47 protein-coding genes and 2 pseudogenes (1 of these 49 only partly in view) are annotated in these 57102 nt (G+C 71.9%); 17 read left to right on the plus strand and 32 right to left on the minus strand.

Annotated features, from left to right (window positions below):
* Window positions 1–91 precede the first annotated feature (91 nt).
* The gene (locus tag AB0937_RS07750; protein ID WP_366710252.1) at window positions 92–886 is read right to left on the minus strand and encodes a class II aldolase/adducin family protein; all 795 of its coding nucleotides are present in this window, start codon (window positions 884–886) and stop codon (window positions 92–94) included.
* Between the two features lie 189 nt (window positions 887–1075).
* Here AB0937_RS07750 and AB0937_RS07755 point away from each other — a divergent pair, with 189 nt between their 5' ends.
* Window positions 1076–1549: a pyridoxamine 5'-phosphate oxidase family protein gene (locus AB0937_RS07755; protein WP_366710253.1), complete on the plus strand. Its 474-nt coding sequence runs from the start codon at window positions 1076–1078 to the stop codon at window positions 1547–1549.
* A gap of 15 nt (window positions 1550–1564) precedes the next feature.
* On the opposite strand, the gene guaA is transcribed toward AB0937_RS07755, so the two are convergent.
* Entirely contained in the window at window positions 1565–3145 is a 1581-nt protein-coding gene (gene guaA / locus AB0937_RS07760; RefSeq protein WP_366710254.1) for a glutamine-hydrolyzing GMP synthase, read from the minus strand.
* A 327-nt stretch (window positions 3146–3472) separates the two neighbouring features.
* Between guaA and AB0937_RS07765 the strand changes: the two genes are divergently transcribed.
* A complete protein-coding gene (locus AB0937_RS07765) occupies window positions 3473–3754 on the plus strand; it encodes a chorismate mutase (protein WP_366710255.1) in 282 nt (93 codons plus the stop codon).
* A 600-nt stretch (window positions 3755–4354) separates the two neighbouring features.
* Here the strand turns inward: AB0937_RS07765 and AB0937_RS07770 are convergent.
* Window positions 4355–5497, minus strand: coding sequence for a hypothetical protein (locus AB0937_RS07770; RefSeq protein ID WP_366710257.1), 1143 nt, complete (start codon window positions 5495–5497; stop codon window positions 4355–4357).
* Between the two features lie 214 nt (window positions 5498–5711).
* On the opposite strand from AB0937_RS07770, the gene AB0937_RS07775 reads away from it, so the two are divergent.
* Window positions 5712–6698 (plus strand): LAETG motif-containing sortase-dependent surface protein, encoded by a 987-nt coding sequence (locus tag AB0937_RS07775; RefSeq protein ID WP_366710258.1) that lies wholly within the window; start codon window positions 5712–5714, stop codon window positions 6696–6698.
* 117 nt (window positions 6699–6815) lie between these two features.
* On the opposite strand, the gene AB0937_RS07780 is transcribed toward AB0937_RS07775, so the two are convergent.
* The 9 genes from AB0937_RS07780 to AB0937_RS07820 all read right to left on the minus strand — a co-directional run bounded on the left by AB0937_RS07780 (window position 6816) and on the right by AB0937_RS07820 (window position 22786).
* Window positions 6816–8603 carry a GMC family oxidoreductase gene (locus AB0937_RS07780; RefSeq protein WP_366710259.1) on the minus strand — a complete coding sequence of 596 codons (1788 nt, stop codon included), beginning with the start codon at window positions 8601–8603 and terminating at the stop codon, window positions 6816–6818.
* Window positions 8604–8641: 38 nt separating this feature from the next.
* Complete coding sequence (locus AB0937_RS07785) at window positions 8642–10279, minus strand: succinic semialdehyde dehydrogenase (RefSeq protein WP_366710260.1); 1638 nt, start codon at window positions 10277–10279, stop codon at window positions 8642–8644.
* 135 nt (window positions 10280–10414) lie between these two features.
* Window positions 10415–12403: a protein kinase gene (locus AB0937_RS07790; RefSeq protein ID WP_366710262.1), complete on the minus strand. Its 1989-nt coding sequence runs from the start codon at window positions 12401–12403 to the stop codon at window positions 10415–10417.
* A gap of 71 nt (window positions 12404–12474) precedes the next feature.
* Window positions 12475–14139 (minus strand): serine/threonine-protein kinase, encoded by a 1665-nt coding sequence (locus AB0937_RS07795; protein WP_366710263.1) that lies wholly within the window; start codon window positions 14137–14139, stop codon window positions 12475–12477.
* A gap of 317 nt (window positions 14140–14456) precedes the next feature.
* A complete protein-coding gene (locus tag AB0937_RS07800; RefSeq protein WP_366710265.1) occupies window positions 14457–15629 on the minus strand; it encodes a serine/threonine-protein kinase in 1173 nt (390 codons plus the stop codon).
* 78 nt (window positions 15630–15707) lie between these two features.
* Complete coding sequence (locus AB0937_RS07805; RefSeq protein WP_366710266.1) at window positions 15708–16055, minus strand: SH3 domain-containing protein; 348 nt, start codon at window positions 16053–16055, stop codon at window positions 15708–15710.
* A 91-nt stretch (window positions 16056–16146) separates the two neighbouring features.
* Window positions 16147–17889 carry a serine/threonine-protein kinase gene (locus AB0937_RS07810; RefSeq protein ID WP_366710650.1) on the minus strand — a complete coding sequence of 581 codons (1743 nt, stop codon included), beginning with the start codon at window positions 17887–17889 and terminating at the stop codon, window positions 16147–16149.
* Between the two features lie 167 nt (window positions 17890–18056).
* Window positions 18057–20561 (minus strand): protein kinase, encoded by a 2505-nt coding sequence (locus tag AB0937_RS07815; RefSeq protein ID WP_366710267.1) that lies wholly within the window; start codon window positions 20559–20561, stop codon window positions 18057–18059.
* A 152-nt stretch (window positions 20562–20713) separates the two neighbouring features.
* Window positions 20714–22786 carry a serine/threonine-protein kinase gene (locus tag AB0937_RS07820; RefSeq protein ID WP_366710268.1) on the minus strand — a complete coding sequence of 691 codons (2073 nt, stop codon included), beginning with the start codon at window positions 22784–22786 and terminating at the stop codon, window positions 20714–20716.
* A 171-nt stretch (window positions 22787–22957) separates the two neighbouring features.
* Between AB0937_RS07820 and AB0937_RS07825 the strand changes: the two genes are divergently transcribed.
* Complete coding sequence (locus tag AB0937_RS07825) at window positions 22958–24001, plus strand: serine hydrolase domain-containing protein (protein ID WP_366710269.1); 1044 nt, start codon at window positions 22958–22960, stop codon at window positions 23999–24001.
* 112 nt (window positions 24002–24113) lie between these two features.
* On the opposite strand, the gene AB0937_RS07830 is transcribed toward AB0937_RS07825, so the two are convergent.
* Entirely contained in the window at window positions 24114–25820 is a 1707-nt protein-coding gene (locus tag AB0937_RS07830) for a glycerol-3-phosphate dehydrogenase/oxidase (RefSeq protein WP_366710270.1), read from the minus strand.
* 271 nt (window positions 25821–26091) lie between these two features.
* Here AB0937_RS07830 and AB0937_RS07835 point away from each other — a divergent pair, with 271 nt between their 5' ends.
* Window positions 26092–27300 (plus strand): nucleotide sugar dehydrogenase, encoded by a 1209-nt coding sequence (locus AB0937_RS07835; RefSeq protein WP_366710272.1) that lies wholly within the window; start codon window positions 26092–26094, stop codon window positions 27298–27300.
* 199 nt (window positions 27301–27499) lie between these two features.
* On the opposite strand, the gene AB0937_RS07840 is transcribed toward AB0937_RS07835, so the two are convergent.
* The 4 genes from AB0937_RS07840 to AB0937_RS07855 form a co-directional block, all read right to left on the minus strand.
* Window positions 27500–28624, minus strand: a complete 1125-nt coding sequence (locus tag AB0937_RS07840; RefSeq protein WP_366710273.1) for a GuaB3 family IMP dehydrogenase-related protein — start codon at window positions 28622–28624, stop codon at window positions 27500–27502.
* Window positions 28625–28729: 105 nt separating this feature from the next.
* Window positions 28730–30235, minus strand: coding sequence for an IMP dehydrogenase (gene guaB, locus AB0937_RS07845; protein ID WP_362046930.1), 1506 nt, complete (start codon window positions 30233–30235; stop codon window positions 28730–28732).
* Window positions 30236–30388: 153 nt separating this feature from the next.
* Window positions 30389–30976, minus strand: coding sequence for a sigma-70 family RNA polymerase sigma factor (locus AB0937_RS07850; protein WP_033311556.1), 588 nt, complete (start codon window positions 30974–30976; stop codon window positions 30389–30391).
* A gap of 481 nt (window positions 30977–31457) precedes the next feature.
* Complete coding sequence (locus AB0937_RS07855; RefSeq protein ID WP_003948568.1) at window positions 31458–32069, minus strand: response regulator transcription factor; 612 nt, start codon at window positions 32067–32069, stop codon at window positions 31458–31460.
* 380 nt (window positions 32070–32449) lie between these two features.
* On the opposite strand from AB0937_RS07855, the gene AB0937_RS07860 reads away from it, so the two are divergent.
* Complete coding sequence (locus tag AB0937_RS07860) at window positions 32450–32779, plus strand: WhiB family transcriptional regulator (protein WP_333932799.1); 330 nt, start codon at window positions 32450–32452, stop codon at window positions 32777–32779.
* 61 nt (window positions 32780–32840) lie between these two features.
* On the opposite strand, the gene AB0937_RS07865 is transcribed toward AB0937_RS07860, so the two are convergent.
* The gene (locus AB0937_RS07865) at window positions 32841–33740 is read right to left on the minus strand and encodes a LysR family transcriptional regulator (protein WP_366710274.1); all 900 of its coding nucleotides are present in this window, start codon (window positions 33738–33740) and stop codon (window positions 32841–32843) included.
* 80 nt (window positions 33741–33820) lie between these two features.
* Here AB0937_RS07865 and AB0937_RS07870 point away from each other — a divergent pair, with 80 nt between their 5' ends.
* From AB0937_RS07870 to AB0937_RS07905, 8 genes are all read left to right on the plus strand, one after another.
* Entirely contained in the window at window positions 33821–34489 is a 669-nt protein-coding gene (locus AB0937_RS07870; protein WP_366710275.1) for an MOSC domain-containing protein, read from the plus strand.
* A 94-nt stretch (window positions 34490–34583) separates the two neighbouring features.
* Window positions 34584–35357, plus strand: coding sequence for an SDR family oxidoreductase (locus AB0937_RS07875; protein WP_366710276.1), 774 nt, complete (start codon window positions 34584–34586; stop codon window positions 35355–35357).
* A 129-nt stretch (window positions 35358–35486) separates the two neighbouring features.
* A complete protein-coding gene (locus AB0937_RS07880; protein WP_366710278.1) occupies window positions 35487–36194 on the plus strand; it encodes an ester cyclase in 708 nt (235 codons plus the stop codon).
* A 502-nt stretch (window positions 36195–36696) separates the two neighbouring features.
* On the plus strand, window positions 36697–37131 hold the full coding sequence (locus tag AB0937_RS07885; RefSeq protein ID WP_366710279.1) for a hypothetical protein: 435 nt from the start codon (window positions 36697–36699) through the stop codon (window positions 37129–37131).
* Between the two features lie 262 nt (window positions 37132–37393).
* Window positions 37394–37621, plus strand: a complete 228-nt coding sequence (locus AB0937_RS07890) for a hypothetical protein (protein ID WP_366710281.1) — start codon at window positions 37394–37396, stop codon at window positions 37619–37621.
* Window positions 37622–38191 carry a DUF6879 family protein gene (locus tag AB0937_RS07895; protein WP_366710282.1) on the plus strand — a complete coding sequence of 190 codons (570 nt, stop codon included), beginning with the start codon at window positions 37622–37624 and terminating at the stop codon, window positions 38189–38191. It abuts the gene before it with no gap.
* 36 nt (window positions 38192–38227) lie between these two features.
* The gene (locus AB0937_RS07900) at window positions 38228–40408 is read left to right on the plus strand and encodes a tetratricopeptide repeat protein (RefSeq protein ID WP_366710283.1); all 2181 of its coding nucleotides are present in this window, start codon (window positions 38228–38230) and stop codon (window positions 40406–40408) included.
* Window positions 40392–40961: a GNAT family N-acetyltransferase gene (locus tag AB0937_RS07905; protein WP_366710284.1), complete on the plus strand. Its 570-nt coding sequence runs from the start codon at window positions 40392–40394 to the stop codon at window positions 40959–40961. Before AB0937_RS07900 ends, AB0937_RS07905 begins: the two co-directional genes overlap by 17 nt.
* A 1129-nt stretch (window positions 40962–42090) precedes the next feature.
* Here AB0937_RS07905 and groL read toward each other — a convergent pair.
* From groL to AB0937_RS07925, 4 genes are all read right to left on the minus strand, one after another.
* Window positions 42091–43716, minus strand: a complete 1626-nt coding sequence (gene groL / locus AB0937_RS07910; protein ID WP_366710285.1) for a chaperonin GroEL — start codon at window positions 43714–43716, stop codon at window positions 42091–42093.
* Between the two features lie 116 nt (window positions 43717–43832).
* Window positions 43833–44141, minus strand: coding sequence for a co-chaperone GroES (gene groES, locus AB0937_RS07915; RefSeq protein ID WP_003974211.1), 309 nt, complete (start codon window positions 44139–44141; stop codon window positions 43833–43835).
* 169 nt (window positions 44142–44310) lie between these two features.
* Window positions 44311–45060: a polysaccharide deacetylase family protein gene (locus AB0937_RS07920; RefSeq protein ID WP_366710286.1), complete on the minus strand. Its 750-nt coding sequence runs from the start codon at window positions 45058–45060 to the stop codon at window positions 44311–44313.
* The gene (locus AB0937_RS07925) at window positions 45057–45992 is read right to left on the minus strand and encodes a polysaccharide deacetylase family protein (RefSeq protein ID WP_366710288.1); all 936 of its coding nucleotides are present in this window, start codon (window positions 45990–45992) and stop codon (window positions 45057–45059) included. Before AB0937_RS07925 ends, AB0937_RS07920 begins: the two co-directional genes overlap by 4 nt.
* 207 nt (window positions 45993–46199) lie before the next feature.
* Here AB0937_RS07925 and AB0937_RS07930 point away from each other — a divergent pair, with 207 nt between their 5' ends.
* On the plus strand, window positions 46200–47360 hold the full coding sequence (locus AB0937_RS07930) for a methyltransferase domain-containing protein (protein WP_366710289.1): 1161 nt from the start codon (window positions 46200–46202) through the stop codon (window positions 47358–47360).
* 3 nt (window positions 47361–47363) lie between these two features.
* On the opposite strand, the pseudogene AB0937_RS07935 reads toward AB0937_RS07930, so the two are convergent.
* The 4 genes and pseudogenes from AB0937_RS07935 to AB0937_RS07950 all read right to left on the minus strand — a co-directional run.
* A pseudogene (locus tag AB0937_RS07935) lies at window positions 47364–48023 on the minus strand (DUF6596 domain-containing protein); the annotation flags it as partial.
* A gap of 1 nt (window position 48024) precedes the next feature.
* Window positions 48025–48231 (minus strand): annotated as a pseudogene (locus AB0937_RS07940) (transcriptional regulator); the annotation flags it as partial.
* Window positions 48232–48371: 140 nt separating this feature from the next.
* Window positions 48372–49421, minus strand: coding sequence for an LCP family protein (locus AB0937_RS07945; RefSeq protein WP_366710291.1), 1050 nt, complete (start codon window positions 49419–49421; stop codon window positions 48372–48374).
* A 152-nt stretch (window positions 49422–49573) separates the two neighbouring features.
* Window positions 49574–50638, minus strand: a complete 1065-nt coding sequence (locus AB0937_RS07950) for a LacI family DNA-binding transcriptional regulator (protein ID WP_366710292.1) — start codon at window positions 50636–50638, stop codon at window positions 49574–49576.
* A 137-nt stretch (window positions 50639–50775) separates the two neighbouring features.
* On the opposite strand from AB0937_RS07950, the gene AB0937_RS07955 reads away from it, so the two are divergent.
* Entirely contained in the window at window positions 50776–53085 is a 2310-nt protein-coding gene (locus AB0937_RS07955) for a glycoside hydrolase family 3 N-terminal domain-containing protein (protein ID WP_366710294.1), read from the plus strand.
* A 12-nt stretch (window positions 53086–53097) separates the two neighbouring features.
* On the opposite strand, the gene AB0937_RS07960 is transcribed toward AB0937_RS07955, so the two are convergent.
* From AB0937_RS07960 to tsaB, 4 genes are read right to left on the minus strand one after another with little or no spacing between them, the layout of a single operon-like run.
* On the minus strand, window positions 53098–53355 hold the full coding sequence (locus AB0937_RS07960) for a hypothetical protein (protein ID WP_366710295.1): 258 nt from the start codon (window positions 53353–53355) through the stop codon (window positions 53098–53100).
* Entirely contained in the window at window positions 53352–54443 is a 1092-nt protein-coding gene (gene tsaD, locus AB0937_RS07965) for a tRNA (adenosine(37)-N6)-threonylcarbamoyltransferase complex transferase subunit TsaD (protein ID WP_366710296.1), read from the minus strand. Before tsaD ends, AB0937_RS07960 begins: the two co-directional genes overlap by 4 nt.
* Window positions 54436–54909 (minus strand): ribosomal protein S18-alanine N-acetyltransferase, encoded by a 474-nt coding sequence (gene rimI, locus AB0937_RS07970; RefSeq protein WP_366710653.1) that lies wholly within the window; start codon window positions 54907–54909, stop codon window positions 54436–54438. Before rimI ends, tsaD begins: the two co-directional genes overlap by 8 nt.
* Before the next feature lie 29 nt (window positions 54910–54938).
* Window positions 54939–55592, minus strand: a complete 654-nt coding sequence (gene tsaB, locus AB0937_RS07975; protein ID WP_366710298.1) for a tRNA (adenosine(37)-N6)-threonylcarbamoyltransferase complex dimerization subunit type 1 TsaB — start codon at window positions 55590–55592, stop codon at window positions 54939–54941.
* Between the two features lie 113 nt (window positions 55593–55705).
* On the opposite strand from tsaB, the gene AB0937_RS07980 reads away from it, so the two are divergent.
* Window positions 55706–56266, plus strand: a complete 561-nt coding sequence (locus AB0937_RS07980; protein ID WP_366710299.1) for a hypothetical protein — start codon at window positions 55706–55708, stop codon at window positions 56264–56266.
* Window positions 56267–56291: 25 nt separating this feature from the next.
* On the opposite strand, the gene AB0937_RS07985 is transcribed toward AB0937_RS07980, so the two are convergent.
* A complete protein-coding gene (locus tag AB0937_RS07985) occupies window positions 56292–56459 on the minus strand; it encodes a hypothetical protein (protein ID WP_366710300.1) in 168 nt (55 codons plus the stop codon).
* A 156-nt stretch (window positions 56460–56615) separates the two neighbouring features.
* Window positions 56616–57102, minus strand: the 3' portion of a protein-coding gene (tsaE, locus tag AB0937_RS07990) for a tRNA (adenosine(37)-N6)-threonylcarbamoyltransferase complex ATPase subunit type 1 TsaE (protein WP_234850811.1). 32 nt of this gene lie beyond the right edge of the window; only the last 487 of its 519 coding nucleotides appear in the window; the start codon falls outside the window, past its right edge; its stop codon occupies window positions 56616–56618.

Below are 57102 nucleotides of genomic sequence, written 5' to 3' on the forward strand. Positions count from 1 at the left end.
CGTCCGTGAGTTCGTGTCGCCGCACCATACGGGCATCCTGCCCGGCCCACCACGAGATCCACCCAGCCCACCAAGAGCCATCAGAAACGGCCTAGCCGAGCAGCCCCGGCTCGCTCCGGCTGACGTCCTCCCACATCGGCTGGTAGTTGATCCACGCCACCAGGTCGCCGCCCAGCTGCTCCCGCGTCGCCACCGCCATCCGGTGCTCGATCCGGACCGGCCGCCCGGCCGCGTGCGCCGTCAGCTGCACCTGGCAGGAGCGCTCCATCGACACGAACCACCAGGCCGCCGCGTCCACCGAGTCGCCGACGGTCAGCAGCCCGTGGTTGCGCAGCACGAGCGCCTTGCGGGAGCCGAGCACCTCCGCGATGCGCCGCCCCTCCTCGGCATCGACGGAGACGCCGGTGTAGGTGTCGTAGAGGGCGTGGTCCTCGTAGAAGGCGCAGCTCTCCTGGGTGATCGGCTCCAGCAGTTCGCCGAGGGCCGCGAGCGCCCTGCCGTGCACCGAGTGGCAGTGGGCGACGGCGACCACGTCCGGCCGGGCGGCGTGCACCTGGGCGTGCACGGTGAAGGCGGCCTGGTTGACGTGGTAGGCGCCCTGGACGACCTGGCCGTCCTGGTTGGCGAGCACGAGGTCGCTCACGGTGACGTGCCGGAAGGGCATCCCGAACGGGTTGACCCAGAAGCAATCGGTGAATTCCGGGTCGCGGGCGGTGATGTGCCCGGAGACGCCGTCCTCGTAGCCGAGCCGCCCGAAGATCCTCAGGGCGCCGGCGAGCCGTTCCTTGCGGTGCCGGCGCTCGTCCTCGACCGACTCGTGCATCGGCGGCATGGCGAATCGCAGCCGGTCGGTGGGCAGCGGCAGGGGCGGCGTGGGCCCGTGCATAGGTCCTCCAGCACTGGTTCTGCTTACGGGCGGAAATTACCGTCCGTGAGGCCGGGAAGAACAGGAGCGGTTCGTGAAGATGCCACGAGCGCCCCTGCGAGCACCCTGTGCCCATGCGAGTGCCCCCTGGCTCCCGTACCCCACGAATAGCCGACAGAGGATGTCGGAATTCGGCGCGACACTCTTCCCATGACAGCGAACTGGGCGGCTTTCGCCGCGGCCGAACCGGATCTGGCCGGCACCGTGGAGAAGCGTTTCGGTGCCTTCACGCATCACATCCTCGCCACCCTCCGTAAGGACGGCTCGCCCCGCACCAGCGGCCTGGAGGTGCGGTTCCTGAGCGGCGAACTGTGGCTCGGCATGATGCCCGACTCGCTCAAGGCCCTCGACCTGCGCCGCGACCCGCGCTTCGCGCTCCAGGCGAACCCCGGCGCGGGCACGGGCATGGGCGGCGGCGACGTCCGGATCAGCGGCCGGGCGATCGAGGTCGACGACATGGAGACCAAGGCCGGATACGTCGAAGAGGTGGAACCGCCGGAGCCGTTCCACCTCTTCCGCACCGAGCTGACGGAGGTCGTGCGGACCTACATCGAGGACGACACGTACCTCGTCGTCCAGGTCTGGACGCCCGGCACTCCGCTGCGCACGATCAAGCGCACTTAGGAGTCAGCTCTGGGATCACTCCCACTCGATGGTGCCCGGCGGCTTCGAGGTCACGTCGAGGACCACGCGGTTGACGTCCTTCACTTCGTTGGTGATGCGCGTGGAGATCCGGGCGAGGACCTCGTACGGCAGGCGCGACCAGTCGGCCGTCATGGCGTCCTCGGACGAGACGGGGCGCAGCACGATGGGGTGGCCGTAGGTGCGGCCGTCGCCCTGGACGCCGACGCTGCGGACGTCGGCGAGCAGGACCACCGGGCACTGCCAGATGTCGCGGTCCAGGCCGGCCGCCGTGAGCTCCTCGCGGGCGATGGCGTCGGCCTCGCGCAGCAGGTCCAGGCGCTCCTTGGTGACCTCGCCGACGATGCGGATACCGAGGCCGGGGCCGGGGAACGGCTGGCGCTGGACGATTTCCTCCGGCAGACCGAGCTCCTGGCCGACCATGCGGACCTCGTCCTTGAACAGCTTGCGCAGCGGCTCGATCAGCTTGAACTCGAGGTCCTCGGGCAGGCCGCCCACGTTGTGGTGGGACTTGATGTTGGCGGTGCCGGTGCCGCCGCCGGACTCGACGACGTCCGGGTAGAGCGTGCCCTGGACCAGGAACTCCACGGCCGGACCCTGGTCGGCGATGATCTCGGCCTGGGCCTGCTCGAAGACCCGGATGAACTCGCGACCGATGATCTTCCGCTTCTCCTCGGGGTCGGAGACCCCGGCGAGCGCCTTGAGGAACCGCTCCTCGGCGTCCACGACCTTCAGCTGCACGCCGGTCGCGGCCACGAAGTCCTTCTCGACCTGCTCGGTCTCGCCCTTGCGCATCAGGCCGTGGTCGACGTACACGCAGGTCAGCTGGGAGCCGATGGCCTTCTGCACGAGGGCCGCGGCGACCGCGGAGTCCACACCACCGGACAGGCCGCAGATGGCGCGCCGGTCGCCGACCTGCTCGCGGATGGCGGCGACCTGCTCCTCGATGACGTTGCCGGTCGTCCAGTTCGGCGTGAGCCCCGCGCCCCGGTAGAGGAAGTGCTCCAGCACCTGCTGCCCGTGCGTGGAGTGCATCACCTCGGGGTGGTACTGGACGCCGTACAGCTTCTTCTCGTCGTTCTCGAAGGCGGCGACCGGTACGACGTCCGTGGAGGCCGTGACGGTGAAGCCCTCGGGGGCGGCGGAGCAGGCGTCGCCGTGCGACATCCAGACGGGCTGCTCGGCGGGGGTGCCCTCGAAGAGGGTGGAGGAGACCTTGGAGACGTGCAGGTCGGTGCGGCCGTACTCGCGGGCGCCCGTGTTGTCGACGGTGCCGCCGAGGGCGCTGGCCATCAGCTGGAAGCCGTAGCACATGCCGAAGACGGGGACGCCGGCCTCGAAGATCTCGCGGTCCAGGCTGGGCGCGCCCTCCGCGTAGACCGACGAGGGACCGCCGGAGAGGATGATCGCCGCGGGGTTCTTGGCGAGCATCTCCTGGACCGGCATGGTGCTCGGCACGATCTCGCTGTAGACCCGCGCCTCGCGGACGCGACGGGCGATGAGCTGGGCGTACTGCGCGCCGAAGTCGACGACCAGGACGGTGTCGGCGGCGTTGGCAGCGGGAGTCGCTGATGACACGGGGTGCCTTCCGGCGGTGGGGCGGGGGTCTTGTGCCACCCGATTCTACCGGGGGGCCGCCGGGCTCCTTCCGTGCACCGGACGACCGCCCCGTCTCAGGATGCGAACCGGCTTGGACGGCCCCGGACCGAGGTGCATACTTGCCCCCATGTTCCAGCAGCAGACGTTCGTCTTTACCTATGGCATCCGGCCCGCCGGACGCCATGGTCGTGCTGCTTGAGCAACTGACAAGCGACTTCCCAGGCGCCCCGGGCCGACAAGGCCCGGGGCGCTGTCGTCGTCCGGGCCGTGTCGCCCCGGGGCGGCCCCGACGACGAGGAGCCCCCCATGACCGCCATCGACGTGACCGGCGCCCGCACTCCCGAGGCCGCCGACGTGATCACCGGCGCGCGCGAGCGGATCGACGCGCTCGACGACCGGATCATCGGCCTGATCCAGGAACGGGTGGCCGTCTCCGCCGTCATCCAGGAGGCGCGGATCGCCTCCGGCGGACGGCGCGTGAACCTCTCCCGCGAGATGGACGTCCTCGGCCACTACAGGGAGGCGCTGGGCAGGCCGGGGACCGCGCTCGCGATGACCCTGCTGGAGCTGTGCCGCGGCAAGATCTGAAGCCGCAGGATCTGAAGCCTCCGGGACCGGCCTCCTGTTCCCGGGACAGACGTACGCATCGCTCTCACCCGTCCGGCGCGTGACCGCCCCCGCACCGCGTCGTTGGTCCCGGTGTCCGTGCCAGCCAGGGGCGGGCCCGAAAGAACCACGCGTGGCTCACTGGGGCGATGAGACGCACGGATCGTGCCGTGCGTCGTGGGACCTCGCTCCAGGGAAGTGGCCGGACGGCAGGGGACAGCAGCCCGGTCACCAAGAGAACGGTCGGCCCCGGGGACGCCCGGGGCCGACCGGCGGACCCTGCATAAATGCACAAGTCTGGGTCAAACGGTTGCGGGCGCCGCGTTCATCCAGCACGATGCGTACGCAGTCCAGTCCCCCAGCGGACACCCGCATTGCCGTTCTGCCAGAGGTACAGACCAGCGGCGCAACCCCCCGGCGCCGCTTCCAGGCACCGGCGCTGCCCTGACGTCGGTGCTGACGAGATGAAGGGCCCCGCGGCTCCACCCCGCGGGGCCCTTCGCTCGCTCTGCCCGGACGCCGCTCACCGTGCCTCAGGCCAGGCACGAGGCACCGTCCGGTCAGGTGCGCGGCACTGTCCGGTCAGGTGCGGGTCACCGTCCCGCAGTCGTCGCCGTCGCCGCGCTCGATGTCCCTGCTCCGGTCGTACGGGTCCGTCGCCGGACCACTCGGGTCCGGGCCCTCGGACCGGCTCGGCGAGAACCCCGGATGCAGGTACCCGTCGTGGACGTCACAGGCGGAGTTGCCTATCTCCTGGTCGTACTCGACCAGCAGCAGCCGGCCCGGTGTGACCTTGTACCGGGCGGGGTCGGCGAGTTCGACGTCGAGGACCCTGCGCACGATGGTGCGGGTGACCTCGGGAGGCCCGTCCGCCCGCACGACGGGGTAGACGAAGGTGTAGTCGGCGCGCACCGCGACACCTCCCTGCGTCCCCTTCGTGAACGTCATGCGTCCGCGGGTCTTGATCACGTCGCCGGCCGGCCGCACCTCGTCGGGGTCGAAGCGGCTGAACAGCGTCACCGGGTCGTGGTCCCTGCTGGGGGAGCGCAGCCCGGTGCCGAGTTCGTCGAGGAGCTCCGGCTGCTTGGGGTCCAGCACGGAGAGCGCGGCAGCGGGGCGCGCCCCGCGTACGGTCTTCGGGTCGAGGTTGGCACCCACGAGCAGCTTCTTCGTCAGCTTCAGGGCCTCTTCCACCCGGCCGGCGGAGACCGCGCCGACGGCCTTCGCCTCCGGCAGGACGATGCCGGCCTCGCCGTCGGCCCAGCGCAGGGCCGGGGAGCCGGCGAACGGCCGGTCCAGGGTGGGGGTTTCCGGGTCCGACGCGCCGGGCGCGGCGGTGGGCCTGGCCGTCTCGTCGGGCAGCGGTGAGGCCTCGGCCGCCTGCGGCTCCCCGGTGCCGAAGGGGTCGCCGGGCAGCAGCGACGGCTTCAGTGCGACCACCACCACGGCCGCCGCGACGGTCACACCGAGCACCGCCCACACCTTGCGGCGCCGGGCCGCCCGGCCGTGCATCTCCTGCCGCGCCGGGCCGGTACGCCACCCGGGCGGCTGCTCACCCCGGGCGTCCTGGTCACGCAGCCGCTCGGTCACCATGCGGGCTCGCGCGGACGGCTCCTTCGGGGCGGAGGAGCGGATGTCCCGCTCGGTGTCGCGGATGAACTGCTCCCAGACGTCGTCGGGGAGCCCGGAGGCCGACGACGAATCGTCGGACGGTTTGTCAGGCACGAACCCAAGATCTAAGCGCGTGGCACGCGCCTTCACAAGAAGATCTTGAATGTGACCCAGCACACATAAGAATTCTGTGAGTGCCAGCACAACCATTCACAGGTTTCACGGATCAAACCTGCCGAACCAAGGGCCACTCCCGCGCCCCACACGCGGAGGCCTCCCCCAACGTTCGTGCCGCATCCCGCGGTACGCCGGACTCTCCGAGGTCTTCATGAAGCTTCGCCGCGCCATGGCAGCAGCGGCCGCAACGGCGGTCATAGCCCCGGTGGCTCTGCTCGCGGCACCGGCCGCGTACGCGACCGATGAAACCACGCCTACGCCGAGCGCGTCCGTGAGCGAGTCCGCTCCCGAGACGTCGGCCTCGCCTTCCGCTTCCGAGTCCACGCCCGCCGCGAGCACCACGCCGGCTCCGAGCACGTCCGCGAGCGCGTCCGCTCCCGAGACGTCCAGCTCGCCGAGCGCGTCCGCGAGCGAGTCCGCCCCGTCGCCGAGCGCCTCCGAGCCGGAGGAGTCGGAGTCCCCGGACCCCGAGCCCTCGGTGTGCGAGGACACCAAGGTCGACGTCAGCATCTCCGGCCTTCCCGGCAAGATCGCGGCGGGTAGCGGCTGGCACAAGTTCTCGCTGAACGTGCTCAACAACTCCGACTCCACCCTGAACGACCTCGACTTCTTCGCCGGGGCCTCCCCCGACAAGAACGGCGAGGAGCTGTTCACCAGCAAGCAGGTCCAGCTCCAGGCCTGGGACCCCCAGGACAAGACCTGGGTCGACCTCAACGAGGGCGGCTACGCGGTCGGTTACGTCGGCTACACCGACGAGCTGAAGCCCGACTACGAGGTCGACATCCCGCTGCGCCTCAACGTGAGCAAGTCCGCCCCGGTCGGCGCCGGCTTCTCGCTCGGCGCGACGATCTACGGCGACAACGACGCCGAGTGCACCGGCTTCGGTGACGTGTCGTACAAGTTCCAGATCGTCTCCGCCGGTACGGACACCGACGGCACCAAGCCGCAGGAAGGCGGCAAGGCGCCCGTCACCGACGAGAAGCCGAGCGGTGACACGCCGGAGGTCACCGGCAGCCTCGCCGAGACCGGCTCCAGCTCCGCCCTGCCGATGATCAGCCTGGTCGGCGGTGCCGCCGTCGTCGCCGGTGCCGGTGCGATCTTCGTCGTCCGTCGCCGCAAGGCCGGCGTGCAGGCGTAAGCCGTAGCGGCCGGGAGGCCGTTGCACCAGCAGAAGAGGGACCTGCGCTCGGAGGGGGGCGCAGGTCCCTCTTCTGTGTCGTCTTCCTTCTGTGTCGCTTCTTGGTGAGGATCCCGGCTACTTCTTGGGCGGTACGGCCGGCATGCCGAGGAACGGCAGCCGCAGCGCGCCGAACGCCTCCGCCGGGACCGCCGGGGACTTCGGCTCGACCGGCTGGAGCCGCACATAGGCCGTGCCCTGCTCGGGGCGCTGGTCGGGCTCGCCCTTGTTGGGCCAGTACGACATCGCCCGTTCGGCCTGGGCGGTGATGGTGAGGGACGGGTTGACGCCCAGGTTGGCGGAGACCGCGGCGCCGTCGACGACGGAGATGCCCGGGTGGCCGTAGAGGCGGTGGTACGGGTCGATCACGCCGGAGTCGCGGGAGTCGCCGATGGGGCAGCCGCCGAGGAAGTGGGCGGTGAGCGGGGTGCCCATCAGCTCGCCGACGTTGGAGCCGGCGAAACCGTTGATCTCGGCGGCCAGTGCCGAGGCGCCCTCCGTCGCGGCCTTGATCTGCTTGGGGTTGGGGGCGCCGTGGCCCTGCCGGGCGGTGAGCAGGCCGCGGCCGACGCCCGACGGCTTCAGGTACGTCGTCAGGGAGTTGTCCAGCGACTGCATCACCAGGCCGATGATGGTCCGCTCCGACCAGCGGCGGTTCGACAGCGAACGCAGCACCAGCAGCGGGTGCTTCGCCGCGTTGGCGAGGAAGCCCAGGACCCGCGAGCTGCCCGAGTTCGTTCCCGCGTACGGCACCTGGAGGATGGACAGGCCGCCCATCGAGTTGGAGCCCTTGCCGTAGCGGACCGGCTCGATGTGGGTGTTGGCGTCGGGGTGGATGGAGGACGTGATGGCCACGCCCCGCGTGAAGTCGGCCTTCGGCGCGCCGTGCGCCTTGCGGTAGCGCCGGTCGTCGGTCTGGGCGCCGACCAGGGCCTCGGAGTTGGTGCGGGTCAGCTCCCCCAGCTTGTCCGAGAGGTACGGCAGCTGGCCGCCCGCCTTCATGCGGTGCAGCAGGGTCTGGGTGCCGTAGGTGCCGGCGGCGAGGACGACCTTGCGGGCGGTGTAGGTGCGGCCCTTCGCCCTGCGGCCGCGGTCGGTCGGCAGGGTGGCGACCGCGTAGCCGCCGCGCGAGTCGTCGGTGACCGACACGACCGTGGTCATGGGGTGGACGACCGCGCCGGCCTTCTCCGCGAGGTGCAGGTAGTTCTCGTTGAGGGTGTTCTTGGCGCCATGGCGGCAGCCGGTCATGCACTCGCCGCACTCCGCGCAGGCCTTGCGGGACGGGCCCGCGCCGCCGAAGTACGGGTCGGGCACCTCCTGGCCCGGCTCGGCCTTCGCCGAGCCGTCGGCGTCCTCACCGTCGCCGAAGAAGACGCCGACCGGGGCCATGTGGAAGGAGTCGCCGCAGCCCATGCGCTCCGCGGCGGCCTTCAGGTGCACGTCGGAGGGGGTCATGGTCGGGTTGAGCCGTACGCCCAGCATGCGCCGGGCCTGGTCGTAGTACGGCGCCAGCTCGTCCTGCCAGTCGGTGATGCCACGCCACTGGGGGTCCTCGAAGAACGGCTTCGGCGGGACGTAGAGGGTGTTGGCGTAGTTCAGGGAGCCGCCGCCCACGCCCGCGCCCGCCAGGACCATGACGTTGCCGAGCAGGTGGATGCGCTGGATGCCGTACATGCCGAGCTTCGGCGCCCACAGGTAGTTCTTCAGGTCCCAGGAGTTCTTCGGGAGGGACTCACGGGTGAAGCGGCGACCGGCTTCGAGGACACCCACCTTGTAGCCCTTTTCCGTGAGGCGCAGGGCGGTCACCGAGCCGCCGAAGCCGGAACCCACGACGATGACGTCGTAGTCGTAAGCGTCCTGAGGCACGTGCCGTCTCCCCTTCGAGTGGCTGAAGCGAGGGTCGTCTACCGGAACCGGAAAGCCTTCATCAGGCGCAGGCTCCTGCTCATGAACTGCGCGTACTTCTCGTCGTCCATGCCCAGGGACGGAGCCATCGGGAGCACCCGCTGGTGGGCGACCGTCTGCGCCTCGGTGTACTTGAGGATGCCCTCGGAGCCGTGGCGGCGGCCGAGGCCGGAGTCCTTCATGCCGCCCATGGGGGACTGGACGCTGCCGTACGCGGGGGCGTACCCCTCATTGATGTTGACCGTGCCGGTGCGCAGACGGGCGGCGATCTCCTGGCCGCGGCGGCCGTTCTTCGTCCACACCGAGGAGTTCAGGCCGTACGCCGTGGCGTTGGCGCGCTCGATCACCTCGTCCTCGTCCTCGAAGCGGTAGACCGAGACGACCGGGCCGAAGGTCTCCTCGCCGCAGACGGACATGTCCGTGACGACTCCGTCGAGGATCGTGGGCTCGAAGAAGTACGGGCCGATGTCGGGGCGTGCGACACCGCCCGCGACGAGCTTCGCGCCCTTGGCCACGGCCTCCTCCACGTGCCGGGTGACCGTCTCGAGCTGCCGCTCGCCGACCAGGGAGCCCATGTCGGCGCCGTACGACAGGGACGTGCCGAGGCGCATCGCCTTCGTCCGGGCGGCGAAGCGCTCCAGGAAGGCGTCCGCGATCGACTCGTGGACGAAGAGCCGCTCGATGGATATGCACAGCTGGCCGGCGGAGGAGAAGCAGGCGCGGACGGCTCCGGCCGCGGCCTTCTCGATGTCGGCGTCCTCCAGGACCAGCATGGCGTTCTTGCCGCCGAGTTCGAGGGAGACGCCGACCAGCCGGGCGGCGGCGCCCTGGGCGACCTCGCGGCCGGTGCGGGTGGAGCCGGTGAAGGAGACGTAGTCGGCGTGCCGGACGACCTCGGGGCCGACGACCGGGCCGTCACCGAGGACGACCTGGAAGACGTCGGCGGGCAGACCGGCCTCGATGAGCAGGTCGCGGGCCCACAGGGCGGTCAGGCAGGTCTCGGTGTCCGGCTTCATGACGACCGCGTTGCCCGCGACGAACGCCGGGAGCGCGTCGCCCACCGACAGCTCCAGCGGGTAGTTCCAGGGGGCGATCTGGCCCACGACCCCGCGCGGGTGGCGCAGTTCGGTCACCTTGGTGAGAGTCGGCATGGCGCCGGCGTGCCGCTTGGGGCGCAGGTAGGCGGGGGCCTTGCGGCCGTAGTGCCGGGCGGCGACCGCGACGGCCTGGACCTCCTCATGGCCGTGCAGGCGGGCCTTGCCGGTCTCCAGCTGGATCAGGTCGAGCACCTCGGCCTGGCGCTCCAGCACCAGGTCGTGGAAGCGGAGCAGGACGGCGGCGCGCTGCCGTACGGGGGTCTGCGCCCACACGGCCTGGGCGGCACGGGCCAGTTCGAAGGCCCTCGCCACGTCCTCGGGCGTCGACTCGGGGAGGTCGGCCAGCTTCTCACCGGTGAACGGCGTGTGGTTGGCGGTCCGGCCCGAGCCGACCACGCCCTTGGTGAGCTGGGCGACCAGCTCGGGCGTGACCACGTCCGCGGCGGTGCGGGCGCCCTCCGGGGCGGGGGCGAGGGGGTTCGTACCGGTCTGTGCCGTGCCGGTCTCTGCCGTCTTCTCGGCGGCCTGCGCGTCCGTCATGAGGCGCAGGGTATGCCGCGACGGAGGCTTTGGGTACCCGTCGGTAATACGGCTTCACCGACCGCACACACGACGCCAGTGACTGCTGGCAACAAACACGCTGATCAGGACGTTGTGCGGTAACGGGTGTGTGATTCAGCCTTTTACGATCCCGAGCCGCTCCCGGGCCCCCTCGAACACCGAGGTGCCCTCTTCCTCCTCCGGTGTGCCGCGGGGCATGTCGACGCGGAGTTCGTACAGGCGGTCGTCGTCGGTGCGCACAACCGCCCGCAGGAGCCGCCTGGGCGTCCCGCCCCGCTCGTACGCGGTGTCGGCGAGTGCGGCTTCATGGCCCTGGACGGTGGTGCGGGCGTACCGGGTCTCTCCCCCGGCGTCGTGCGCCCTGGCCTGTTCCATCGGCGCGGCCGGGGCCTCGTCCCAGGTGAGGAGGCGGACCTGGACCGTACCGGCCGGCGCGTTGCCGTAGTGCACGGTGCGGGGCTGGTCGGTCGCTCCGCCGGTACGGCCGAGGGGCCGGTAGTGGCCGGGGAGGTGGAGGACGGCCGCCATCTCCGGCTCGGGATGCGGGGTCCAGGCATCGGCTGCGCCGACCACGTCGGTGGCCTGTCCGGCACTCTCCGCACTGCTGGTGTCGGCGAGTTGGGTGACGGCGCCTATGCCCCCGGCGAGCAGGGCGGAGAGGAGAGCCAGGGGGCCGGGGCGGAGGAGGCTCTGGCGCTTGGCGGGGACGGGGTCGGGGTGGTCGGGGTGATTGTGCTCCGCTGGGGTGGGGTCGGGTTGCGTGAGGGCGGAGTCGGGTTGCGCCGGGGCGGGTTGCGCGGGTGCCCCGGCGAGCACGGGGGCTGGCAGGTCGCCGGGGACGGCGTCAGGCTGTGCGGCCGGAGCGGCGGGGACCGGGTGGGATGGTGGTGCGGTCGGGCCGGCGGAGCTCCCCGGGTGTTCGGCCGCCCGCAGGTCCTCGGTCCGCAGGGGTCCCGCCACCGCTTCCAGTTCTTTCGCGACCTCGTCCGCGGCCGGCCTGTGGTCGGGGTCCGGGACCAGCAGCCGGGCTATCAGCGGTCCGAGGGGGCCGGCCCGCGTCGGTTCGGGCGGCTCGGCGGCGAGGACCGCGGCGAGCGTGGCCTCCGGCGTGGTCCGCAGGAACGGCGAGGAGCCCTCGACGGCCGCGTACAGCAGGGCGCCCAGGGACCACAAGTCGGAGGCGGGCCCCGCGGTGCGGCCTGAGATCCGCTCGGGGGCGACGAACTCCGGTGGGGCGGCGGCCTTCGACGGTGGGGCGGCGGACGTCGGCGGTGCGGCGCCGGACTCCGGTGGGCCGGCGACGGACTCCGGTGCGTTGCTTGCGGGTTCCGGTGGGCCGGATGCGGGTTTCGATGCGCTGCTTGCGGGTTCCGACGCGCTGCTTGCGGGTTCCGACGCGCTGCTTGCGGGTTCCGACGCGCCAGATGTGGGCTTCGACGCGCTGCTTGCGGGTTCCGGCGCGCCGGATGCGGGCTTCGGTGAGCCGGATGCGGACGACCCGCTCACCGTGAGCGGGTCGTCCCCCTGTACCTGGGTTATGCCGAAGTCGGTGACGACGACGCGCCCGTGCGGAGCGAGCAGCACGTTGGCCGGTTTCACGTCCCGGTGCACGATGCCGACGGAGTGCGCGGCGCGCAGGGCACCGAGGACGGCGAGTCCGATCCGGGCGGCTTCGGGCACGGCGAGCGGGCCCCGGCCGAGCGTCTCGCGCAGGGACTCGCCGGGCACCAACTCCATGACGATCCAGGGGAGTCCGTCCAGCGCCTCGGCCACGTCGAGCTCGTCGGGGCCGATGGGGCCCGGTCGTTCGTCCCGCTGCTCCGCCTCGACGACCACGTCGTGGATGGTGACGGCGGCGGGATGGTCGACGCGGGCTGCGGCCCGGGCCTCGCGGTGCAGCCGGTGGGCCGCCCGCCGGTGGCTGTCGGTGTCCGGGTCGCCCGGCAAGCGGGGTTGTCTGACGGCGACCTCACGCCGCGCGTGCTCGTCGAGGGCCCGCCAGACGGTGCCCGTGCCGCCGGCACCGATGCGTTCGACCAGCCGGTAGCGCCCACCGACCAGCCGGCCCAGCGCGGCGTCCGTCCCGCCCCCGTCGTTGCTCATGCCCCATCAGTACCCCGCGGGGCGGCGGATTGTCGACGCGGGCCGTTTTCAACGGTGTTGGACCGCCGGGGTCAGGTCCCGTCGATGTCCAGGTTCGCGATCGCCGTGCTCGCCACCTCGCGTCCCCGCGCGGTGAAATCACTGTCGCGCGGGTAGCTGACGGTGAGTTTGTACATGTCTCCACCGGGGGTCCGGTAGTAGAAGATCTGGGCCTCCCGGGGGCGGGGGTTCTCACTGTCGTCGGTCTTGAAGGGGACGGTGTTCCGGGCGGCCTTCCTGTCCCGGTAGGTGGTGTCCTGGGGATCCGTCTTCTTCGGACCCTCGTCCATGTCCAGCTCGTAGCTGCCGCTCTCCTTGAACCGGGTGTCGTCGTCGTACATCTCGGCGGCCGCGGAGCCCGCGATGTTGCCGCCGGTGTCCTCGGCCTTCTTCTCCAGGGAAAGGGCGATCCAGATGCTGCCGCTCCAGTCGGTGTACCTCACCCAGTGGCTCTGGTCGGATTCCCGGTCGGGCACGGTGCGCTGGTATGCGGCGGGGACGGCGAGCGACGCGGCGAGGGCCTTCTCCTGCTTGGTCTCCCAGCCCCCGGGCAGCGGCCCGGCGAACGGGTCCGCGATCACCAGGTACACCGTCACCGCCGCCGCGACGGCCACGGCGCCCAGTCCGAGCCAGGCCTTGCGGCCGAGCCGAACGCCGCCGCCGTCCTCGCCCTGGCCCGTGACCCGCACGGGCTGGGTGGGCTGCGCTGCGGGCGGGTTCGCGGCCGCCTCCAGCAGGGCCCGTACCCGTGCGGCGTCCGGGCGGCGGGCCGGGTCCTTGTCCAGCAGGCCGCGGATGGCCTCGCCGAGCGGGCCCTGGGTGGAGGCGGGTGGCGCGGGTGTGGCGTTGAGGACGGACTGGAGCGTGGCGGGGGTGTTGCTGCGGCGGAACGGCGAGACGCCCTCCGTCGCCGCGTACAGCACCACGCCGAGGGACCACAGGTCGCTCGCCGGGCCGGGGCGCTGCCCCAGCACGCGCTCGGGCGCGATGTACTCCGGTGAGCCGACGAAGCCGCCGGTGTCGGTCAGGCTGGTCTCGCCCTCGATCTGGGCGATCCCGAAGTCCGTGAGGACGACCCGGTCGTAGCGGCCGAGCAGCACGTTGTCCGGCTTCACGTCGCGGTGCAGGATGCCCGCCGCGTGGGCGGCCTCCAGCGCGCCGAGCACCTCCAGGCCGATCCGGGCGGCCTCGCGCGCGGACAGCGTTCCCTCCTGGAGCGCGTCGCCCAGCGAGCGGCCCCGCACCAGCTCCATCACGATCCACGGTTGGTCGTCCACGACCGCGACGTCGTGGACGTTCACGACGGCCGGGTGGTCGAGCCGGGCCGCGGCCCGGGCCTCGCGACGCATCCGCTCGAAGGCGTTGACGCGTTCGCGTTCGGGAAGGTGGTCCGGGACGCGAGGCTCCTTGACGGCGACCTCCCGGCCGACCGTCTCGTCCTCGGCCCGCCACACCGTGCCCATACCGCCGTGCCCGAGCTTGGCCAGCAGCCGGTAGCGCCCGGCGATGAGCCGCCCGGCACCGGGACCCTCGGACGCCTGGGCCGACCCGGCCGGCGTGGCCTGCGTGGGCGACGCGGGCGACGGGGGTGACACGGCGTAGGGATTGCCCGGCACCGGCGCCTGCCGGTTCGGTGGTTGCAGGACAAAACTCGTCGGCTCGTCGGCCCCGGACCGGGCTCCCCCACTGTTGCTCATGGGCTCATCCATACCGCGCCAACCGCCCGCGGATCCACAAAGGACGCGAGCCGGTCACAGACCCGTGACGTCGATCCGCCGCTCTTCTCCGCCTATGTGGCGGTACGGGATCGGGCGGTCACGGGCTGGGCATCGGGCGCGCTCGCCGGTCACGGGCCGGGCGCGAGAGCGTTCGAGGGGTGCCTGGTGGACGGGGTCTCCGGCAGGCTCCGACGGCCAAGCGGCCGGGCGCGGGCATGCTCGGCGGGGCCCTCGGGGTGGACGGGGTCTTCGGCAGGCTCCGGCGGTCACGGGTGCGACGGGGGCGTGCTCGGCGGTCACGGGCCTGACGACGGCGTGCTGGGCGAGGCCTGACGGGGCGACGAGGACTTCGGTGTCGTCGAGGCGGAACTCGTCGGGGTGGGGCCGCCGTCCCCCTTGCCGCCCTCCCTGAGCAGCGCCGCCGCGGACACCCCGGCTCCGGCCATCGCCACGACCAGCAGCGCCGCGATGAGGGCGCGCCGCGCGGGCTGCCGGAGGAAGGGTTCCTCCGGCCGGTGCGGACCGGGCGGGTCGGCCTGCGGCACGGACAGTTGCCGCAGGGCGGGGACCGACGGCCGTTTGCTCGATACGGCACCCACCGTCGGCGCATAGGCGGGCGGCGGCACCGGCGGCGTACGGCCCGTGCCGTGGAAGGCCCGGAGCATGCGCTCCGCCCGGCCCGCGTCCAGCCGCCGGTCCGGATCGCGCTCCAACAGGCCCCGTACGACGGGCAGGAGCGGGCCGGCCTGTGCGGGCGGCTGGATGTCACCCACGACGACCGCGTGCAGGATGCCGCCCAGCGAGTCGCGGTGGAACGGCGACTCGCCGCTGAGGGCCGCGCACAGCAGCGCGCCCAGCGACCACAGGTCGGACTCGGGGCCGGTCCTGACCCCGGACATCCGCTCGGGCGCGGTGTACTCCGGCGAGCCGACGAAGGCTCCGTTCTCGGTGAGCGTGGGGGTGCCCGCGACCTGGGCGATGCCGAAGTCGGTGAGAACGACCCGGTCGGTGCCGGCCTCCAGCAGCACGTTGTCCGGCTTGAGGTCGCGGTGCAGCACCCCGGCCGCGTGCGCGGCGCTCAGTGCGCCGAGCAGGGCGATGCCGATGCGGGCCGCTTCGGTGGCGTCGACCGGCCCCTGGTGGGCGAGCCGGTCGGCGAGCGAGCCGCCCTCGACCAACTCCATGACGATGTAGGGGCGTTCGCCGTCCTCGACGACGTCGTGGACGACGATGATGTGCGGGTGGCTCAGCTGGGCGACGGCCCGGGCCTCACGCAGCGTACGGTCCCGCCGGCGGCGCGCCTGCGCGGCGGAGAGCGTCTCGTCGTAGGGGAGTTCCTTGACGGCCACGCTCCGGCCGAGGAGCTGGTCGGTCGCCCGCCAGACCACTCCCATGCCGCCGCGACCGAGCCTCTCCTCCAAGCGGTAACGCCCCGCGACCACACGGAAGTTCGCTCCCTCGGTCCCCATGAGCCCCATCATGCCGCAGACGGCGTCGACGCCCACGAAATCCGGTCGCCGCCCGGCACGGGCCGGGCGGCGGGTCGCTCAGCAGTGCTTCAGGCTGCCGTGGTCCGAGAGGAGGTCACCGCGGACCCAGCCGTACTTGCCGGTGCTGTCGTCCCGCAGGTACGTCCAGAAGTACGCCTCGTCCAAGTACAGGTAGCAGTGGTAGTCCAGCCTGTGGCCGCTGCTCGCCTTGCCCACGATGGAGCAGGACGTGCTGGGTCCCGACCGGATGTTGCCGCCGCTCCCCGTGGCGCGCCAGGCGCTGCTGTCCTTGTCCGCGTAGCCTTCCCCGCACCTGTCGGCCGCCGCTGCGGGCGTGACCAGAAGTGCGGGAATCGCCACGGTGGCCGCGGCGATCGCCAGCAGCTGGCTGATGATCTTCTTCAATTCTGCTCCCCGTCATGGTCGCTCACGTGGGGTCATTCACGTGGTCACGACATGTTCACATCATGCCGGTGGGCAGATTAGCAGGCGCCGACTAGCCCACCTGCCGCGGCTGTTGCCATCCCTGCAGTACCCACTTGAACTGCTTGTTCGTCTGCGCCCAGTCCTTCTCCGGCGAGGAGATGTAGATCGCGTACTCGACGCCGTCCCGCGAGAAGTACGTCTCCTCCATGGCGTGGCGCGGCCCGGCGACGTAGGGCGGGTCCTTGGCCAGCGCCGTCCAGGTGTACTCCCACAGCGAGCCCTCGCGGTCCCGGTAGGTGTTCTCCTCCATGGTCACCCGCTTGTAGTCGACCAGCCTCTGGACCTGCTGCTCCAGATCCTCCTGGTGGGACTTGGCGTCGGCGAAGTCGGGTGAGGTGTCGATGGCGATGCGGACGAAGTGCAGGCCGCCGTCGGGCGAGTAGTCGATCTGCTTGATCTCACCCTGCGGGCCGAAGGGCTTTCGCTTCCAGCCCTTCGGCAGGTAGAGGCTGAACCCGACGGGGTCCTCGTAGCGGACCCAGCTGTCCGGAACCGATCCTCCGGCCGCGTGTGTGCTCGTGGACGTCGTCGAGCCGGAGCCGTCGCCCTGCGACGGGCTGTTCCACTGCTGGAGCACCACGGCCGTGCCCCCGCCGATGATGGCCGCGAGCGCGACCACCAGGGCGAGGGTGCGCAGCCGGCGGCGCCGGCCCGAGCCGGTCGGCTGCGGGCCCGTCGCGCCTCGTCCGGCTCCGTTCTGACCGTACGGCCGGGTACCGGCCGGGGACGTCCCCCCGGCCGCGGTGCCGGCCGGCGGCGGGAGCGGTGTCCCGGGGTGCGACCCCGAGCCGCTGGCGAACGGGCCGGAGGCGGTCGTACCGGTGCCGGTCGTACCCGTGCCGGTGGCGGCCGTCCCGGTGCCCGTTCCGCTGTGGTGGTCCCGGTACGGTGCCGTCCCCCCGTACTGCGTCGGCACGTACGCCTGCGCCCCGTTGGGCCGTCGGCCCTCCGCCGCCTCGGCGAGCATGTGCTCGGCCTCGGACGCGTCGGGCCGGGCGGCCGGGTCCTTGCGCAGCAGGGCGGTGATGACCGGTTCGAGCGGACCGGCGTGCCGGAGCTCGGCGGCCTCCTCCTCGACCACGGCCTGCATGGTGGTCAGCGGGGTGGTGCGGCGGAACGGCGACCGGCCCTCCACCGCCGTGTAGAGCGTCGCGCCGAGCGCCCACAAGTCCGAGGAAGGGCCGGGGTCGTGGCCACGGACGCGCTCGGGCGCCAGGTAGTCGACCGAGCCGACGACCTCTCCGGTGCGCGTGATGGTCGTGTCGCCCTCGATCTGCGCGATGCCGAAGTCCGTGAGCAGCACGCGCCGGTCACTGCTGAGCAGGACGTTGCCCGGCTTGATGTCGCGGTGCAGGACGCCGGCGATGTGCGCGGCCCGCAGAGCCCGCAGCACCCACAGGCCGATGCGCGCCGCCTCGCGCGGCTCGACGCGCCCCTCCTCCTTGACCGCGTCGGCCAGGGAACGGCCCTCGACCAGCTCCATCACGATCCACGGACGGCCGTCGTGCTCCAGTACGTCGTGCACGGTGACGACCGCGGAGTGGTTGATCCGCGCGGCCGCCCTGGCCTCGGCCCGGGTGCGCGCCAGCAGGATCGACTGCTCGCTCTCGGAGACGTACAGGGCGGCGGTCAACTCCTTGATGGCGACCGACCGGTGCAACACCTCGTCATGCGCACGCCAAACCCGGCCCATGCCGCCACTGCCGATGGATTCGGCCAGCCGGTAGCGGCCCGCGACGAGCAGGCCCTGCATCTGATTCACGTTGCCCCGCAATGGTCTTGACAGGGTCAGCGTAAGGACCCGCCCTCACCCAGGGAACAAGCGGGGTACCACGGTGACCGCACTGTGACGGTTGTCGCCTGCCGGGACGTGAGGCAACCAGAGTGTGAACTGTGGCGTACAGGCGGCGCGCCGGTCGCTCACTTCGTCGCCTTGTACGTCGCCGCCGCCTGCTCGTACAGCCTGGTCACCTCGTCCCGATCGGACTCCGGGCCGCGCACCTGGACCACGTGGTAGCGCCCCTCGACCAGCATCGCCAGGTTGCGGACGTACAGCTCGCCCCCGTCCCCGCCGGTCCAGGTGAACTGCCCCTCGGCCATGGTCCTTCCCCCCACCTCGATCGTCTTCAGACCGGTGGAGGTGGCCCAGCTGGAGTCGCGGTACGGCTGCAACTCGCGCTCCCTCTCCCGCTGGTAGGCCATCGGATCACGGCCGTACTCCGAGGCGCTGTCCCGGCCCGCGACGACGATGAGCTCGAAGTCGCCCTTGGCGTAGACGACCTGGCCGCCGTCGCGCGTGGTGCGGTCCCAGCCCTTGGCGACGGCGACCTGGAAGCCCGCCGCGTCCTTGCGCAGGGTGAAACCTCCGGCGACATCGGGGCCGGTGGTCTGCGTCTCGGTGGTGCCTGCCGACGACGACGGGCTCTTGGCCGGCTCGGGCGAGGTCTGCTCGGGCCGTGGCTCGCTGCTGGCATCGGGCTCGGGCGCCCGGCTCGCCTCGCCGGCCGCCCCGGTACGGTCCGCGCCGTCCGTGCGCTCGCCGTCCGACTTGGGCATGAAGAGCATCGCGTAGGCGATCGCCGCGGCCATCGCGAGCAGCACCAGCACGAGCAGGGTGCGGCCGAGGCGGCGCGGGGAACCGGACTCCTTCCTGGCCCGCTTGTGCCGACCGTGGTGCGCGGGCAGCCCCGCCTTCCGCCGGCGCACCAGCTCGCCCCGGCGCCGTACGACGGGCAGCCGGCCGGCGTCCACGGGCGGCGCCGGGACGACGTGTACCCCGGCCTCCGGCTCGGGCGCCGAGCGCACCAGCGAGCGCAGCCAGCCGCGCACCTCCTCGAAGTCGAGGCGCTCGGTGGGGTCCTGACGCAGCAGCGACTCCACGACCGGCCGCAGCGGCCCGCACTCCTCGGCGTACGCGGGCGGCTCGGCGCACACCATCTGCACCAGCTCGGCCGTCGACTCCTCCGGGTAGGGCGCGTGCCCCTGCACGGCCCTGAAGAGCAGCGCGCCGAGCGCCCACAGGTCGGTGGCGGGACCGATAGGCGCGGCCAACTGCCAGTTCTCGTGGACGGGTCCGGCCTGTTCCGGCGCCCAGCGCTCGGTCACCGGCCCGACGACGGCCATCCGGGCCTGCCGCGCCCGCTCGGCGGCCAGCGCCGTGGCCGGACCGCGCCGGGGCGCGTGGGTGTCGGCGACCAGATCGTCCCACCGGGTGTGCTCGCCCCGGGACACGGTGTCCGGGGCGGGCGGGAGTGCCGCCCGCTCCCCGCCCCGCGGCGCCGGTGCGCCACCGGTCGTGCCGCGGGTCGTGGCACCGTGCCAAGCGGTCGACCGCGGACCGCCCACCCCGTAGGGGTCCGCGATCCGCCCCGGCGGTACGGCTCCGGGGGCCGTACCCTGTCCGGGGATGTACGGCGACGGCGCCGGTCCGTCGCCGTAGGGCGCGACGCCGCCGTCAGGGGCGGGGCGGGCTCCGGGCAGGGCCGCTCGCCCGCTCTGCCGCACCTCCTGCACCCGTGCGGCGGCCCGGGCACCCGCCCGGTAGGCCGCGATGGCACCGGCCCGCGCCGCCCGCGGGTCCCGGCCGTCCTCCGCCGGCCCGCGCGCCGGCACGACACGGCCACCGCCCGTGCTCTCACTCCCCGCCGAGGGCAGTCCTCCGGCCTCCCGGGCCTCTATGGCAGCGCGCCGCGCGGCCTCGGGGTCACTCGTGCCACCGGCCGGCCCAGGGGCTCCCGGCACAGCGGCGCCGTGGACCGGCCCCGCGCTCTCCGGCCCCGGTTCCCGCCCGGACTCCTCGGACGCCGGTTCCGGAACGGGGTCGTAGCCGCACAGGGCCTCCTCCGCCGCGCCCACCGCCAGCCCGGTGAGCATCACCCGGCCGTCGTCGCAGACGAGCACCGTCCGCGCGGTGATGTTCCGGTGCACCCAGCCGTGCGCGTGCAGCACCCGAAGGGCCATGAGGACGTCGGAGGCCACCTCGGCCGCCCGGTAGGGCGTCAGCGGCTTCTCGGCGAGCAGCGCCGCCAGCGGGCGCGCGGCCACCAGTTCACTGACGATCCACAGGGAACCGCCCTCGGCGAACACGTCGAAGACCTGGTCGAGCCGGGGGTGGTCGGGAATGGCCGCAGCGGCCTGCGCCGCCTCCACCGCGCGTCGCACCACCGGGTCCGCGGGCCTGCGGACGCCTCCCCGCGCGCCGCCGGGCCGCCGCCCGCCGCCGTCACGTGCCGTGAAGCCCTCGGGCAGCCCCTCCGCGTCGAGGACCTCGGCCTCGACCACCTCGGGCAACGGGACCTGCCGGACCAGGACTTCCTGTCCGCTGTAGGTGTCGAAGGCCCGGGTCTCGGTGAGTTCGTACTCGTCGGACGGCGGCAGCGGCAGGCGGTAGCGGTCGGCCAGCACCCGACCCGCGTAGTCGTCCACGTTGCCTCCCCCGGCAGCCCGGTCGGTCACATCCGTTCGCCCCACGGTCCGTTTCGGCTGCGCACGGTCCGCAAACATTTACGATACGTGCCGCAGGCAACCCGCATGCGGGGATGCGAGATCTCCCTCCCCCAACCCTGGGGTCCTCATGCTCAGGACTTGGGTTCGAAGGTTTTCGTGAGGGTCCGCCACGTCTCCTTGCGCAGCGCGTCGTCCCACGTGGACGCCTTCGCCGTGTACATCAGCGCGTACCCCTGCCGGTCGTCGACCACGAAACCCCGGTCGATGGTCCGGTACTTGGTGCCGCCGTCGGCGTAGGTGAACTCCCAGTCCGCCGTGTTCCAGTCGCGGTAGCCCACCTTCTCTATGCGGATCTTCTTGTACTGCGCGCGCACCATGAAGCGTTCCTGGTTCTTCCAGTCCGCCACGGGGTCGCCCTTGGGCGTGGACGTCCAGGCGATGAGCAGCTTCTGCCCGTCGGGCCCGGTGAAGCGGTCGCCCGCCGCACCCGTGGACTGGTACGTCCAGCCCTTGGGCAGGCCGATCGAGTACCCCTGGTCGCCCCGGTGGGTCGACTCCGCGGCGGTCCCCTTGCCGCCCGAGCCGCGCTCGTCCGAGGAACCGCTCGCCTGGCCGCCCGTCTCGCCGTCCGTGGACGGCCCGGACGGTGCCGGCTGCTTCTCCGCGCCGTCCGTGCGCGTGGCGTCGCTCTTGTCGCTCTTGGTGTCGGAGCTGCTCGACGCCGAGGCGACGGTCTTCCCGCCGCCTTCGCCGGAGGCCCCCTTCGAGCCCTTGTCGCCACCGCTGAGCACGATGGCGAGCACCGTGCCGATCACGGCGAGCACCACGACCACCGCGATGATCATCAGGGTCCGCCGCGGCACCACGTCGGTGAGCGGCGCCCGGGGCACCGGCCGCGGCGGCAGGTCCGGCGGCGGCACCACGGGCCATCCGGAACTGCGCCCCCCGGAGGCCGTCTTCGTCTCCGGCCCACTCTGCTCGCCGCCGCGCGCGGACGCCCCGGGACCCGACTGCGCCACGGACCCGCCCGTGGCCCCGGACCGGCCCGCGCCACCGCCCGAAGCGGAGGAGGCCGTACCCGCCGGCCCGGCGGCGGCCTCGTCGGCACCGGTCTCGGCGGAAGCGGACTTGGCGGCAGCGGACTTGGCGGAAGCCGCTGTCGATCCCGCGGCGGCAGGTCCCGCGGCGGCCTTGCGCACGGAACGCAGCGCGCCGCGCAACCGCTCCCCGGCCTCCTCGCCGCGCTTGCCCGCCGAACTCCCCTTGCGCGAGGACCTGTCCGGCTGTGCGGGCAGCGGCACGACCTTCGTCGCGTCCATCGCCTCGGGCTCGGCCTTCTCGGGCGCGTGCAGCACCGAGTTCAGCATGGCCCGGGCGCCCGCGACGTCGAGCCGCTGGGCGGGGTCCTTGGTGAGCAGCCCGTGGATGACGTCCTTCAGCGGACCCGCGTTCTTCGGCTCCTCCAGAGGCTCGGTCATCACGGCCGTGAGAGTCGCTATGGCCGACCCCTTGTCGTACGGCGGTGCGCCCTCCACCGCCGCGTACAGCAAGCCGCCGAGCGACCAGAGGTCGGCCGCCGGGCCCGGCTTGTGCCCGCGCGCCCGCTCCGGGGAGATGTAGGACGGCGCGCCGACGAGCATGCCGGTCGAGGTGATGGACGGGTCGCCCTCGACCTGGGCGATGCCGAAGTCGGTGAGCACGACCCGGCCGTCCTCGGCGATCAGCACGTTCGACGGCTTCACGTCACGGTGCAGGATGCCCTCGCGGTGGGCGGAGCGCAGCACGTCGAGGACCGCGAGCCCGACCTCCGCGGCACGCTTCGGCTCGAGGAGGCCGTCCTCCCGGATGACCTCGGCGAGCGACTTGCCCTCGACGAGCTCCATCACGATCCAGGGCCGGTCGTCCTCCTGCACCACGTCGAAGACCGTCACGGCGCTGTTGTTGCGGATCCGCGCGATGGCCTTGGCCTCGCGCAGCGTCCGCGTGATCAGCCGCCGCTTCTCCTCCTCGTCGATGTTCGACGGGAAGCGCAGCTCCTTGACGGCGACCGTCCGGCCGAGGGTCTCGTCCTCGGCCCGCCACACCGTGCCCATGCCGCCCCGGCCGAGCACCTTGCCCAGCCGGTAGCGCCCCGCGAGGAGACGCTCCCTGTTGTCCTGACGAGTGTCCTGACGAGATGTGCCCGCCCGCTCCGCCTCCGACATGCGTCCCCTCATACAACCCGCCCTGACAGAGCCTCCATTGTCTCTCACCCGACAAGTGCCCGGCGCCCAGGGGCCCCCTCCCGGGCGCCCGCGGCCACACCCTCCCGGAACCCGGGTGCGGCACGCCCCGCACGGCCTTGCATGATGGGCCCTGACCAGGGAGGAGCCCGTATGCCGCCGATCCGGACATTGCTGGCCCTGCCGGTGGCCGCCGCCCTGTTCGGTCTGCCGCCGGCCGACTCGTCGGCCCTGTCGATGCCGCCCACGGACGCGGTGATGCCGCTGCTGGTGACGCAGGGCGGAGCCCCGGCCGCCGCCCTCCTGGCCCGGGAGGGAGCCACCACCCGCTACGCCACGGCCGGTTCGGGCATCGCCCGGTCGGACCACTTCCGCGCCGGCAGCCTCACGAAGACGTTCGTCGCGACGGTCGTGCTGCAACTGGCCGCCGAGCACAAGCTGTCACTGTCCGACTCGGTCGAGCAGCACCTGCCCGGCCTGGTGCGGGGGGCCGGCAACGACGGTCGCGCGCTGACCCTGCGCTCCCTGCTCACTCACACCAGCGGCCTGCACGACTTCACCACGGACACCGACGGGACCGCACCCGTCACACCCCGTCAGGCCTTGAACATCGCTCTCACCCACCCTCCGGCCGAACGGGGCCGCTTCTCCTACTCGAACACCAACTACGTCCTGCTCGGCCTGGTCGTGCAGCAGGTGACCGGCCACTCGTACGCCACCGAGGCCGAACGCCGCATCCTCACTCCCCTGCGCCTGACGGGCACCTCCTTCCCCGGCTCGCGCTCCACACTGCCCTCCCCTCACGGCCGCTCCTACACGGCCGACGGAACCGACGTCACCGAAATCGACCCGCGGGTGGCCGGAGCTGCGGGCGAGCTGGTGACCACGCTCGCCGACCTCGACCGCTTCTACGGAGCCCTGCTCGGCGGTCGGCTGCTGCCCCCGCACTGGCTGCGCGAGATGCTCGACACCCGTGCCGCACATGGCGCGTACGGCATGGGGCTCTTCCCCGAGAAGCTTCCGTGCGGCACGACGGTGTGGGGGCACAACGGGCACATAACCGGCAGCTATGTGCGCACCGCGGCCGCCCTCGACGGACGGCGTGTCCTCACCTTCCGGGTGAACACGGACGCGATAGCCGATCCCGGCCTCGAACCCGCGGTGCTCGCGGCCGAGTTCTGCCCCCGCACCTCGTAGAACGACCGGGTTCCGAACGAAGATCCCGGTTCCTTACACCCGTTCGGGTGATGCGTGGCGGACACGGACCCTGTCCCCGCTGACGGACAAGGCCCGGCCACACCCGTCAGGTTCACAGCGGCACGATGTCCGGCGCTCCCAGGCGCGCCGCGTCCGCCGTCAGGTCGTCGGGCTGCCGCTGCGACTCCCGCTCGGCCTCCACCCGCTTCTGGTAGTGCTCGACCTCGCGCTCGATCTGGTCCTTGTCCCAGCCGAGCACGGACCCCATCAGCCCGGCGGCGTCGCGTGCGCTGCGGGTGCCCCGGTCGAAGGTCTCGATCGAGATGCGCGTCCGCCGGGTCAGCACGTCGTCCAGGTGCCGTGCCCCCTCGTGGGAGGCCGCGTACACGATCTCGGCGCGCAGATAGTCGTCGGCCGCGGCCAGGGGCTCGCCCAGCGACGGGTCCTCGGCGATGAGCTCGAGGAGTTCCTCGGTCATCGTCCCGTAGCGGTTCAGCAAGTGCTCGACCCGCACCACATGCAGACCGGTCCGGGCGGCGATCCGCGCCCGCGCGTTCCACATGGCCCGGTAGCCCTCGGCGCCCAGCAGCGGCACGTCCTCGGTGACGCACTCGGCGACGCGCATGTCGAGCCCGTGCACCGCCTCGTCCACCGCGTCCTTGGCCATGACCCGGTACGTCGTGTACTTGCCGCCCGCCACGACGACCAGCCCGGGCACCGGGTGTGCCACGGTGTGCTCACGCGACAGCTTGCTGGTGGCGTCCGACTCACCGGCGAGCAGCGGCCGCAGCCCCGCGTACACACCCTGGACGTCGTCCCTGGTCAGGGGCACCGCCAGCACCGAGTTCACATGTTCCAGCAGGTAGTCGATGTCCGCGCTGGAGGCCGCCGGGTGGGACTTGTCGAGGTCCCAGTCGGTGTCCGTGGTGCCGACGATCCAGTGCCGGCCCCAGGGGATGACGAACAGCACGGACTTCTCCGTGCGCAGGATCAGCCCGGTGGTGGAGTGGATCCGGTCGCGCGGCACGACCAGGTGGATGCCCTTGGACGCCCGGACGTGAAACTGACCGCGCTCCCCGACCATCGCCTGGGTGTCGTCCGTCCACACGCCGGTGGCGTTGACGACCTGCTTGGCGCGGATCTCGTACTCGCCGCCCCCCTCGACGTCCTGCACCTTCGCGCCGACGACCCGCTCGCCCTCCCGCAGGAAGCCCGTCACCCGCGCGCGGTTCGCGGCCTTGGCGCCGTACGCCACCGCCGTGCGCACGAGGTTCGTCACATACCGGGCGTCGTCCATCTGGGCGTCGTAGTACTGCAACGCGCCCACCAGCGCGCCCTTCTTCAAGCAGGGCGCCACGCGCAGGGCATGAGAGCGCGTCAGGTGGCGGTGCAGCGGGAGTCCCCGGCCGTGGCCCTTGGCCATGGACATCGCGTCGTACAGGGCGACGCCCGAACCGGCGTACAGCCGCTCCCAGCCCTTGTGCTGCAACGGGTACAGGAACGGCACCGGCTTCACCAGGTGCGGGGCGAGCCGCTCCAGCAGCAGGCCGCGCTCCTTCAGGGCCTCGCGGACGAGTGCGAAGTCGAGCATCTCCAGGTAGCGCAGGCCGCCGTGGATGAGCTTGCTGGACCGGCTGGAGGTGCCGGACGCCCAGTCACGCGCCTCGACCAGACCTGTGGACAGGCCCCGGGTCACCGCATCGAGCGCGGTGCCCGCACCCACCACGCCGGCACCCACCACCAGCACGTCCAGCTCGCGCTCGGCCATGGATGCGAGGGACTCGGCGCGCTGCGCCGGTCCGAGTGTCGCTGTCCTCACCGCTGCCTCCCGCTCGTCGGTCGCGCCGGCCGCACCCGTCGGGTGCGGCCCCGTCCGTATCCCCCTGCCCAGATTCTGACCGGGTTGCCCGACTTCAGCCACCACGGCTCCGCAGCCTGTGGACAACGCTCACGGAACGCTCACCGAAACTCGGCCGGGCAATCCCGCATATCGGTCATATTTACTCCTAGTCTGACATTGCGCTCGCCCGTCCTGTCCACAGGGCTTGCGCCTCTGTCCCACTTCGGCTATCGGGAAGGACGGCCACGCCATGCCCGCAGATCTCGCCGTCATCGGACTCGGCCCGTACGGCCTGCCCCTGGCCCAGGCCGCCGTCGCCGCAGGCATCCCCACCCTCGGCTACCGGACCGGCCCCGAGGCGGGCTCGCTCAGCCCCGCCGAACTGCGCCGGATGCTCTCGGGGGGCTTCCGGCCGACCACCGACCCCGCCGAGCTCGGCCGGGTGCGCACCGCTGTGGTCTGCGCGCCGACTCCGCCCGGAGCGGACGGCGGGCTCGACCTGAACCAGCTGGAGACGGCCGCCCGCACCCTCGCCGGCCACCTGCGCCCGCACACCACGGTGATCCTGGAGTCACCGGTGTACCCGGGGACGACGGAGGGACTCCTGCGTCCGCTCCTCGAAGAGGGCTCCGGGCTGCGGGCGGGCCGCGACTTCCACCTCGCGTACTCCCCCAGCCGCGTCGCCCCGGGCAACCGCGACGTCACGCCGGCCACCACGCCCAAGGTCATCGGCGGCCTCACCCCGGCCTGCACCGAGTCGGCCGCCGCGTTCTACGGGCGGCTGACCGACAAGGTGGTACGCGCGCGTGGACTGCGCGAGGCGGAGACCGTGCAGCTGCTGGAGACCAACTACCGGCACGTGAACATCGCCCTCGTGAACGAGATGGCGGTCCTCTGCAACGACCTGGGCGTCGACCTCTGGGACGTCGTCCGCTGCGCGGAGACCAAGCCGTACGGCTTCCAGGCCTTCCGCCCCGGCCCCGGCGTCGGCGGCCACTCCGTCCCCCAGGACCTGACGGCCGGCGGCGGACGCGGGCTGCGCATGGTGGAACTGGCCCGGGAGGTCAACCACCGCATGCCGGGCTACGTCGTCCAGCGCGCCGCCGCACTCCTCAACGAACACGGCAAGTCGGCCCGGGGCGCCCGGGTGCTCCTCCTCGGCGTCACCTACAAGCCCGACCTCGCCGACCTCCAGGGCACCCCGGCCCGCGAGATCGCCCTGCGTCTGCGCGAACTGGGCGCGGCGGTCAGCTACCACGACCCCTACGTCCCGTCCTGGAGCGTCCTCGACCACCCGGTCCCCCGTGCGGACTCCCTCTACGAGGCCGCAGCCGGCGCGGACCTGACCATCCTCCTCCAGCAGCACCGCACGTACGACCTCCAGGGCCTGTCGGTGAAGGCCCAGCTCCTTCTGGACACGCGAGGGGCGGCGCCCACGGGGGCGGCGCATCGGTTGTGAAGGGGGGCGCGTGGGATGCGTGAGCCCAGAGGGCTGGGGGCATGCGCCCCCTTCCACCGCGCCGCCCGGTGGCCCGGTGATGCCAGGACGACCCGTGCGCCCCCGAACGACAGCACGCGCCCCCTCTGAGCCATCTGGGCACGCAGAAGGGCCCGGCCACTCCCCCGAGTGACCAGGCCCTACTCAGCGTCGGAACGGATTACCGCCGGTGCTGCGAGTCCGCCACCGTCACCTCGACGCGCTGGAACTCCTTCAGCTCGCTGTAGCCGGTCGTGGACATGGCGCGGCGCAGGGCGCCGAAGAGGTTCATCGAGCCGTCGGGGGTGTGGGACGGGCCCGTCAGGATCTCCTCCAGGGTGCCGACCGTGCCGAGGGCGACCTTCTTGCCACGCGGCAGCTCCTCGTTCACCGCCTCCATGCCCCAGTGGTGGCCCTTGCCCGGCGCGTCGGTGGCGCGGGCCAGCGGGGAGCCCATCATCACCGAGTCCGCACCGCAGGCGATCGCCTTGGGCAGGTCGCCGGACCAGCCGACACCGCCGTCGGCGATCACGTGCACGTACCGGCCGCCCGACTCGTCCATGTAGTCACGGCGCGCCGCGGCCACGTCGGCGACCGCCGTCGCCATGGGGACCTGGATGCCGAGCACGTTGCGCGTGGTGTGCGCCGCGCCGCCACCGAAGCCGACGAGGACACCCGCCGCGCCGGTGCGCATCAGGTGCAGGGCCGCCGTGTACGTGGCGCAGCCGCCGACGATCACCGGCACGTCCAGCTCGTAGATGAACTGCTTCAGGTTCAGCGGCTCGTGCGCGCCGGAGACGTGCTCGGCGGAGACCGTCGTACCGCGGATGACGAAGATGTCCACGCCCGCGTCCACGACCGCCTTGGAGAACTGGGCGGTGCGCTGCGGGGAGAGCGCGGCGGCGGTGACGACGCCGGAGTCGCGCACCTCCTTGATGCGCTGCCCGATCAGCTCCTCCTTGATGGGAGCCGCGTAGATCTCCTGCAGACGGCGGGTCGCGGTCTCCGAATCCAGCTCGGCGATCTCGTCGAGCAGCGGCTGGGGGTCCTCGTAGCGCGTCCACAGGCCCTCGAGGTTCAGCACGCCGAGGCCGCCGAGCTCGCCGATGCGGATCGCGGTGGCCGGGGAGACGACCGAGTCCATGGGGGCGGCCAGGAAGGGCAGCTCGAAGCGGTAGGCGTCGATCTGCCAGGCGATCGAGACCTCCTTCGGGTCCCGGGTACGGCGGCTGGGGACGACGGCGATGTCGTCGAAGGCGTACGCCCGGCGGCCGCGCTTGCCGCGCCCGATCTCGATCTCAGTCACGTCTGTGGCCTTTCCCTGATGCGTTGCAGCGTCTTCCAGTATCGCCGACGGGCACGACGAGGGCGGCCCCGGATGCTCCGGAGCCGCCCTCGGAAGGCCGGGCCGCTACTTGCTGCGGCTGTAGTTCGGCGCCTCGACCGTCATCTGGATGTCGTGCGGGTGGCTCTCCTTGAGGCCCGCGGAGGTGATCCGGACGAAGCGGCCCTTGGTCTCCATCTCGTCGATGGAGGCGGCGCCCACATAGCCCATCGTCTGGCGCAGGCCGCCGACGAGCTGGTGCAGCACGTTGGCCAGCGGGCCGCGGTAGGGCACCTGGCCCTCGATGCCCTCGGGCACGAGCTTGTCGTCGGAGCCGACCTCGGCCTGGAAGTAGCGGTCCTTGGAGTACGACCTGGCCTGGCCGCGGGACTGCATCGCGCCGAGCGAGCCCATGCCGCGGTACGACTTGAACTGCTTGCCGTTGATGAACTGCAGCTCGCCGGGGGACTCCTCACAGCCGGCGAGGAGGCTGCCCAGCATGACCGTGTCGGCGCCGGCCGCCAGGGCCTTGCCGATGTCGCCGGAGTACTGCAGGCCGCCGTCGCCGATCAGCGGGATGCCCGCCGGACGGGCCGCGAGGGACGCCTCGTAGATGGCGGTGACCTGCGGGACGCCGATACCGGCCACCACGCGGGTGGTGCAGATCGAGCCGGGGCCCACACCCACCTTGATGCCGTCGACACCGGCGTCGATCAGCGCCTGGGCGCCGTCACGCGTGGCGACGTTGCCGCCGATCACGTCGACGCCCACGCTCGACTTGATCTTCGCCATCCAGCTGAGGGCGTTGCTGTTGTGGCCGTGCGAGGTGTCGACCACCAGGAAGTCCACACCGGCACCGGCGAGAGCCTGGGCGCGCTCCAGGGCCTCGGGGCTGGCGCCCACGGCCGCACCGACGAGCAGCCGGCCCTCGGAGTCCTTCGCCGCGTTGGGGTACTGCTCGGCCTTGACGAAGTCCTTGACCGTGATGAGGCCCTTGAGGACGCCCGCGTCGTCGACCAGCGGAAGCTTCTCGATCTTGTGGCGGCGCAGCAGCTCCATGGCGTCCGCGCCGGAGATGCCGACCTTCCCGGTGACCAGCGGCATCGGGGTCATGACCTCGCGCACCTGACGCGTGCGGTCCGACTCGAAGGCCATGTCGCGGTTGGTGACGATGCCGAGCAGCTTCTTGTTGCCGTCGGTGACGGGCACACCGCTGATGCGGAACTTGGCGCACAGGGCGTCGGCCTCGGCGAGCGTGGCGTCGGGGTGCACCGTGATCGGGTCGGTGACCATGCCGGACTCGGAGCGCTTGACCAGGTCGACCTGGTTCACCTGGTCCTCGACGGACAGGTTGCGGTGCAGCACGCCGACGCCGCCCTGGCGGGCCATCGCGATCGCCATGCGGGACTCGGTCACCTTGTCCATCGCCGCCGAGAGCAGCGGGATGTTGACCCGGACGTTGCGGGAGATGCGGGACGAGGTGTCGACCGCGTTGGGGAGCACCTCGGATGCACCCGGCAGCAGCAGCACGTCGTCGTAGGTCAGCCCGAGTGTCGCGAATTTACCGGGCACTCCGTCGACGTTGGCAGTCATGACACCTTCCCCAAATGGCCTTGATCGGTGCGGATGTCCATGCTAACGGGAAGCAGGGCTGTCTCATTCCACGGTTCCGCCCGGCTCCGGGCTTCGTATGTTCGTACGGAAGCGGCGCACCGCCTGTTCAACTGAGGGGTTCTCCAAGCAGGGCTACTGCTCGGCCAGGGCCCGCAGCCGGCTCAGCGCCCTGTGCTGAGCCACCCGGACCGCACCGGGTGACATTCCCAACATCTGGCCGGTCTCCTCGGCCGTGAGTCCCACCGCGATCCGCAGCAGCAGCAGCTCCCGCTGGTTCTCGGGGAGGTTGGCCAGCAGTTTCTTGGCCCATTCCGCGTCGCTGCTGAGCAGGGCACGCTCCTCCGGGCCGAGGGAGTCGTCCGGACGCTCGGGCATCTCGTCGGAGGGGACGGCCGTCGAGCCGGGGTGGCGCATCGCCGCGCGCTGCAGGTCGGCGACCTTGTGGGCGGCGATGGCGAAGACGAACGCCTCGAAGGGGCGGCCGGTGTCCCGGTAGCGGGGCAGCGCGAGGAGCACCGCCACGCAGACCTCCTGGGCGAGGTCCTCCACGAAGTGCCGCGCGTCGCCCGGCAGACGGGACAGACGGGTGCGGCAGTAGCGCAGGGCCAGGGGGTGGACATGGGCGAGCAGGTCGTGCGTGGCCTGCTCGTCCCCGTCGACGGCGCGGTGGACGAGCGCACCGATCGCGCCCTGGGCATGGGCTGCCTCGTCGTCGCGCATCGGTCCATGGTGCCTTGCGGCCGCCGGGTCCGCGGCACCGCGCCCGTTGTTGTGCACTGAAGCGTTATGAGCAGGTGCGCCGGCACTCATCCCCTGCGCCCTCCCCTTCCGCTCGACCGACTCGTCCCCGAGGAACTCCACACCCTCAAGGATGCGGCATCCGCGGCGAAACGAGCAGCGGGCACCCTGTGGGCTCCGGGCCCACCCGCGCCCACCTGGCGTTCCGCGCCCGCACCGGGATCGCTGGGACCTGTCGTTCGGATCGTCCCGGGGACGTGGGTCCTCGCTCGCACCCTGCCGGGCCCTCGATCTCGCCCCGGCGGGCACGGATCCCCGGCGCCGCCGTCGGCCACCGGCTCCGACGCGTGTGGGTGCGGCTCCCGCGGGGGCATCCAGGTGCCCCCGCTCTTCCGCCGGGGCCGGAGCCCCCGCCTCGGAACCGGCCCGGTCCGGGGGACGGGCGCAATCCGAACAACAGGTCCTAGCGCACCAGACCCCACCGGAAACCGAGCGCCACGGCGTGGGCCCTGTCCGAGGCGCCGAGCTTCTTGAACAGGCGCCGGGCGTGCGTCTTGACGGTGTCCTCGGAGAGGAACAGCTCGCGGCCGATCTCGGCGTTCGAGCGGCCGTGACTCATGCCCTCGAGGACCTGGATCTCACGCGCGGTGAGCGTGGGCGCAGCGCCCATCTCGGCCGAGCGCAGCCGCCGCGGGGCGAGCCGCCAGGTCGGGTCGGCCAGGGCCTGGGTCACCGTCGCGCGCAGTTCCGCGCGGGAGGCGTCCTTGTGCAGATAGCCGCGGGCACCGGCGGCGACCGCAAGGGCCACGCCGTCCAGGTCCTCGGCGACGGTGAGCATGATGATGCGCGCACCGGGGTCGGCCGACAGCAGCCGCCGGACCGTCTCGACGCCGCCCAGTCCGGGCATGCGTACGTCCATCAGAATCAGGTCCGAGCGGTCGGCCCCCCAGCGGCGGAGGACTTCCTCGCCGTTGGCCGCCGTCGTCACGCGCTCTACGCCGGGCACGGTCGCCACCGCACGACGGAGCGCCTCTCGGGCAAGCGGGGAGTCGTCGCAGACGAGGACGGATGTCATGACCGCCCTCCGCAGCTGATGCGCGTCACCTTGAGCCTCCAGGCTGGTACGAAATCGTCACCTGTGCGGTCGACCGTCTCGGACGCGGGCCCGAGCACTTGTTCCTTCAACCGCCTCGCACTCTCAACGACGGTCACTCGAAAGAGTTACGGGGGCGGCTGCCCTCTTCGGCACTCTACGTGAGGGGACGGACACGGCGGAGACACGCACAGCAGACCCTCGAACTTTCATCACAAGCCATGCCCCATTCAGACCCATTTCTTCCGCTTTGCCAGTGTCTGGAGCTAGATTCGCAATGAGTCATATTTTCATCTCCTTAGATCGTAGTTGTACGGTCATAGACACCGGATCCGCCCAGAACGGCAACAAGGGGTCACGTAATGGCAGATTTCTCCCGCCTTCCCGGACCGAACGCGGACCTGTGGGACTGGCAGCTGCTGGCTGCCTGTCGCGGGGTGGACAGCTCGCTCTTCTTCCATCCGGAGGGTGAGCGCGGTGCGGCGAGGAGCGCTCGTGAGAACTCGGCCAAAGAGGTCTGCATGAGGTGCCCGGTACGCGCCGAGTGCGCTGCTCACGCCCTGGCGGTGCGTGAGCCGTACGGCGTGTGGGGCGGGCTGACCGAGGACGAGCGCGAAGAGCTCATGGGGCGGGCGCGCAACCGGCTGGTGTCGGCGTCGGCATCGGGCGGGCACACCGCCTCGCACGACTGAAGGAACGTTTCTGCGAAGGGCACGCGCGCGCGTGCCGTTGGAATTTGACGCGACTCGGCCGCTACGGGCGGCGGGCGGCCCGGGCCAGCTGGTCGAGTGTCGCCGCCACGGCGGGCACCTGTGCGAGGTCGGGCAGGGTGAGCGCGACGATCTCCCGCCGCACCGCCGGTTCGAGCCGTACGGCGCGCACCCCCCGGGGCCGGACCGACTCGACGGCCAGCTGGGGAAGGACGGCCACGCCCAGGCCGGCACCGACGAGGCCGACCACCGCCGGGTAGTCGTCGGTCGCGAAGTCGATGCGCGGGGTGAAGCCGGCCGCCGCGCACACCTCGACCAGCTGTCCACGGCAGCGCGGGCAGCCCGCGATCCACGGCTCCCCGGTGAGCTCGCCGATCGCGACGGACTCCGCGCCCGCGAGCCGGTGACGCTCCGGCACGAGCGCGACCAGCCGGTCCGACAGCAGCGGCCGTACGACGAGGTCGTCCCACTCCCCCGCGCCGGCCGCCCCCTCGTAGCGGAACGCGAGCGCCACGTCGCAGTCGCCCTCGCGCAGCAGGCCGACGGACGCGGGTGGCTCGGCCTCCTCCAGGAAGACCCGGGTACCGGGGTGCGCCTCGCGCAGCGCGGCGAGGGCCGTGGGGACGAGGGTGGAGCTGCCGCTGGGGAAGGAGACGAGCCGGACCCGGCCCGCGCGCAGCCCGGCGATGGCGGCGACCTCCTCCTCCGCTGCCGTGAGCCCCGAGAGGATCCCGGCGGCGTGCCGCACCAGGGCCTCGCCGGCCTGGGTCAGGCGCATCTCTCGTCCGGTGCGGATCAGCAGCGGCGTGCCGACGGAGGTTTCCAGGGCCTTCATCTGCTGGCTGACGGCGGGCTGGGTGCAGCCCAGCTCGCGGCCGGCGGCGGAGAAGGAGCCGGTGGTCGCGACGGCGCGCAGGACACGGAGATGACGAGCTTCGATCACCCTTAGAGGATAAGTCACTCTTTGATGTCACGGACGATAATGCTTCGACGCTTTGAGGTCCGGTCGCCTACCGTGCGGGCATGGAGCTTCTGTCAGTGAATCTGGGCCGTGCGGTGGCGGTGCCCTACACGGACAACCCGGAGGGCGTGACCGGGATCGACAAGCGGCCGGTGGACGGGCCGGTGCGGGTTTTCGCGCCCGGCCCCAAGGGCACGGGCGGGAGCGGGCTGGCCGGGGACGCGGTGTGCAAGCTCGAGCACCACGGCGGCGACGACCAGGCGGTCTACGCCATGGCCCGTGAGGACCTGGACGAGTGGGAGCGCGAGCTGGGCAGGGCGCTGCCCGACGGCGCGTTCGGCGAGAACCTCACGACCCGTGGCCTGGACGTGTCCGGTGCCCTGATCGGTGAGCGCTGGCGGATCGGGCCCGAGGTGGTGCTGGAGGTCACGTCCGGGCGGATCCCGTGCCGTACGTTCCAGGGCCACATGGGCGAGAAGGGCTGGGTGAAGCGGTTCACGCAGCGCGGGGCGCCGGGGGCGTACCTGCGGGTGATCGTGCCCGGGGAGGTCAGAGCGGGCGATGCCGTCGAGATCGTGCACCGGCCGGGCCACGAGGTGACCGTGGCCCTGCAGTTCCGCGCGGTGACGACCGAGCGGACGCTGCTGCCGAGGGTCCTGGCGGCGGGCCGGGCCCTGCACCCGGAGGTGCTGCGGACTGCCCGGGAGTACGAGGAGAAGTACGGGGCCTGATCGCCGCTCACCACGCCCGTCTCCACGGACCCTTCACCACGGACGGCCCCATGGGGAAGCGGATGCACGCAGTCCGTGTCACTAACCTTCTGCCATGACAACGGCTCTGATTACGGGATCGACGGCAGGCATCGGGGCCGCGTTCGCGCGGCGACTGGCGGCGGACGGACACAACCTGGTGCTGGTGGCCCGCGACACCAAGCGGCTGCGGGAACAGGCGACCGAGCTGCACGACCGGCACGGCATCGAGGCGGAGGTGCTGACGGCCGACCTGGCCGAGGACGGGGGCATCGAGGCGGTGGCCGGACGCCTCGGCGACCGCAAGAACCCCGTCGACCTGCTGATCAACAACGCCGGGTTCGGCAACAAGGGCCGCTATCTGGACGTCTCCATGGCCGACGAGCTGCGGATGCTGAAGGTGCACTGCGAGGCGGTGCTGCGGCTGACGTCGGCGGCGACCGTGGCGATGCGCGAGCGCGGCCGCGGCGGCGTCGTCAACGTCGCGTCGGTGGCCGCCTTCGTCCCGCGCGGCACCTACGGCGCCTCCAAGGCCTGGGTCGTGCAGTTCACGCAGGGCGCGGCCCGCGACCTGGCCGGCAGCGGAGTACGGCTGATGGCGCTCTGCCCGGGGTTCGTGCGCACCGAGTTCCACGAGCGGGCCGGGATGGGCACCGACAACATCCCGCGCTGGATGTGGCTCGACGCGGACAAGCTGGTGGCGGCGGCGCTGCACGATCTGGCGCGCGGCAAGACGCTGTCGATCCCGGACCCGCGCTACAAGGCGCTGATGGGGGCGGCGAAGCTGGTGCCGCGCGGGATGCTCGGGGCCGTTTCCTCCAGGACGGGCCGGAAGTACGGGCCGCAGTAACCGCGGGCGGCCCGGCCCGGCCGGCTGCTCCCCTCCCCGTCGGCCACCGTGCACCGGGAGGCAGCCGGGCCTCCCCCTTGGGACAATGAAGCTGTTTCAGCCGGACCCAGGGGGGCCGGAGGCGAGGCCATGACCTTCGTACAGCTCATCGAATGCAGGACCAGCCGGCTCGACGAGATGAACCGGCTGATGGACCGGTGGGTCGAACAGACCAAGGGGAAGCGGACCGCGTCGCACAGTGTGGTGGCCAAGGACCGGGCCGACGCCTCGCACATCGTGGAGATCGTGGAGTTCCCGTCGTACGAGGAGGCGATGCGCAACTCCGGGCTGCCGGAGACCGACCGGATCTTCCAGGACATGGTGGCGCTCTGCGAGGAGGCGCCGACCTTCACGGACCTGGACGTGGTGCGGGACGAGCAGCTGTACGCGGCCACCGCGCGCAGGTTCTTCGAGGTCGTGCCGGGCAAGGGGGCCGCGCCGCCGCTCAACGACGTGTTCATCGAGGACTACCACGACCACGATCCCGCCAATGTGCAGGACGTCATCGGGCTGGACGCGGTCCGGCGCGAGGTGGAGGTGTGGCGGGGCGGCTTCGACTTCTCGTTCACCATCGAGGACCAGATGGCGCAAGGTGACCGGGTGTGCACCCGGTGGACCTTCCACGGGCGGCACACCGGCGAGTTCCTCGGGATCCCGCCGACCGGGCAGGAGGTCACCATGACCGGGACGACCGTCCACCGCTGCACTCCGGACGGGAAGATCGCCGAGGGCTGGTGGCAGTACGACCGGCTGGGGCTGATGCAGCAGCTGGGGGTGCTGGAGCCCTTGGAGCTCTGACGTCGGGGGCTCCTCCGGGCGGCAGCCCCGTGGGGAGACGCGCACACGACGCTGTGCGGTGACCACAGCGCTACATGGCCCGGCGCCGTCGGCATGACGGCCAGGCCTCACAGAGCTGCCGCAGCCGAGACGGCCGGGCGCCGGTTCCGCTGCTGTGCCGGCCCCGCCGCTGTGGGGCGCGAGCGGCGCGTACAGCGCAAGCGCCCATCGGGTGCCGGGGCACTCAATGCGCACCGGCCATCTCGGCAAGAGGCGAGCCCGCGGGTTCGCTCACGCCCGTGAGCACGGGCGCGGGAGGTAGGCAGCGAGCGCGTGCGGATCCCACGGCAGACGCTCTCGGGGATACCGACGCACCGCGAGACGCGCAACATCTCACACGTGACGTCTCGTCATTCTCAGCTGTCATCAATGCAGTTGAGTACTTCCCCAGGACTCCGGACAGGTGACGTACAAGCTGCTATACATCCCATACGGTCCGTAATCAGCAGGGGGTGGGGATCGGGTGGATCCGATTTCGGCGGCGCTGCTCGTGTCTCTGGTGAGCGGCGTCGGTGGCGCCGCAGGCACGCAGGCCTGGGCGGCTCTCGGCAGCCTGGTGCGTCAGCCGTTCCGGGGAGCGGATCAGCCACCGTCCGTGGAACCGGTCCCAGCGGTGCGGGAACTGGAAGATCTCGAAGAGAGCCCCCAGGACATGGGCCGGGCGCAGGCGCTCGCCGAGGTGTTGCAGCGTCGGGCGGCCCTCGACTCGGGTTTCGCGCGTTCTCTCACGTCGTGGCTGGATGAGGCGAGAGCCGTGTCGGTGGGGAGCGGGGATGTGCACAACACCGTCAGCGGCGGCTCCCAGGGCAATGTCCTCCAAGTCCGGGACCTGAACGGGTCCGTGACATTCGGGGCCCCTGCCGCACCGGACGCGGGCTCCCGGGGGCGGACGGATTGAGCGGCCTGTGACCTCGACGTCAATGCGCGAAACCGGTCTTGCCCCAAAGGTTCGAGTGCGATAACTGCCGCATCAAAACCAACACCACGATCCCGGAGAACTCGCTCGGGCGTTTAGATCATTACATCAGCCTCAGAAAAAAATGAAACCAGCCAAAGTCACTCGACCGTGCAATTCGGCCGCGGGGAATCTTGACGTGCCACACTCGTCAATCTCTAATCTATACGCACGCCGACATTGTCATCCAGGCAGGGGGAAGAGGATGAAACTCACCAGGCTGTACAAGGATCAGAGCTCGGGTGGAAACGGCTGCCCGACGGTCTACCTGGGCGAGTCAGGTGAACTGGTCATCCAGGGCAGCATCGTGGACAGTGCCACCTTAGCGGAACTGGAGAACGTCCTACCGGGAGAGAGCGCCGTGCGCATCTCCGCGGACGTCGTGGCCGGTGCCATGGAGCGGTACCACGGCCTGCGCAGTGAGGGGCAGTAGGTGGGACGCCGGTTCTCCTCCTTGGCGGACGCGGAATTCAACCGACTGTTCAGGGACTTCAGGTTCACCGCCTACCGCCTGGAAGCACTCCAGCGGTATGACGTGACCTATGAGCAGAACGAGTTCTCACGCTTCCTGGCGGGCGAGTCGAGGGGGGAGTTTCCCGGTATCGCGGAGTGGATCGACGGAACCGTCAGTAAGGCGGTGGCAGCGGGCAAGACCCTGAGCCGGGTGCATGTCGTAGAACTGCCGATGTCCGACTACGTCCGCTTCGAATGCGCCTGGGCGTACGAGCACACAGTAGAGGCGGGGGAGGACGTACGGATTCTTCCTGTTTCCCGGCAGGCATGGCCGGCGGAGCTGCCGCACTACGACTACTGGCTCTTCGATTCCTCGCAACTGGTGGCCATGTACTACGAGGAGGACGGGCGCTTCTCGTCCGCCGAGATCATCGACGACCCGCGACGAGTCGTCGAGGCGAACTACTGGCGTGACGTGGCCCAGGCGGTCGCTGTTCCCTACCGGGACTTCGCCCGCACCCACCAAAATCAACTGTGTGTCCCGGCCTGAGTGGACCGCGCGAGCGACGGGGGCCTGACCGGACCGATGGCCGACGATCCGACATCCGTCTCGAACGAGTTCTCCGGTGGCGACAGTGACGTCGTGGTCCAGGCCGGGACCGTACACGGTGGCCTGCACCTGCACGGTCCCGCGCGCACCTTCCCCCCGCCCCGTCAGCTTCCTTACGGGGTACCGGGATTCGTCAACCGCGCGCACGAGCTGGCGATGCTGGACGCCCTGCACCCACGGCCCGCGGACGAACGTGACGTCGGGCCGGCCGTCGTCACGACAATCATCGGGGGCCCGGGCGTGGGGAAGACCGCGCTGGCACTGCACTGGGCGCACAAGGTCCGCCGACACTTCGTGGACGGCGATCTGTACATCGACATGCGCGGATACAACAGCGGCAGCGCGCTCGGACCCGAGCAGGCCCTGACCGCCTTCCTCCGAAGCCTCGGCGTGGAGGCCGATCGCATTCCGATCGACGAACAGGAATGCGCGGCCTTGTTTCGGTCGATGGTCTACGGAAAAAAGCTCCTGATACTCATCGACAATGTTTCGTCGGTCAAGCAGATCAGGCAGGTCATTCCGGCCTCACACTCCAGTCTCGTACTGATCACCAGCCGCAACAGACTCTCCGGTCTCGTGGCGAGGGAGGGAGCAGCGCGTGTGACTCTCGACGTACTGTCGCTCCAGCAGTCCGTGCGGCTTCTGCGTGAGGTGATCGGGCCGTCACGGGTCGACGCGGAGCCCGAGGCCGCCCGGCGAGTGGCTCAGCTCTGCGGCTGTCTCCCCCTGGCACTCCGCGTGGTGGGGGAACGCGCTGCCGGTCGTTCCCTGCTGCCGCTGGGTGAGCTCGTGGACGAACTCCTCCAGGAACAGGAGTTCCTCGACGCCCTGGCCGATCGGGAGGACGAGCTCAGCGATGTGCGCGCCGTCTTCTCGTGGTCCTACAGAGCGCTCCCGGAGGACGACCGGAGAGCTTTCCGCCTGTTGGGTCTGCACGAGGGAAAAGTGCTGTGCTGCAGTTCCGCGGCGGCACTGCTCGCGGTCACCCCGGCAGTCGCGCGGCGAAGACTGGGCGCACTCGCCGACGTCCATCTCCTCCAGGAGACCGCGAGGGACAGATACCGCATGCACGATCTGCTGCGTTCCTACGCGGTGGAGCAGTTGTCGGCCGACGAACCACGGGAGGAGCGGACCCGCGCTGTCCGCCGGGTTCTCACCTGGTACCTGTTGAGCGCCGACGCGGGCCGAAAGGCGATCCTCCCGCACTCCCACTCCATTCCCTTGGTGCCTGCGGGCGACCAGGTGCGCCCGGTCGAGTGTTTCGGAGCGGCCGCCGACGCGATGCGGTGGTTCGACACCGAACGCGACAACCTGCTCTCCGCCCTGCGTCAGGCGGTCGCCTGGGGTCAGTACGACATCGCGTGGATGCTGCCCGTGGTGGCAGACGGCTTCTTCGAACTCGGGGCCAACTGGTCGGATTGGAAGCACGTACACGAGCTCGGTCTGGACGCAGCGCGTCTGATCGGCAATCCGCTGGGCGAGGCGTCGAACCTCTTGTCCCTGGGTGATGTGCACTGGCGGTCCGGCGCGTATGACGTATCCGTCGACAACTACCAGCGCGCCGCGGAGCTCAGCCAGGAGATCGACGACCCTTGGATGCTGGGGTTCTCGCTGCGAGGCCTGGGGCTGGTGGCACTGGAGCAGGGCGATCCCGGCGCCGAGTCGCACTTCGAGGCCGCCCTGGCCGTGTTCCGCGAGCACGGCGTCAGGAGGGGCGAGGGAATGAGTCTGCTCAGCCTCGCGGAGTGCGCCCGTGGCCGCGACGAGTACGCCGAGGCCGCCGCGCTCTGCCGTCAGGCCACCGGCATCTTCCATGCGATCGGCGACCGCTGGAGCGAGGCCTGGGGTGCGCTCCCCCTCGCCGACAGTCTCGGCGAGCTGGGTGAGTTCTCCGAAGCGGAGGACCACCTCGGGCGGGCCCTGACCATCTTCCGCGAGTTCACCGACCGGCGCAGCGAGGCGTCGACGCTCTCTCGCCTGGGCGACGTGACCTCGGCGCGCGGCGAGCCGGATGCCGCGCGACGTTTCTGGACGCAGGCCGCGGCTCTGTACGAGGAACTCGGCGACGGGCTGGCCGATGTTCTGCGGAGGCGGGCGGAGGATGTCCCGGTCTCGGAGGTCGGGGAGGGTGAGGGCGGCGGTGGCCGAGCCGGGTGAGGTCGTGGTCGAGGGCTGCGCAAAGGAGTCGGCCGCCGACTGGTTCCACCGGATCTGCGAGGTGCACGACGGCGTCTTCTCGGCCGAGCCGTTCGCCTGGGTCCCGGAGATGTCACCGGCGCACGAGGCGGAACTCCGGGGTCTGATGGAGGTCGCGGGCTTCCGCCTGGTCTTGGCCCGGCAGCAGGACCGTCTCCTCGGATACGCCTACGGCCATCCGCTGCCCGTCGGCCACGGCTGGTGGGGCGACTTCGACCGGACGCTCCCCGCCGGCCTGGTTGCGGAATGGCCGGGCCGGACCTTCGCCGTCATCAGCCTGGCGGTCCTCCCCGAACGGCGTGGCCGTGGCACGGGCAGGCGCCTCATGGAGGAACTCCTGCACGACCGCGAGGAGCAGCGCGCGATCTTGTCGGTGCAGCCCACCGCCCTCGCGGCGCAGCGTCTCTACCGGCAGTGGGGATGGACGAAGGCCGGCAGGAAGGGCCCGCTGTCCGGCGTGACACCGCCCTGCTGGGACATCTACGTGCGGGAGCTGGGCATTGCGCCCCAGTAGGAGGCCGCCGTCTCCGGTCAGGCCCTGCACGGGCACCCCCGCTGCTCGGTGCGCGCACCGGCCGCTCCCCGGATGTCGGCCGTGGCTCTTGGGGGGTGACCGCGGTATCCGCCGATGCGCACGGGATCCCGGCCTTCGTCGGACACGGCGGCGGCGCGCGCTCGTACTCCTCGTGCCGGACGGTGAGCCTGGCGATCCGTGCGAGGGCCGCGATGAGCAGTGGGCGTTGCTGCGAAGCGGTGTGCCGAGCGCATGCCGGCGGCGAATGCACCGCAGAGCAGACGCCTGACACGCACCGGGAGAGCCCGGGCGCACTGCTTCGCTCTCGTCACGCCCCTTCCTGCCGCCGTACCGCACTGAGACGGGAACGCAACTCGGCTTCACCGCCCATTCGACGATGGGTGCCCACGGCGACTGGATGAGCCGGTACATCGGGAAGGTCGCCACCGCGAATGCACCGACCGCCACGGCCACAAGACACGCCACCGCGACGTCCGGATCAGCCGGCTGGGCCGGCACCCCGAGCCAGGCCAGGCAGACGACCGTGACAGCCACCTGCGCCATCATGACCACAACCCAGAGAATCCCGAGCGTGAACCGAACCGCGGCTATCAAGATGCCTGCGCTCGCCGTGACGCCTTGCTCCTCGACCAGCCGGCGCACGGCGGCGCGACGCTCGGCGGCCGGCTGCTCCAGCATCGCGGTCACCTCCGGCTCGACCTGCTCGACCAGCCGACTCACCCAGCCCTGGATCGTCCGTTGATAGGACGCGACCTCCAGACCGGCGGCGATGAGAATCACCGGCGCCACAGCGGCCGAGGTCGCAGCGAACGGCTCCGTCATCTGCATGCGGGCAGCATGCCCACATCCCACCCGCTGCCAAAGGCACGTTGCGGAAGAGTGACATGGCCGTACGAGAGGCAGGCGCGGAGTGGTGGGGCGGCCCCGGCGGGTTCGGCACCGCCGCCGAACCCGCCGTACGGCACCTGGTGGAACAGGGCTGTCCGGAGCGCGACTCGGGCCTTCGTTCATCGGGCCGGAGGCAAACGCCGTTTCGGGCAATACGGTGAGGGCCCGGCGCCCCTTACGGGGTGCCGGGCCCTCACTCAGGCTCTGGCGACCTTGGTCGTCAGTGGGCGTGGCCGTGGCCGTGGCCCGCGGCGGCCGGCTCCTCCTCTTCCTTCTTCTCGACGACCAGGGTCTCGGTCGTGAGCAGGAGGGAGGCGATGGAGGCGGCGTTCTCCAGGGCGGAGCGGGTGACCTTGACCGGGTCGATGACGCCGGCCTTCACCAGGTCGCCGTACTCGCCGGTGGCAGCGTTGAAGCCCTGGCCCTTGTCGAGCTCGGCGACCTTGGAGGTGATGACGTAGCCCTCGAGGCCGGCGTTCTCGGCGATCCAGCGCAGCGGCTCGACGGCGGCCTTGCGGACGACCGCGACACCCGTGGCCTCGTCGCCGGTCTTGCCGAGGTTGCCCTCGAGGACCTTGACGGCGTGGACCAGCGCGGAGCCACCACCGGAGACGATGCCCTCCTCGACCGCGGCGCGGGTCGCGGAGATGGCGTCCTCCAGACGGTGCTTGCGCTCCTTGAGCTCGACCTCGGTGGCGGCACCCACGCGGATGACGCACACGCCGCCGGCCAGCTTCGCGAGGCGCTCCTGGAGCTTCTCGCGGTCCCAGTCGGAGTCGGTGGTCTCGATCTCGGCCTTGATCTGGGCGACGCGGCCGTGCACGTCGTCCTTCTTGCCGGCGCCGTCGACGATGGTGGTGTCGTCCTTGGTGACGGTGACGCGGCGGGCGGAGCCGAGGACGTCCAGGCCGACCTGGTCGAGCTTGAGGCCGACCTCCTCGGAGACGACCGTGGCGCCGGTGAGGACGGCCATGTCCTGCAGCATCGCCTTGCGGCGGTCGCCGAAGCCCGGGGCCTTCACCGCGACGGCGTTGAAGGTGCCGCGGATCTTGTTCACGACGAGGGTGGACAGGGCCTCGCCCTCGACGTCCTCGGCGATGATCAGCAGCGGCTTGGAGGCGTTGGCCTGGATGACCTTCTCCAGCAGCGGCAGCAGGTCCGCGATGGCGGAGATCTTGCCCTGCGTGATGAGGATGTACGGGTCGTCCAGGACGGCTTCCATGCGCTCCTGGTCCGTCACGAAGTACGGCGACAGGTAGCCCTTGTCGAAGGCCATGCCCTCGGTGAAGTCCAGCTCCAGGCCGAAGGTGTTGGACTCCTCGACGGTGATGACGCCGTCCTTGCCGACCTTGTCCATCGCCTCGGCGATGAGCTCGCCGACCTGCGTGTCCTGGGCGGACAGACCGGCGACGGCGGCGATGTCGGACTTCTCGTCGATCGGCCGGGCGGTCGCGAGGAGCTCCTCGGAGACCGCGGCGACGGCGGCGTCGATGCCCTTCTTCAGGGCGGCCGGGGAGGCACCGGCGGCGACGTTCTTCAGGCCCTCGCGCACGAGCGCCTGGGCGAGCACGGTCGCGGTGGTCGTACCGTCACCCGCGATGTCGTTGGTCTTGGTCGCCACCTCCTTGACCAGCTGGGCACCGAGGTTCTCGTACGGGTCCTCGACCTCGACCTCACGGGCGATGGTCACACCGTCGTTGGTGATGGTGGGAGCGCCGAACTTCTTGTCGATGACGACATTGCGGCCCTTGGGGCCGATCGTCACCTTGACCGTGTCGGCAAGCTTGTTGACGCCGCGCTCGAGGGCGCGACGGGCGTCCTCGTCGAACTTCAGGATCTTCGCCATGGGAGCGTGAGCCCTCTTCCGGAATCTGGGATATACGGCACTGCGCCCCGGGCGCCCGGCTTATTGGCGATCGCGGGGGCCAGGGGCGCAGTTCGAAGCAAGGTGCTTGGGGTGAATTACTTCTCGACGATCGCGAGCACGTCGCGGGCCGAGAGGACGAGGTACTCCTCGCCGTTGTACTTCACCTCGGTGCCGCCGTACTTGCTGTAGAGCACGACGTCGCCGACGGAGACGTCGAGCGGAAGACGGTTGCCGTCCTCGAAGCGGCCCGGGCCCACGGCCAGGACGACGCCCTCCTGGGGCTTCTCCTTGGCGGTGTCCGGGATGACCAGGCCAGAGGCGGTGGTCTGCTCGGCGTCGAGCGGCTGGACCACGATGCGGTCCTCGAGCGGCTTGATGGCAACCTTGGAGCTGGTGGTCGTCACGATCCGACCTCCCCCTTCGGAGATCTCACGGGGTTAACTGTCTGAGGTGGCGACCAGGTGGATCCGTCGTCGCGGGTGCCGGACCTGCCCGTCGCTGTGTTGGCACTCTCCTAGGGGGAGTGCCAGAGCCGAGACTATGACTGCGATTAGCACTCGGTCAAGCGGACTGCTAATTGCCGACGGCGCGTCGTGCGGGTGCCCGCTCCAGGTGGTCCTCGAGCCGCCCCACGCGCAGCCCCCGTTCCCCGATCTCCCGCAGCAGGCGCTCGGTCCGTTCCGTGAGGGTCAGGGACCCGGTCTCGCCGGACGGCACCGAGACGATGTCGCCCGCCCGCAGACCGTGCGCGCCCCGGGTGTACGTCAGTTCGCCGTCGGCGCCCAGGGACGCGCGCCACAGGACGACCGCGGTGATGCCGCAGTCGCCGGCGGCGCGCAGGGTCGTGGTGTCGTAGGTGCCGTAGGGCGGGCGGAGGAGCCGGGGGGTGACGCCGAAGCGGGAGCGGAGTTTGTGCTGCTGGCCGCAGATCTCGGCGCGCTGTCCGGCGTACGGCAGGCCGCGCAGGGCGGGGTGGTCGAGGGTGTGGTTCTGGAGGGACGCGCCGACCGCGCGCAGCCGGGCGAAGTGGCCGTAGCCGGGTCCCACGACGCTGTCCGTGAGGAACATGCTGACCGGGAGCCGCCGTTCGCGGACGAGGCCGATGAAGCGGGGGTCGCGTTCGGCGCCGTCGTCGTAGGTGAGGAAGACGACGGGCTCGCGGGTGGGGACGTGGTCCACGACGGGCGGCAGCCGGCGCGGGTCGCTCACCTCGGGTGCCGGGTCCCGGGCGCGGCCGTCGGCGGTGCCCGGCCGCTCCCCCGGAGCCCCGGCGCAGCCGGTCAGCAGGGCCGCGCACAGCAGGGCGGCGGCCGGCCGCCTCACAGGTAGTCCTCCAGCCGCGCCACCGTGTAGCCCTGGGCCGCGACCTTGTTCAGGAAGCGGCGGACCATGTCGGCCATCGTGCCCTTCCACTGGTCGCGGCCCCGGAAGTGCGTGAGGACGATGTCGCCCGGGCGCAGCTTCCGGCCCCCGTCGCGGTACTCCCAGTGGTCGGCGAAGACCTCCTCGTTCCACAGCGGCACGTAGGCGATGCCGCAGGCCTTGGCGGCGCGCAGGGTCGCCCGGTCGTAGCTGCCGTAGGGCGGGCGGAAGAGCGTGGGGCGGGTGCCGAAGCGCCTCTCCATGTAGCGCTGCATGCCGCAGATCTCGCGCACCTGCGCCCGGTACGACAGGCCCCGCAGATTGGGGTGGTACAGGGTGTGGTTGTGCAGCGCCACGCCCTTGGACTGCATCCGCCGGAAGTAGCCGGGGTCGTCCTTGACCAGGTAGCCGCTGAGGAAGGCGCTGTACGGCACGTCGAGGTCGGTCATCATCCGCAGGAACGCGGGGTCCTTCTCGGCTCCGTCGTCGATGGTGAGGAAGACGACCTTGTCGCGGGTGGGGATCCTCGTGAAGACGGGCGGGAGGTCCAGCTCCCGGTGGCCGTCCACCTCGAAGCCCTTGCGGGTCCTGATCCTCGGCTTGGCCACGGGCGCGGGCGGGGCGACTGACGGGGTCCTGCGCAGGTCCCAGCGGTGTGCGGCGGCGGCCCGGGCGGCGTGCGCGGCGCGCAGCTTGGTGGCGTAGGAGTCGAGCGCGCGGGCCGGGGGCGCGTCGAGGGGCTGCTGGCCGCCGGCCGGGGTGACCTGGTCGCCGCCGTCCTGCGCGCAGCCGGAGGCGATGGCGGCGAGGACGAGCACGGCGAGGACGATCCGTGCGCCGGCGGGCACCCGCCCCCATGCCCGGCTTTCATCGTTTTGTACGACTGCTCGCATGGTGCCGGATCCTCGCAGCCCCCTCCCGGCGATCCCGCCCGACACCGCGGCCGGCGCCCCCACCATCCTCCGACTGGCCCACACCGGCCGGGCTCCGGGAGCGGCCGCGGCCCCCTCCGGCAGCACCCACCGGCCACGGGTCTCCCTGCCCGTTCGCAGCACCCGGCCGGCGGCACCCCCTCTTCCGCCGTGGCCGACAATGATCCGGTGAACGACCTCGACCTCCTCCTCACCCCCGAAGGCAGCGCCCTCCTCGACGAGGTGCGGGACACCGACCCGGCGCGGGAGCTGGCCGTCGCGACCCGGCTGCGCCGCGAGCACCCCGCCGAACTCGTGTCGGCGGCGCTCGGCCAGGCACGGCTGCGGCAGCGGGCGGTGGCCAAGTTCGGGGCCGAGGACGCGGGCCGGATGTTCTTCACGCCGAACGGGGTCGAGCAGTCGACGCGGGCGAGCGTGGGGGCCTACCGGGCCCGGCGGATGGCCGAGTCGGGCATCACCTCGGTCGCCGACCTGTGCTGCGGCATCGGCGGTGACGCGATCGCGCTGGCCCGCGCCGGAATCCGCGTCCTGGCCGTGGACCGGGACCCGCAGACGGCCGCCGCGGCCCGGGCCAACGCCGAGGCGCTGGGCCTGGCCGGCCTCGTCGAGGTACGCGAGGCCGACGTCACGGAGGTGGACACGGCCGGTTTTGACGCCGTGTTCGTCGACCCCGCCCGGCGCGGCGGCCGCGGCCGGATCTTCGACCCCGAGGCGTACTCGCCGCCGCTGTCCTGGGCGGTCTCCGCCGCCCGCCGGGCGCCCCACGCCGCTCTGAAGATCGCCCCCGGCGTCCCGCACGAGGCGGTCCCCGAGGACGCCGAGGCCGAGTGGATCTCCGACGGCGGGGACGTCAAGGAGGCCGTGCTGTGGTTCGGCACCGAGCCGGGGGCGGTCCGGGCGACCCTCCTGCCCGGCCCCCGCAGCCTGCTCTCCCGCGGCCTGCCCGACCCGGACGTCCGCCCGCCCGGCCGCTACCTCTACGAGCCCGACGGCGCCGTCATCCGGGCCCACCTGGTCGCCGAAGTGGCCGACCAGGTAGGCGGCGGCCTGCTCGACGCGACCATCGCGTACGTCACGGGCGACACCCTGCGCCCGACCCCGTACGCCACGGCCTACGAGATCACCGACCACCTGCCCTTCAACGTCAAGAGGCTGAAGGCCCTCCTGCGGGAGCGGCAGGTCGGCACGCTGACCGTGAAGAAGCGGGGCTCGGCGGTCGAGCCGGAGGAGCTCCGCAGGAAGGTCAAGCCGCAGGGCCCGCACGCGGCGACGGTGTTCCTGACCCGGGTCGCGGGGGCCCCGGCGATGCTCATCGGGCACCCCGCCTGACCTTCAGGACGGCTCGGCCGCCCTCCGCAGCAGCAGGTCCCGCTCCCTCGCGTTCCGGGTGAGCGACGCCGCCCGCTCGAACTCCGCCCGGGCCTCCGCCGTGCGGCCGAGACGGGCCAGGAGATCGCCGCGGACGCTGGGCAGCAGGTGGTAGTCCCGCAGGGCCGGGTCGCCGGCCAGGGCGTCGACGAGGACGAGGGCCGGGGCCGGGCCCTCGGACATCGAGACGGCCACCGCACGGTTCAGCTCCACGACCGGCGACGGGGAGCGGGCGGCCAGAAGGCCGTAGAGGGTGGCGATGCGGGCCCAGTCGGTCTCCTCGTAGGTGTACGCGTGCGCGTGGCAGGCGGCGATGGCCGCTTGCAGGGTGTACGGGCCCGGGCCGCCGGAGGAGGTGGCCTCGGCCCGGCCCAGCGCGGCGAAACCGCGGGCGATGAGCATGCGGTTCCAGCGGGAGCGGTTCTGGTCCTTCAACAGGACCGGCTCGCCGGAGGGGCCGGTACGGGCCGCGGTCCGGGAGGCCTGGAGCTCCAGCAGCGCGGTGAGGCCGTGCACCTCGGATTCCTTCGGCATCAGGGCCGAGAGCACCCGGGCCAGGCGCAGGGCGTCCTCGCACAGGGACGGGCGCAGCCAGTCGTCGCCCGCCGTGGCGGCGTACCCCTCACGGACCGTCGGTGACGGACAGCTGACCGCCCTCCCAGGTCACCCGGGTGCCGTCCGAAGTCGGCGTCAGCCCGGCCGTGTCGAGCATGACCCCGGCCTTGGTGATCTCCTCCAGCAGCTTGCCCATCCGCTCCATGAGCTCGGGGCTCGGCCCCTCGGCGGGGGCGTTCTTCTCGTCGATGCGGATCAGGGTGAGAAAGCGCGGCATGGTGACTCCTCGGGGTCTTCGGAAGCGGGGCTCTTCCCCGCTCTCACCCCTGCGTCGATCGGGGGGCCGCCGGATCGACACACGCGCCGGATCTTCTTCGACGTTTTTCGACGTCCTTCTCCGGGGCATGTTGCCGCAGGTCAGCGCAGCGACTCCCACAGCTTCCCGGCCTGCGGCTCCGCTGCCACCACCCGGTTGGGATCCGACGGCGCCTGTACCACCGGCATCGTCACCGTCCGCACCCCGCTCGCCGAGAGGCCCTTGAGGCTCTGCCCGAGACGGGTCAGTTCGGCGAGGGAGTCCAGGCCGGTGTCGGCGGTGAGGCCGGCGGTGACCGTGTCGGCGACGCGGTACAGCTCGGCCGGGTCGGTGAGCAGGTCCTGGGAGGCGATCTGCTCCAGCAGGGCCTTCACCAGCTGCTGCTGGAGGCCTATGCGGCCCAGGTCGCTGCCGTCGCCTATGCCGTGCCGGGTGCGGGCGAACGCGAGGGCCCGGGTGCCGTCCAGGTGGTGGGTGCCCGCCTTCAGCCGGAGGTGGCTGTCCTCGTCGGTGATGTCCTCGTCCGTGGTGACGGTGACACCGCCGAGCGCGTCGACCAGCCGGGCGAAACCCGAGAAGTCGATTTCGAGGTAGTGGTCCATGCGGACGTTCGTCAGCGCCTCGACCGTCTTCACCGCGCAGACCGGGCCGCCCACCTCGTACGCGCTGTTGAACATCGCGAGGCGGGCGACTCGTGTCGAGCCACCGGAGGGGCGAGGGCAGGACGGGCGGGTGACCAGGGTGTCACGCGGGATGCTCACCACCGTCGCGGTGGTCCGCCCCGCGTCCAGGTGGACGACCATCGCCGTGTCGGAACGGGCGCCCGAACTGTCGCCGCCGCCGAGCCTGCGGTTCTCCTCGCCGCTGCGCGAGTCGGAGCCCAGGACCAGGATGTTGAGGGCCTCGCTCGGCAGGGCCGATGCCGAGGGCGAGGGTGTGGTCACCCGCTTCGCCGGCCGGTTGTCGCCCAGTGCGCCGTCGATGTCGACGCCGGTGATGTTGTCGCTGAGATGCCAGTAGGCCCAGCCGGCCGCTCCGGCAGCCAGCACCAGCGTCCCCGCCAGAATCAGGCCGGCCGTCTTCAGTGCTCGCGACCGCCGGCCGGCTTCCGAGCCCTCGTCCCCGTGGTGTCCCGTCACGGGCAGGAACATAAGTCCGATTTTTGACGGGCAGGGAGCTCAGGGCGTTCTTTCTTCGGAAATTCTCAGATTTCAAGGCCCGAAGCCCGTCGAAAGTTTCGGCAGTGCAGCCGATTCGCTTCGGCTCGATGCGGGGCGTCCGGGAACAGCCGTCGACGCAGCCCCTAGCGTTCCGCGGGCCCCGTCGTGCTGCTGCGCACCACCAGGCTCGTCGCCAGCTCCACCCGGGTCGCCGCCGGGGTCCCCTCGTCCCGCCCGAGGTCGAGGACCAGCTTGGCCGCCGCCTCGGCCATCTCGGTCAGCGGCTGCCGTACGGTCGTCAGCGGCGGCCCGACCAGGGGAGCCACCGGCAGATCGTCGAACCCGACCACGCTCAGGTCCTCGGGAATGCGCAGCCCCAGCTCGCGCGCCGCCTCGTACAGCCCGAGCGCCTGAAGGTCGTTCCCGGCGAAGACCGCGGTCGGCCGGTCCGGGCGGCGCAGCAGCTCCAGGCCGAGCCGGTAGCCGGCCTCGTGATGGAAGTCGCCGCTCGCGATCAGGGCGGGGTCCACCGGCAGTCCGGCCGTCTCCAGCGCGGCCCGGTAGCCGTCGATCCGGGCCCGGCTGCACATCATCTGCGAGGGCCCGCTGATCGCGCCGATCCTGCGATGCCCCAGCTCGACCAGGTGCCGGGTGGCGGCGAGACCGCCCTGCCAGTTGGTCGCGCCGATCGACGGCACGTCGGCGCCCGGGTCGCCGGCCGGGTCCATCACCACGAACGGGATGGAGCGGCTGGTCAGCAGCGCCCGCTGCGACTCGTCGAGCCCGGACAGGACCAGGATCACGCCGTGCGGCCGGCGCGCGGCGACCTGGTCGGCCCAGGTCCGCCCGGGGGTGAGCCGCCCCGCACTCTCGGACAGCACCACGCTGAGCCCGGCGTCCCGGGCCACGTTCTCCACGCCCCGGATGACCTCCATCGCCCAGGCGCTCTCCAGCTCGTGGAAGACGAGGTCGATCAGGGGCGAGCGGGTCGCCTCGGCGCGGCGGCGCCGGTAGCCGTGCGCACGCAGCAGGTCCTCGACGCGGGACCGGGTGGCCGGGGCGACGTCGGCCCGGCCGTTGAGGACCTTCGAAACAGTCGGCGCGGAGACGCCCGCCTCACGGGCGATCTCGGCGAGCGTCGCGGTCTGCGCGGTGCGCCCCTCTGTCCGGGTCTGCGTCCGGCTTTCAACGGGCTCCGGGGATGTCATGGCGGCGATCGTAACCCTGCGGGCCCCCTTGACGAAGTCCTCGCACCGCCATAGGTTCCCGGAACATTCGAAGTTCATAACGAAACATTCGATGATTCGTTCGTGAGAGGGCCGTCCGTCCACCCGACAGGAGCTTCATGACCACCGCGCCCTGGCGTGACCCCGCGCTGCCCGCCGCCGCCCGCGTCGACGACCTGCTCTCCCGGATGACCCTGGAGGAGAAGACCGCCCAGCTGTACGGCGTGTGGGTGGGCGCCGCGACGGACGGCGACGGGGTCGCCCCGCATCAGCACGACATGACCGTCGAGTCCTCCGACGAGGAATGGGCCGAGCTGATCACCCACGGCCTGGGTCAGCTCACGCGCTCCTTCGGCACCGCCCCCGTGGCCCCGGCGCTGGGCGCGCAGGCCCTGGCGAGCGCCCAGCGCCGTATCGCCGGGGCCGGGCGGTTCGGCATCCCGGCGATCGCGCACGAGGAGTGCCTGGCCGGCTTCACCGCCTGGCAGGCCACGGCGTACCCGGTCCCGCTGGCCTGGGGCGCGACCTGGGATCCGCCGCTGGTCGAGGAGATGGCCCGCCGCGTCGGCGACGACCTGCGCTCGGCCGGTGTCCACCAGGGCCTTGCACCCGTGCTGGACGTCGTACGCGATCCGCGCTGGGGCCGTGTGGAGGAGACGATCGGCGAGGACCCGTACCTGGTCGGCACGCTCGGCACCGCGTACGTGCGGGGCCTGGAGTCGGCCGGGGTCGTCGCCACGCTCAAGCACTTCGCCGGGTACGCCTCCTCGGCCGGCGCCCGCAATCTCGCCCCGGTGCGGGCGGGTGTCCGCGAGTTCGCCGACGTCACCCTGCCGCCCTTCGAGATGGCTCTGCGCGAGGGCGGCGCCCGTTCGGTGATGGCCGCCTATACCGAGACGGACGGCGTCCCGGCCTCCGCGGACCCCGGGCTGCTGACTCATCTCCTGCGCGAGGAGTGGGGCTTCACCGGCACGGTCGTCGCCGACTACTTCGGCATCGGCTTCCTCCAGAGCCTCCACCGGGTCGCCGCCACCCCCGCCGAGGCGGCTCACGCGGCCCTCGCCGCCGGCATCGACGTCGAACTGCCCACCGTCAACTGCTACGGCCGGCCACTGCTGGAGGCGGTCCGCTCGGGCGGGATCCCCGAGGAGCTGGTGGACCGCGCGGCCCGCCGCGTGCTGCTCCAGAAGTGCGAGCTGGGCCTGCTGGACGAGGACTGGGCCCCGGAGCCGCCCGCCGGGATCGACCTCGATTCCACGGGCAACCGCATCCTCGCGCGCCGCATGGCCGAGGAGTCGGTGGTCCTGCTCGACAACCCCGGCGGCCTGCTCCCGCTGGCCCCCGACACCCGCATCGCGGTGGTCGGCCCGCGGGCGGCCGACGCCCTGGCCATGCTGGGCTGCTACTCGTTCCCCTCCCACGTCCTCACCCACTACCCCGGGGTGCCGGCCGGCATCGAGATCCCGACCGTGCTGGACGCCCTGCGCACCGAACTCCCCGACGCCAAGGTGACGTTCGCGCAGGGCTGCGACGTGACGGACCCGGACACCGGGGGATTCGAGGAGGCGATCGCCCGCACGGCCGAGGCGGACGTGTGCGTGGCGGTGCTCGGCGACCGGGCGGGCCTGTTCGGCCGCGGCACCTCGGGCGAGGGCTGCGACGCGACGGACCTCGGCCTGCCGGGCGTCCAGGGGGAGCTGCTGGACGCGCTGGTCGCCACGGGCGTCCCCGTGGTGCTGGTGCTGCTGACCGGCCGCCCCTACGCCCTGGGCCGCTGGCACGGCCGCCTCGGCGCGGTCGTCCAGGCGTTCTTCCCCGGCGAGGAGGGCGGCCCGGCGGTGGCGGGCGTCCTCTCCGGCCGTGTGAACCCCTCGGGGCGCCTGCCCGTCAGCGTCCCGCGGGTCCCCGGCGGGCAGCCCTGGACCTACCTCCAGCCACCCCTGGGGCTGGCGGGCGAGGTCAGCAACCTCGACCCCACCCCGCTGTACGCCTTCGGCCACGGCGGGTCGTACACGGCGTTCACCTGGGAGGTGCCCGCCGACACCCGGCCGGTCGAGATCGGCACGGACGGCTCGTACGAGGTGTCGGTGACTGTCCGCAACACGGGTGCTCGCGAGGCCGCGGAGGTGGTGCAGCTGTATCTGCACGACCCGGTGGCGTCTGTGACGCGCCCCGACATGCGGCTGATCGGCTACCAGCGTGTGACGGCGGCCCCGGGCGACGCGGCTCGGGTGACCTTCCGCTTCCACGCCGACCTGTCGTCCTTCACCGACCGCTCGGGCCGCCGGGTGGTCGAGCCGGGCGCCCTGGAACTGAGGCTGGCGGCGTCGAGCGCGGACGTGCGGCACACCGCGCACCTCACCCTGACGGGCCCGGTCCGGGTGCTCGGCCCCGACCGGCGGCTGCGCTGCGAGACCGAGGTGTCCTAGTGCCGGCCCCGGTCAGTTGTCGGTGACCGACTCGAACCGCCACCGGTGCACCGCCCGCGTGACCAGTTCCCCGTCCGGCTCCGGCAGTTCGGGCAGCTCGGCGTCGTAGGGCGCGTCCCACCAGGTGATGACGAGGACCCGGTCCTGCGGTGCCCGGAAGATCTCCCGGCGCAGGGGCTCCCGCACGAGCTCCTGCGCCCGCGCCCAGGCCAGCAGTTCCTCGCCCCGGCCGTCGGCCGCCCGGGCCTCCCACATCAACGCGACCGTCACGAGTAGAGGTTCTCCTTGCTGACCTCGTGCACATGGTCGTGGTCGTGCCCGGGCACGTGCGGCTCGGTCACCGGCAGGGACGAGTCCGCCGACAGGTCCCAGGCCGACGCCACCCGGTTCCGGGCGACCATCTCGGCGCCCAGGGCGGCGACCATCGCGCCGTTGTCCGTGCACAGCTTGGGCCGCGGCACGCGCAGCCGGATGCCGGCGGCCTCGCAGCGCTCCTGGGCGAGGACGCGCAGCCGGGAGTTGGCGGCCACGCCGCCGCCGATCATCAGGTGGTCCACGCCCTCGTCCTTGCAGGCCCGGACGGCCTTGCGGGTCAGCACGTCCACGACCGCCTCCTGGAAGGACGCCGCCACGTCCCGCACCGGCACCTCCTCCCCCGCCGCCCGCTTGGCCTCGATCCAGCGCGCCACGGCGGTCTTCAGCCCCGAGAAGGAGAAGTCGTAGGCCGGGTCGCGCGGGCCGGTCAGACCCCGGGGGAAGGCGATCGCGTCGGGGTCGCCCTCCTTCGCGTACCGGTCGATGACCGGGCCGCCCGGGAAGCCGAGGTTCAGCACGCGGGCGATCTTGTCGAAGGCCTCGCCGGCCGCGTCGTCGATGGTGGCGCCCATCGGGCGGACGTCGGAGGTGATGTCCGAGGACAGCAGCAGCGAGGAGTGCCCGCCGGAGACCAGCAGGGCCATGGTCGGCTCGGGCAGCGCGCCGTGCTCCAGCTGGTCCACGCAGATGTGCGAGGCGAGGTGGTTGACGCCGTAGAGCGGCTTGCCGAGCGCGTACGCGTAGGCCTTCGCCGCGGAGACGCCGACCAGCAGGGCACCGGCGAGACCGGGACCGGCGGTGACGGCGATGCCGTCGAGGTTGCGGGCGGTGACGCCCGCCTCCTTCAGGGCGCGGTCGATGGTGGGGACCATCGCCTCCAGGTGGGCGCGGCTCGCGACCTCCGGGACGACACCGCCGAAGCGGGCGTGCTCGTCGACGCTGGAGGCGACGGCGTCGGCCAGCAGAGTGGTGCCCCGGACGATGCCGACGCCGGTCTCGTCGCAGGAGGTCTCGATTCCCAGTACGAGGGGTTCGTCAGCCATTGATCTCGGTTCCTTGTACGGAGTTCTCGGGGGCGGTCAGGCGCATCACCAGGGCGTCCACGTTTCCGGGCTGGTAGTAGCCGCGCCGGACGCCGATGGGTTCAAAGCCGAAGCGCTCGTACAGCTTCTGTGCGCGGACGTTGTCGACCCGGCACTCCAGCATCACCTCGGCGCACTCGAAGGTGGTGGCCGCCCGCAGCAGTTCGGCCAGCAGCCGTCCGCCGAGGCCGGTGCCCCACAGGTCGCGGGAGACCGCGATGGTCTGCACGTCGGCCTGCTCGCCGGTGGCGACCAGACCCGCGTACCCGACGATCCGGGAGCCGGCCTCGGCGACCACGTACCGCCGGTTGGCGCCGGGTCCGCGCGCGTGGGCGAGCTCGGACCAGAACATGCCCCGGGACCAGGCGTCCTCGGGGAACAGCTCCCGTTCCAGTTCCAGTACGGGGTCGATGTCCCACCAGCGCATCTCACGCAGCGTGCACGTCACGAGTTCGGTCACTTGGGGGTGACCACCTTGTAGTTCTTGGGGACCTGGGCGTCGGGGCGGCGCAGGTACAGCGGCCGGGGCGCGGGCAGTTCCTCGCCGGCGGCCAGTTTCTCCGCGGCCAGCCGGGCGAGGGCGGCGGCGGACACGTGCTCCGGCTCGTGCGCCTTGGGGAAGGTGTCGGGGTACAGCAGCGCGCCCGCGCCGACCGCGGGCAGCCCCTCGACCTGCTCGGCGATGTCGGCGGGCCGGTCCACGGCCGGGTCGGTGACCCGGGTGCGGGAGTCGGAGTAGCGGGCCCAGTACACCTCCTTGCGGCGGGCGTCGGTGGCGACGACGAACGGCACCTGGAGGTCGGCGGCGTAGGCGAGGCCGTCCAGGGTGCACACGCCGTGCACGGGGACGCCCAGGGCGAGTCCGAAGGTGTCGGCGGTCATCAGGCCGACGCGCAGCCCGGTGTACGGTCCCGGGCCGATCCCGGCGACGATCCCGGTGACGGCGTCGAGCCGCAGACCGGCCTCGGCGAACACCCGGTCGATCGCCGGCAGCAGCAGTTCCCCGTGCCGCCGTGCGTCGACCTGACTCGACGAGGCGATGACGTCGCGTCCGTCGTGCAGGGCGACGGTGACGGCGGGCGTGGCGGTATCCAGAGCGAGCAAGAGCACGCAAACAGCCTACGGCTCCCGGGGGCCCGGCACGGTCGCACCTGTCGGGTCGTCACCTGCTGCTACCGTCACCTACCGTCACGACAGGGACGTACGACGTGAGGTGGACGCCGGTGACAGCCAGCAGCTCGGGAATCGTGGCCGGGCTCACCGCCGCGGCCCTCGCGACGGTCGGCTACCTCGCCCACGAGGCCGCCGAGACCGTCCCGGCCGGCCTGGGCAGGGCGGCGCACGCGGACGTCGCCCCGGCGCCCGGTACGTCGAAGGCGCCCCAGGTCAAGCGGGACGCCACCGCCCTGCCAGCCGACTCGGGGAAGGGCGCCCGGGTCGTGTACTCGTTGCGCCGCGACCGGGTGTGGCTGGTCGCGGGAGGCGAGGCGGTCAGCCGTACGTTCGTGGTCGACCCGAGCGCGGTGGACCCGGCCCCGGGCAGGTACTCGGTGACGTCCCGCTCGAACGCGGTCACCGGTTCCGACGGTGTCCCGGTCGAGCACGTGGTGCGCTTCGCCAGTGTGGACGGCGTGGTCGTCGGCTTCAGCGCGGCCGTGAAGGAGCCGGCCGGCCGCGCCCCCGACCCGAAGGTCCGCACGGGCGGCATCCGCGAATCCCGCGCGGACGGCGACGCGATGTGGGCGTTCGCGACGATCGGCCGGACGGTCGTCGTCGTCCCCTAGGCGTCCTGCGAGGGATCAGAGGATCTCAGGCCGCTTCGCGGTGTGCGCAGGCCCGCTCGGCGAGTTCCGGCTCGGGTGCGCGCGGCGGTGTGGAGAGCAGCGCCGCCGCCTCACCGGCCGCCAGCAGGTCGCGCATGGACACCCCGGCGACCGCGAACCGCTGCGGCTGCCCCTTGCTCTCTGTAGCCGACATGGACGCCTCCCGAAGGACCGGGGCACACGTGGTTAGGTACACCTAACCACTGACTGGATACCATGTGACCACGCGCAAGACGCCGGGCGCAACATCTTGCCGACGTCTTGTCGGAACGTTCATCAAAAGACCGCACACCGGGACCCACCGGGGGCTTCAGGCGGCGAGCACGCTCAGATCCGCCTCGGCCCAGCGTTCCCCCACACCGGTGAGCGTCATCTGCCGGACCTCGTCGGTCGTGTCGCCCACCGCGCGGTGGATCACCACCTGGAGCCGGTCCTCGGTCAGCTCCTCGACCTTGCCCTCGCCCCACTCCACGACGACCACGGAGTCGGGCAGCGAGACGTCGAGGTCGAGGTCCTCCATCTCGTCGAGCCCGCCGGAGAGCCGGTAGGCGTCGACGTGGACCAGCGGCGGCCCGTCGCCCAGCGCGGGGTGCACCCGGGCGATCACGAACGTCGGCGAGGTGACGGCCCCGCGCACGCCGAGCCCCTCGCCCAGGCCGCGGGTCAGCGTCGTCTTGCCCGCGCCGAGCTCCCCGCTGAGCATCACCAGGTCACCGGCGCGCAGGAGTTTCGCGAGCCGGCGGCCCAGCTCCCGCATCTGCTCGGGGGACGTGACGACGATCTGGACGGAGCCGGGC

Source organism: Streptomyces sp. NPDC047880, from assembly GCF_040706515.1.
GTDB lineage: Bacteria > Actinomycetota > Actinomycetes > Streptomycetales > Streptomycetaceae > Streptomyces.

What these genes read in the sequence shown, in the direction of transcription:
- AB0937_RS07795 (WP_366710263.1), bottom strand. Translation starts at nt 14,139, where the DNA reads ATGAGCAACAGTGGGGGAGCCCGGTCCGGGGCCGACGAGCCGACGAGT.
- AB0937_RS07850 (WP_033311556.1), bottom strand. Translation starts at nt 30,976, where the DNA reads ATGCGCGACGACGAGGCAGCCCATGCCCAGGGCGCGATCGGTGCGCTC.
- AB0937_RS07775 (WP_366710258.1), top strand. Translation starts at nt 5,712, where the DNA reads ATGAAGCTTCGCCGCGCCATGGCAGCAGCGGCCGCAACGGCGGTCATA.
- AB0937_RS07875 (WP_366710276.1), top strand. Translation starts at nt 34,584, where the DNA reads ATGACAACGGCTCTGATTACGGGATCGACGGCAGGCATCGGGGCCGCG.
- AB0937_RS07820 (WP_366710268.1), bottom strand. Translation starts at nt 22,786, where the DNA reads ATGTCGGAGGCGGAGCGGGCGGGCACATCTCGTCAGGACACTCGTCAG.
- AB0937_RS07900 (WP_366710283.1), top strand. Translation starts at nt 38,228, where the DNA reads ATGGCCGACGATCCGACATCCGTCTCGAACGAGTTCTCCGGTGGCGAC.
- AB0937_RS07925 (WP_366710288.1), bottom strand. Translation starts at nt 45,992, where the DNA reads ATGCGAGCAGTCGTACAAAACGATGAAAGCCGGGCATGGGGGCGGGTG.
- AB0937_RS07755 (WP_366710253.1), top strand. Translation starts at nt 1,076, where the DNA reads ATGACAGCGAACTGGGCGGCTTTCGCCGCGGCCGAACCGGATCTGGCC.
- AB0937_RS07955 (WP_366710294.1), top strand. Translation starts at nt 50,776, where the DNA reads ATGACCACCGCGCCCTGGCGTGACCCCGCGCTGCCCGCCGCCGCCCGC.
- AB0937_RS07800 (WP_366710265.1), bottom strand. Translation starts at nt 15,629, where the DNA reads ATGGGGACCGAGGGAGCGAACTTCCGTGTGGTCGCGGGGCGTTACCGC.
- AB0937_RS07880 (WP_366710278.1), top strand. Translation starts at nt 35,487, where the DNA reads ATGACCTTCGTACAGCTCATCGAATGCAGGACCAGCCGGCTCGACGAG.
- AB0937_RS07890 (WP_366710281.1), top strand. Translation starts at nt 37,394, where the DNA reads ATGAAACTCACCAGGCTGTACAAGGATCAGAGCTCGGGTGGAAACGGC.
- AB0937_RS07750 (WP_366710252.1), bottom strand. Translation starts at nt 886, where the DNA reads ATGCACGGGCCCACGCCGCCCCTGCCGCTGCCCACCGACCGGCTGCGA.
- AB0937_RS07765 (WP_366710255.1), top strand. Translation starts at nt 3,473, where the DNA reads ATGACCGCCATCGACGTGACCGGCGCCCGCACTCCCGAGGCCGCCGAC.
- AB0937_RS07790 (WP_366710262.1), bottom strand. Translation starts at nt 12,403, where the DNA reads ATGAGCAACGACGGGGGCGGGACGGACGCCGCGCTGGGCCGGCTGGTC.
- AB0937_RS07870 (WP_366710275.1), top strand. Translation starts at nt 33,821, where the DNA reads ATGGAGCTTCTGTCAGTGAATCTGGGCCGTGCGGTGGCGGTGCCCTAC.
- groL (WP_366710285.1), bottom strand. Translation starts at nt 43,716, where the DNA reads ATGGCGAAGATCCTGAAGTTCGACGAGGACGCCCGTCGCGCCCTCGAG.
- tsaD (WP_366710296.1), bottom strand. Translation starts at nt 54,443, where the DNA reads ATGGCTGACGAACCCCTCGTACTGGGAATCGAGACCTCCTGCGACGAG.
- AB0937_RS07825 (WP_366710269.1), top strand. Translation starts at nt 22,958, where the DNA reads ATGCCGCCGATCCGGACATTGCTGGCCCTGCCGGTGGCCGCCGCCCTG.
- AB0937_RS07835 (WP_366710272.1), top strand. Translation starts at nt 26,092, where the DNA reads ATGCCCGCAGATCTCGCCGTCATCGGACTCGGCCCGTACGGCCTGCCC.
- AB0937_RS07985 (WP_366710300.1), bottom strand. Translation starts at nt 56,459, where the DNA reads ATGTCGGCTACAGAGAGCAAGGGGCAGCCGCAGCGGTTCGCGGTCGCC.
- AB0937_RS07810 (WP_366710650.1), bottom strand. Translation starts at nt 17,889, where the DNA reads ATGCAGGGCCTGCTCGTCGCGGGCCGCTACCGGCTGGCCGAATCCATC.
- AB0937_RS07950 (WP_366710292.1), bottom strand. Translation starts at nt 50,638, where the DNA reads ATGACATCCCCGGAGCCCGTTGAAAGCCGGACGCAGACCCGGACAGAG.
- rimI (WP_366710653.1), bottom strand. Translation starts at nt 54,909, where the DNA reads ATGCGCTGGTGGGACATCGACCCCGTACTGGAACTGGAACGGGAGCTG.
- AB0937_RS07860 (WP_333932799.1), top strand. Translation starts at nt 32,450, where the DNA reads ATGGCAGATTTCTCCCGCCTTCCCGGACCGAACGCGGACCTGTGGGAC.
- AB0937_RS07785 (WP_366710260.1), bottom strand. Translation starts at nt 10,279, where the DNA reads ATGACGGACGCGCAGGCCGCCGAGAAGACGGCAGAGACCGGCACGGCA.
- guaB (WP_362046930.1), bottom strand. Translation starts at nt 30,235, where the DNA reads ATGACTGCCAACGTCGACGGAGTGCCCGGTAAATTCGCGACACTCGGG.
- AB0937_RS07855 (WP_003948568.1), bottom strand. Translation starts at nt 32,069, where the DNA reads ATGACATCCGTCCTCGTCTGCGACGACTCCCCGCTTGCCCGAGAGGCG.
- AB0937_RS07945 (WP_366710291.1), bottom strand. Translation starts at nt 49,421, where the DNA reads ATGTTCCTGCCCGTGACGGGACACCACGGGGACGAGGGCTCGGAAGCC.